Raw genomic sequence first — 56,145 nt, 5'->3', positions numbered from 1 at the left:
GTAGTCGGCGATGAGCCGCGAGCCGCGCCGGGAGATCAGGAAGCCGGCGACCAGCATCAGCGCGGCCGTGGAGATGCCGTGGTTGACCATGTAGAGGGTGGCGCCGGACTGGCCCTGGCTGGTCATCGCGAAGATGCCCAGGATGATGAAGCCGAAGTGCGAGATGGACGCGTAGGCGACCAGGCGCTTGATGTCCCGCTGGCCGACGGCGAGCAGGGCGCCGTAGATGATGCTGATCACGGCGAGGACGAGAATGGCGGGTGTCGCCCACTTCGAGGCCTCCGGGAACAGCTGGAGGCAGAAGCGGAGCATCGCGAACGTGCCCACCTTGTCGACGACCGCGGTGATCAGGACGGCGACCGGGGCGGTGGACTCCTGCATGGCGTTGGGCAGCCAGGTGTGCAGCGGCCACAGCGGTGCCTTCACCGCGAAGGCGAAGAAGAAGCCGAGGAACAGCCAGCGTTCGGTGCTGGTCGCCATGTGCAGCGAGCCGTTCGCGCGGGCCTGCACGATCTCCGCGAGGGAGAAGTTCCCGGCGACCACGTAGAGGCCGATCACCGCGGCCAGCATGATCAGGCCGCCGACCAGGTTGTAGAGGAGGAACTTCACGGCCGCGTACGACCGTTGGGCCGCCGCGTTCTCGTCGGAGCCCGCGTGGGCACGGTCCCCGAAGCCGCCGATGAGGAAGTACATCGGGATCAGCATGGCTTCGAAGAAGATGTAGAAGAGGAAGACGTCGGTGGCCTCGAAGGAGATGATCACCATCGCCTCGACGGCCAGGATCAGGGCGAAAAAGCCCTGGGTGGGCCGCCACCGCTTGCTGCCGGTCTCCAGCGGGTCGGCGTCGTGCCAGCCCGCGAGGATGATGAACGGGATCAGCAGGGCGGTCAGCGCGAGCAGGGCGACCGCGATGCCGTCGACGCCCAGTTCGTAGCGGACACCGAAGTCCGAGATCCAGGCGTGGGACTCGGTGAGCTGGTAGCGGGCGCCGCCCGGGTCGAAGCGGACCAGGACGACGATCGCCAGCACGAGCGTGCCGAGCGAGACCAGCAGCGCGAGCCATTTGGCGGCGGTGCGCTGTGCGGCCGGTACGGCGGCCGTCGCGACCGCCCCGACGGCGGGGAGCGCCGCCGTCGCTGTCAGCAGAGGAAAGGACATCGGTATCAGACCGCCCTCATCAGCAGGGTCGCGGCGACCAGGAGGGCAGCGCCGCCGAACATCGAGACCGCGTACGAGCGCGCGTAGCCGTTCTGGAGCTTGCGCAGTCGGCCGGACAGCCCGCCGAAGCCCGCCGCCGTGCCGTTGACGACCCCGTCGACCAGGGTGTGGTCGACGTAGACCAGGGAGCGGGTGAGGTGTTCGCCGCCGCGGACCAGGACGACGTGGTTGAAGTCGTCCTGGAGGAGGTCGCGGCGGGCCGCACGGGTCAGCAGCGAACCGCGCGGGGCGACGGCCGGGACGGGACGGCGGCCGTACTGGAGGTAGGCGATGCCGACGCCGATGACCAGGCACACCATGGTGGCGCCGGTGACCGTGGCCGCGCTCAGCGGGGAGTCGCCCTCGCTGTGACCGGTGACCGGCTCCAGCCAGTGCAGGAAGCGGTCGCCGATACTGAAGAACGCGCCGCCGAAGACCGAGCCGATCGCCAGCACGATCATCGGGATGGTCATGACCTTCGGGGACTCGTGCGGGTGCGGCTCGTGACCGTGCTCGTCGGGCTGCCAGCGCTTCTCGCCGAAGAACGTCATCAGCATCACGCGCGTCATGTAGAACGCGGTGATGGCCGCGCCGAGCAGGGCGCAGGCGCCGAGGATCCAGCCCTCGGTGCCGCCCTTGGCGAACGCCGCCTCAATGATCTTGTCCTTGGAGAAGAAGCCGGACAGGCCCGGGAAACCGATGATAGCGAGGTAGCCGAGGCCGAAGGTGATGAAGGTGACCGGCATGTACTTGCGCAGGCCGCCGTACTTGCGCATGTCCACCTCGTCGTTCATGCCGTGCATGACGGAACCGGCGCCGAGGAACAGTCCGGCCTTGAAGAAGCCGTGCGTCACCAGGTGCATGATCGCGAAGACGTAGCCGATCGGGCCGAGGCCGGCAGCGAGCACCATGTAGCCGATCTGCGACATGGTCGAGCCGGCGAGGGCCTTCTTGATGTCGTCCTTCGCGCAACCGACGATGGCACCGAACAGGAGGGTGACGGCGCCGACGACGGTGACGACGAGTTGCGCGTCCGGGGCCGCGTTGAAGATCGCTCCGGAGCGGACGATGAGGTAGACGCCGGCGGTCACCATGGTCGCCGCGTGGATGAGGGCCGAGACCGGGGTCGGGCCCTCCATGGCGTCCCCGAGCCAGGACTGCAGCGGGACCTGGGCGGACTTGCCGCAGGCGGCGAGCAGCAGCATCAGGCCGATCGCGGTGAGCCTGCCCTCGGAGGCGTCGGTCGCGTGGCTGAGGACCGGGCCGAAGGCGAACGTGCCGAACGTCGTGAACATCAGCATGATCGCGATCGACAGACCCATGTCGCCGACCCGGTTGACCAGGAAGGCCTTCTTCGCGGCGGTGGCCGCGCTGGGCTTGTGCTGCCAGAAGCCGATCAGCAGGTACGAGGCGAGGCCGACGCCCTCCCAGCCGACGTACAGCAGCAGGTAGTTGTCGGCGAGGACGAGCAGCAGCATCGCCGCGAGGAACAGGTTGAGGTAGCCGAAGAAGCGGCGGCGGCGCTCGTCGTGCTCCATGTACCCGATCGAGTACAGGTGGATGAGCGAGCCGACGCCGGTGATCAGCAGGACGAACGTCATCGACAGCTGGTCGAGGCGGAAGGTGACGTCCGCCTGGAAGCCGGCCACCGGGACCCAGGTGAACAGGTGCTGCATCAGGGTGCGGTGTTCGGCGTTCTTGCCCAGCAGGTCCGCGAAGAGGATCACGCCGAACACGAAGGAGGTCGTCGACAGGAGCGTGCCGATCCAGTGGCCCACGCCGTCCAGGCGGCGACCACCGACCAGGAGGACGGCCGCTCCGAGCAGGGGCGCCGCGATCAGCAGCGCAATGAGGTTCTCCACGATTCAGCGACCCCTTACAGCTTCATCAGGCTGGCGTCGTCGACCGAGGCCGAGTGGCGGGTACGGAACAGCGACACGATGATCGCGAGCCCGACCACGACCTCCGCGGCGGCGACGACCATCGTGAAGAAGGCGATGATCTGGCCGTCGAGATTGCCGTGCATGCGGGAGAAGACGACGAACGCGAGGTTGCAGGCGTTGAGCATCAGCTCGATGCACATGAAGACGACGATCGCATTTCGTCTGATCAGCACACCGGTGGCGCCGATCGTGAACAACAAGGCGGCGAGATAGAGGTAGTAGACCGGGTTCACTTCGACGCCTCCTCGGGCCGCTTGAGGTTCTCCGGCTCGATCGGGGTCCGCTCCAGCCGTTCCTCGGCGCGCTGTTCCAGGGCCCGCAGGTCGTTGAGGGCCTCCGCGGACACGTCACGGATCTGGCCGCGGTCGCGCAGCGTCTTGTTGACCGTGAGCTCGGACGCCGTGCCGTCGGGCAGCAGGCCGGCGATGTCGACGGCGTTGTGCCGGGCGTAGACGCCGGGGGCGGGCAGCGGCGGCAGGTGCTTGCCGTCGCGGACGCGCTGTTCGGACTGCTCGCGCTGGGTCTTGGCGCGCTCGGTGCGCTCGCGGTGGGTGAGCACCATGGCGCCGACGGCCGCGGTGATGAGCAGGGCACCGGTGATTTCGAAGGCGAAGACGTACTTGGTGAAGATGAGGGCGGCGAGGCCCTCCACATTGCCGTTGGCGTTCGCCTGGCCGGTGCCGTTGAAGTTCTTGAGGGAGGCGTTGGCGATACCCGCGAAGAGCAGGACGCCGAAGCCGACCCCACAGAGAAGGGCCAGCCAGCGCTGGCCCTTGATGGTCTCGGTCAGGGAGTCGGCGGCGGTCACGCCGACCAGCATCACCACGAAGAGGAACAGCATCATGATCGCGCCGGTGTAGACGACGATCTGCACGATGCCCAGGAAGTAGGCGCCGTTGGCGAGGTAGAACACCGCCAGGACGATCATGGTGCCGGCGAGGCAGAGGGCGCTGTGCACGGCCCTCTTCATGAGGACGGTGCCCAGGGCGCCGATCACGGCGACGGTGCCGAGGACCCAGAACTGGAAGGCCTCCCCGGTGGAGGTGGCGTAGGCGGCGAGCTGCGGGCCCATCATGCCTCCACCCCCTCTTCCTCCGGCTTCTCGCCCTTCGAGACGGCCACCTGCTGGACGGTCCCGGGCGCGGCCTCGGTCACCAGGCCCCGGTAGTAGTCCTGTTCGTCGGTGCCCGGGAAGATCGCGTGCGGGCTGTCGACCATGCCCTCTTCGAGGCCGGCGAGCAGCTGCTCCTTGGTGTAGATGAGGTTGGCGCGGCTGGTGTCGGCGAGCTCGAACTCGTTGGTCATCGTGAGCGCGCGCGTGGGACACGCCTCGATGCACAGGCCGCACAGGATGCAGCGGGCGTAGTTGATCTGGTAGACGCGGCCGTAGCGCTCGCCCGGCGAGTAACGCTCCTCGTCGGTGTTGTCGGCGCCCTCCACGTAGATGGCGTCGGCAGGGCAGGCCCAGGCGCACAGTTCGCAGCCGACGCACTTCTCCAGGCCGTCCGGATGGCGGTTGAGCTGGTGCCGTCCGTGGAACCGCGGAGCCGTGGTCTTCTTCTGCTCCGGGTACTGCTCGGTCAGCCGCTTCTTGAACATGGCCTTGAAGGTCACGCCGAAGCCGGCCACGGGGTTCAGGAAACCGGGCTCGGTCTCCTTGGGCTCCTCAGCCATCGGACGCCTCCTTTCCATCCGTAGATCCGTCACTGACAGTGTCCGGTCCACCACTGACAATCAGCTCCCGCTCCCGGCGCGGGCTGCGCCGGGGCACCGGCGGCAGCTCCTGTCCGGGCAGCGGCGGCACGGGGAACCCGCCTGCCATCGGGTCGAACGCGACCGGCTCGGCGGCGGGCTGGGCGCCCTCCCTGCCGCCCTTGTCGCGGAACATGTCGACGACGAAGGACAGGACCAGCAGAGCGAGGATTCCGCCGCCGACGTAGAGGGCGATGTCGGTGAAGCCGTAGTTCTCGTTGCGGAGGGTCCGTACGGTGGCGACGAGCATCAGCCAGACGACCGAGACCGGGATGAGGACCTTCCAGCCGAGCTTCATCAGCTGGTCGTAGCGCACCCGCGGGAGGCTGGCGCGCAGCCAGACGAAGACGAACAGCAGCACGACGACCTTGGCGACGAACCAGAGCATCGGCCACCAGCCGTGGTTGGCGCCCGCCCAGACGGTGCTGATCGGCCAGGGGGCGCGCCACCCGCCGAGGAACAGCGTCGTCGACACGGCAGCGACCGTCACCATGTTGACGTACTCGGCGAGCATGAACATCGCGAACTTGATCGACGAGTACTCGGTGTTGAAGCCGCCGACCAGGTCGCCCTCGGACTCCGGCATGTCGAAGGGGGCGCGGTTGGTCTCGCCGACCATGGTGACGACGTAGATGATGAACGAGACCGGCAGCAGCACGATGTACCAGCGGCCCTGCTGCTGGTCGACGATCGTGGACGTCGACATCGAGCCCGAGTACAGGAACACCGACGCGAACGCGGCGCCCATGGCGATCTCGTAGGAGATCATCTGCGCGCAGGAGCGCAGGCCGCCGAGGAGCGGGTAGGTGGATCCGGAGCTCCAGCCGGCGAGGACGATGCCGTAGATGCCGACGGAGGCGACCGCGAGGATGTAGAGCATCGCGATCGGCAGGTCGGTGAGCTGCATCGTGGTGCGGTGGCCGAAGATCGAGACCTCGTTGTCGGCCGGTCCGAACGGGATGACCGCGATGGCCATGAACGCCGGGATGGCCGCGACGATCGGCGCGAGGATGTAGACGGCCTTGTCGGCGCGTTTGACGATGAGGTCTTCCTTGAGCATCAGCTTCACGCCGTCGGCGAGCGACTGGAGCATGCCCCAGGGGCCGTGCCGGTTGGGGCCGATGCGCAGCTGCATCCAGGCGATGACCTTGCGCTCCATGACGATGGAGACCAGCACGGTCACCATCAGGAAGGCGAAGCAGAAGACCGCCTTGACGACGACCAGCCACCAGGGGTCGCGGCCGAACATGGAGAGGTCTTCAGCAGCGAGGTACGGGTTCATGCCTCCACCTCCTTGGGGGCCTCACCGGCGGTGGCCGCCGGGCCGATGCGGACGAGGTCGCCGGGCAGCGCCCCGGTGTCGGAGGCGACGCCGCCGCCCACGGAGTTCAGCGGAAGCCAGACCACGCGGTCGGGCATCTCGGTGATCCTGAGCGGGAGTTCGACGGTGCCGGCACGCGAGGTGACGGCGACCAGGTCGCCGTTCCCGATGCCGGCCTCGGCGGCGGTCGCGGCGGACAGGCGGGCGTGAGCGGCGTGCCGGGTGCCGGCGAGGGCCTCGTCGCCTTCCTGGAGGACGCCCTGGTCGAGCAGGAGCCGGTGTCCCGCGAGCACGGCCTCCCCGGCCGCCGGCCGCGGCAGCGGTCCCGCCGTCTCCAGCGGCTCGGAGGCCTTCGGCCCGTCCCAGGCGCCGAGCCGGTCGAGTTCCGCGCGCGTGGTGCGCAGGTCGGGCAGGCCGAGGTGGACGTCCATGGCGTCGGCGAGCATCTGCAGCACGCGCGCGTCGGTGGGCGCGAGCCGCCGGATCATCTGTTCGGGCTTGAGCGCGGCCTCGAAGAACCGAACCCGGCCTTCCCAGTTGAGGAAGGTGCCGGCCTTCTCGGCGACGGCGGCGACCGGGAGGACGACATCGGCGCGCTCGGTGACCTCGCTGGGCCGCAGCTCCAGCGAGACCAGGAAGCCGACGGCTTCGAGTGCCGCACGCGCACGCGTGGGGTCGGGCAGGTCGGCGACCTCGACGCCGGCGACCAGCAGGGCGGAGAGTTCGCCGCGGGCGGCGGCCTCGATGATCTGGCCGGTGTCGCGGCCGTAGCGGAGCGGGAGTTCGGACACGCCCCAGGCGGCGGCGACCTCGTCACGCGCGCGTGGGTCGGTGGCCGGGCGGCCGCCGGGCAGCAGCGACGGCAGCGCGCCCGCCTCGATCGCACCGCGCTCACCGGCCCGGCGCGGGATCCACACCAGCTGTGCGCCAGTGGCGGTGGCGGCCCGTACGGCGGCGGTCAGGCCACCGACGACCGATGCCAGCCGCTCGCCGACGACGATCACCGCGCCCTCGGTGCGCAGCGCCGCGGCGGCCTGGGTGCCGGGCTCCTCCAGGCCGACGCCGCTCGCGAGCGCGTCCAGCCATTCGGTCTCGGTGCCGGGCGCGGCCGGCAGCAGCGTGCCCCCGGTCTTCTCCAGGCCGCGCGTGGCGTGCGTGGCGAGCGAGAACACCTTCTGCTTGTGCTTGCGCCAGGCCTTGCGCAGCCGCAGGAAGACGCCGGGCGCCTCCTCCTCCGACTCGAACCCGACCAGCAGGACGGCGGGCGCCTGTTCCAGCGAGGTGTAGGTGACGCCCGTACCGTCGAGGTCGCGGCCGCGGCCTGCGATCCGGGCCGCCAGGAAGTCGGCCTCCTCGCTGCTGTGCACGCGCGCGCGGAAGTCGATGTCGTTGGTGTCGAGCGCCACGCGCGCGAACTTGCTGTACGCGTAGGCGTCCTCGACGGCGAGTCGGCCGCCGGTGAGGACACCGGCCCGGGAACGGGCCGCGGCCAGTCCCTGGGCGGCCGCGTCGAGCGCCTCCGGCCAGGAGGCGGGTTCGAGCACGCCCTGCGCGTTGCGGACCAGCGGGGTCTCCAGGCGGCCCTTCTGCTGCGCGTACCGGAACGCGAAGCGTCCCTTGTCGCAGATCCACTCCTCGTTGACCTCGGGGTCGTTGGCGGCGAGCCGCCGCATGACCTTGCCGCGTCGGTGGTCGGTGCGGGTGGCGCAGCCGCCCGAGCAGTGCTCGCACACGGACGGCGAGGAGATCAGGTCGAAGGGGCGGGAGCGGAAGCGATACGCCGCCGAGGTCAGCGCGCCCACCGGGCAGATCTGGATGGTGTTCCCGGAGAAGTACGACTCGAAGGGGTCGCCCTCGCCGGTGCCGACCTGCTGCAGCGCGCCGCGTTCCAGGAGCTCGATCATCGGGTCGCCGGCGACCTGGTTGGAGAACCGGGTGCAGCGCGCGCACAGTACGCACCGCTCGCGGTCGAGGAGCACCTGGGTGGAGATGGGGAGGGGCTTCTCGTAGGTGCGCTTCTTGCCGTCGAAACGGGACTCGGCGTTGCCGTGCGACATCGCCTGGTTCTGCAGCGGGCACTCGCCGCCCTTGTCGCAGACCGGGCAGTCCAGCGGGTGGTTGATGAGCAGCAGCTCCATCACGCCTTGCTGGGCCTTCTCGGCGACCGGGGAGGTGAGATGGGTCTTCACCACCATGCCGTCGGTGCAGGTGATCGTGCAGGACGCCATGGGCTTGCGCTGGCCCTCGACCTCGACGATGCACTGACGGCAGGCGCCGGCCGGATCCAGCAGGGGGTGGTCGCAGAAGCGCGGGATCTCGATGCCGAGCTGCTCGGCGGCGCGGATGACCAGGGTGCCCTTGGGCACGCTGATCTCCACGCCGTCGATCGTCAGCGTGACGAGGTCCTGCGGCGGGACCGCCGCCGTCCCCCCCGAGGAGGGGGAACTCGTGGTCACGGTCATGCGTTCACCTCCGGGCGGTCCGCCCAGGCCGTCGACTTGGCCGGGTCGAAGGGACAGCCCCGGCCCGTGATGTGCTGTTCGTACTCCTCGCGGAAGTACTTCAGCGAGGAGAAGATCGGGGACGCGGCGCCGTCACCGAGGGCGCAGAAGGACTTGCCGTTGATGTTGTCGGCGATGTCGTTCAGCTTGTCGAGGTCGGACATCACGCCCTTGCCGGCCTCGATGTCGCGCAGCAACTGCACCAGCCAGTAGGTGCCTTCGCGGCACGGGGTGCACTTGCCGCAGGACTCGTGCGCGTAGAACTCGGTCCAGCGGGTGACGGCGCGCACGACGCAGGTGGTCTCGTCGAAGCACTGGAGGGCCTTGGTGCCGAGCATGGAACCGGCCGCCCCCACCCCTTCGTAGTCGAGAGGGACGTCGAGGTGCTCGTCGGTGAACATGGGCGTCGAGGATCCGCCCGGTGTCCAGAACTTCAGGCGGTGGCCGGTGCGCATCCCCCCGCTCATGTCGAGGAGCTGGCGCAGGGTGATGCCGAGCGGTGCCTCGTACTGGCCGGGGCTGGTGACGTGGCCGCTCAGCGAGTAGAGCGTGAAGCCGGGTGACTTCTCGCTCCCCATCGACCTGAACCAGTCCTTGCCCTTTTGCAGGATGGCGGGAACCGAGGCGATGGACTCGACGTTGTTCACAACAGTCGGGCAGGCATAGAGCCCTTCGACAGCCGGGAAGGGGGGACGCAGTCGCGGTTGACCACGGCGGCCTTCGAGCGAGTCGAGCAGTGCGGTCTCCTCACCGCAGATGTACGCGCCGGCGCCGGCGTGCACGGTGAGGTCCAAGTCGAGACCGCTGCCCAGGATGTTCTCGCCGAGGTAGCCGGCCTCGTAGGCCTCGCGCACGGCCTCGTGCACCCGCCGCAGGACGGGCACGACTTCACCACGCAGATAGATGAAGGCATGCGACGACCGGATGGCATAACACGCGATCACGATGCCCTCTACGAGGCTGTGCGGGTTCGCGAAGAGGAGCGGGATGTCCTTGCAGGTCCCGGGCTCCGACTCGTCGGCGTTGACAACCAGATAGTGCGGTTTGCCGTCTCCCTGCGGAATGAACTGCCACTTCATCCCGGTGGGGAATCCCGCGCCGCCCCGGCCGCGCAGTCCGGACTCCTTGACGTAGGCGATCAGGTCGTCCGGTGACATGGCGAGCGCCTTGCGGAGGCCCTCGTATCCGTCGTGCCGCCGGTAGACGTCCAGCGTCCAGGACCGGTCCTCGTCCCAGAAGGCCGACAGCACGGGTGCGAGCAGCTTCTCGGGGCTGGTGTCCTTGAGATCGGGTACCACCGTCATCACTCCCCCTCCTCGGCGGCAGGCCCTGCCGGGTGCGACGGGTCGGAGGCCGAGGTCTCCTGCGGCGCGTCATGGGAACTGAGGTGCTCGGCCGGCGACGGCTCGTGCACCGTCCGGCCCTGCGGCCCCGGGCGCGGATGGACCACGCGCGCGGGTGCGGACTCTCCCCTGGCCAGGCGGAGGCCGACCAGCGAGGCGGGTCCGGAGCTACCGCTCTCCTCGACGGCCCCGGGCCGCTCGTCGGGGAAGCCGGCCAGGATCCGCGCGGTCTCCTTGAAGGTGCACAGCCGGGCCCCGCGCGTGGGCTCGACGTCCCGGCCCGCACGCAGGTCGTCGACCAGGCGCCGGGCGCTCGCCGGGGTCTGGTTGTCGAAGAACTCCCAGTTGACCATCACGACCGGCGCGAAGTCGCAGGCCGCGTTGCACTCGATGTGCTCCAGGGTCACGCTGCCGTCGTCGGTGGTCTCGCCGTTGCCGATGCCCAGGTGCTCCTGGAGGGTCTCGAAGATGGCGTCGCCGCCCATCACCGCGCACAGGGTGTTGGTGCAGACGCCCACCTGGTAGTCACCGGAGGGCTTGCGCCGGTACATCGTGTAGAAGGTGGCGACCGCGGTGACCTCCGCCGTGGTCAGCTGCAGTACGTCGGCGCAGAACCGCATCCCGGTGCGCGTGACGTGTCCCTCCTCCGACTGCACGAGATGCAGCAACGGGAGCAGGGCGGACCGGGAGTCGGGGTAGCGCGCGATGATGTCGCGCGCGTCCGTCTCCAGTCGGGCCCGGACGTCGTCCGGATACGCGGGCGCGGGCAGCTCGGGCATGCCCAGGCTGACGCCCCGCTCCGAAGAAGAGGTGTTCACCGGTCGACGCCTCCCAGTACCGGGTCGATGGACGCGATGACGACGATGACGTCGGCGACCTGGCCGCCCTCACACATCGCCGCGATGGCCTGCAGGTTGGCGAAGGACGGGTCGCGGAAATGGACCCGGTAGGGGCGGGTGCCGCCGTCGGAGACGACGTGCGCCCCGAGTTCGCCCTTGGGTGACTCGATGGCCGTGTAGACCTGTCCGGGCGGGACCCGGAAACCCTCGGTGACCAGCTTGAAGTGGTGGATCAGGGCCTCCATGGAGGTGCCCATGATCTTCTTGATGTGGTCGAGGGAGTTGCCGAGTCCGTCCGGTCCCAGGGCGAGCTGCGCGGGCCAGGCGATCTTCTTGTCGGCGACCATGACCGGCCCGGGCTGGAGCCGGTCCAGGCACTGCTCGACGATCCTGAGCGACTGGCGCATCTCCTCCAGGCGGATCAGGAAACGGCCGTAGGCGTCCGAGGTCTCGGCGACGGCGACGTCGAAGTCGTAGTTCTCGTAGCCGCAGTAGGGCTGGGACTTGCGCAGGTCGTGCGGCAGGCCGGTGGCCCGCAGGATGGGCCCGGTGGCACCGAGGGCCATGCAGCCGGCCAGGTCGAGATAGCCGATGCCCTGCATGCGGCCCTTGAAGACGGGGTTCCCGGTGGCGAGCTTGTCGTACTCGGGGAGGTTCTTCCGCATCTTCTTGATGAACTCGCGGATCTGGTCCACCGCGCCGGGCGGCAGGTCCTGGGCGAGTCCGCCGGGGCGGATGTACGCGTGGTTCATCCGCAGGCCGGTGATGAGCTCGAAGAGGTCGAGAATCATTTCACGATCACGGAATCCGTAGATCATGAGCGTGGTGGCGCCCAGCTCCATGCCGCCGGTGGCGATGGCGACCAGGTGCGAGGACATCCGGTTCAGCTCCATCAGGAGCACCCGGATGATCGTGGCGCGGTCGGGGACCTGGTCCTCGATGCCGAGGAGTTTCTCGACGGCGAGACAGTAGGCGGTCTCGTTGAAGAAGGACGTCAGGTAGTCCATGCGCGTGACGAAGGCGGAGCCCTGCGTCCACGTGCGGTACTCGAGGTTCTTCTCGATGCCGGTGTGCAGATAGCCGACGCCGCAGCGGGTCTCGGTGACGGTCTCGCCGTCGATCTCCAGGATCAGCCGGAGCACGCCATGGGTGGAGGGGTGCTGGGGACCCATGTTGACGACGATGCGTTCGTCGTCGGCGCGGGCCGCGGACTGGACGATCTCGTCCCAGTCGCCACCGGTGACCGTATATACGGTGCCCTCGGTGGTCTCGCGCGCCGAGGCGGTCGACGCGGCGGATGCTGACTGTGTGCTCACGAGTACGACCTCCGCTGGTCCGGAGCCGGGATCTGGGCGCCCTTGTACTCGACGGGGATGCCGCCGAGGGGGTAGTCCTTGCGCTGCGGATGGCCCTGCCAGTCGTCCGGCATGAGGATGCGGGTCAGGGCCGGGTGACCGTCGAAGACGATCCCGAAGAAGTCGTAGGTCTCCCGTTCGTGCCAGTCGTTGGTCGGATAGACGGAGACCAGGGACGGGATGTGCGGATCGGCGTCCGGGGCGCTGACCTCCAGCCGGATCAGCCGGTTGTGGGTGATCGAGCGCAGGTGGTAGACGGCGTGCAGCTCGCGGCCCTTGTCGTGGAGGTAGTGGACGCCGCTGACACCGGTGCACAGCTCGAAGCGGAGCGCGGGGTCGTCGCGCAGGGTGCGGGCGACGCGCAGCAGGTGCTCGCGTTCGATGTGGAAGGTGACCTCGCCGCGGTCGACGACCGTCTTCTCGATGGCGTTGGCGGGCAGCAGGCCCTGTTCCTCCAGGGCGCCCTCCAGCTCGTCGGCGACCTCGTCGAACCAACCGCCGTACGGGCGGGTCGCCGGCCCGGGGAGCCGGACGGAGCGGACCAGGCCGCCGTAGCCGGAGGTGTCGCCGCCGTTGTTGGCGCCGAACATGCCGCGCTGGACGCGGATCTCCTCGCCGCCCTGGCCGCGCTGGCCGGGGAGGTTGTCGGCGGCGAGGTCCTTCTCGGGATTGGCCCCGTTGTGGCCGTTCGCGTCGCTCACCGCAGCAGCCCCTTCATCTCGATCGTGGGCAGGGCCTTGAGCGCCGCCTCCTCCGCCTCGCGGGCCGCTTCCTGCGCGTTGACGCCGAGCTTGGAGCTCTGGATCTTCTGGTGGAGCTTGAGGATCGCGTCCAGCAGCATCTCGGGGCGGGGCGGGCAGCCGGGCAGGTAGATGTCGACCGGGACGATGTGGTCGACGCCCTGGACGATGGCGTAGTTGTTGAACATGCCGCCCGAGGAGGCGCAGACGCCCATGGAGATCACCCACTTCGGATTGGGCATCTGGTCGTAGACCTGCCGCAGGACGGGCGCCATCTTCTGGCTGACCCGGCCGGCGACGATCATCAGGTCGGCCTGGCGCGGTGAGCCGCGGAAGACCTCCATGCCGAACCGTGCCAGGTCGTACCGGCCCGCTCCCGCCGTCATCATTTCGAAGGCGCAGCAGGCGAGGCCGAAGGTGGCGGGGAAGACGGACGCCTTGCGCACCCAGCCCGCGGCCTGCTCGACGGTGGTCAGCAGGAAACCGCTCGGCAGCTTTTCTTCGAGTCCCATGACTTAAAAGCCCCTCAGTCCCATTCCAGGCCGCCGCGCCGCCATACGTACGCGTACGCGACGAAGACGGTGAGCACGAAGAGCAGCATCTCCACGAGCCCGAAAACACCCAGGGCGTCGAAGGTGACGGCCCAGGGGTAGAGGAAGACGATCTCGATGTCGAAGACGATGAAGAGCATCGCCGTCAGGTAGTACTTGATCGGGAAACGCCCGCCGCCGGCCGGCGTGGGGGTCGGCTCGATTCCGCACTCGTAGGCTTCGAGCCTGGCGCGGTTGTACCGCTTCGGACCGATCAGCGTGGCCATGACCACGGAGAAGATCGCAAAGCCTGCCCCGAGGGCTCCCAGTACGAGGATGGGCGCATACGCGTTCACCGCTCCTCGCTCCTCTCAGTCGGCACTGACTGGTGGCGGTTCGACCGGGCCCACTCGCCTCATCCGTCACACGAACCCCGCGCGTCCCGGGCGAAGATCGCGAACATGTGAAGCAGGTCACAAGCCCAGCTGCCTCGCATCTTATGCCCGTCGCTCTGTGATCTGCGACACGGGGTATTACACAAGCTTTGTGATCTCCACCACCTGACGATCGATCATGAAGTCGGATGAGTGGTGATCTTCGCACTCGAAGCGTTCACCTGATCACCAGAGGTGACATTTTCAACCGTCGACGCAGGCGGGAGGGGGTTTAGAGGAGGCGTCTCCATATCAAGAGGGTTCCGCTGCATGCAAATTCGCGATGGACGGATCGTCTTGGTAGAGGACCGCGTTCACACGTCAGAGGGAGGCGCGAGGGGCGATGTGGACGCGTGCACACGTTCACGAACTCGGACGGGCTCGACCCGCGCACGAGACGCACCCCTCCTGGTAACCGTTCCGTGACCTCCGCCACATTGATGAGAGGCCCCTGAGAACCGGGCTTGGCCAATCATCTCAACCGATGGTAGGTGGGGGGCAATTCGGACGTTATGGCGAAAGAACGTGATCACAGGCGTGATCACGGGCGCCCGCAATGTCCGTTACGGCGTCAATAAGGAATGACAAGCGCAGGATTCACGGCCCCGATTGAACAACTGTGGCGCACCACACGTTTCTTGAAGATATGAAGGAGCCCCTGGTACCGGTTGTTCCCATGTCCCACACCGCTCACATACGCAGCCACCGGAAAGCCCGCCGCAGCGCGACGACAAGCATCGCCGTGCGCGCCGGAGTTGCCAGTGGCGTCCTCGGCATGGCAGCGGCGGGCGCGGCCTCGGCGAGTGCCGCCGAACCCGTGACGCAGACGCTCGAACTGCCCACCCTGACGGCCGATCTGGCCACCCAGGTGGCTCAGTCCGCCGACGCCACACAGCAGGCCGCCGCGAACTACGCGCTCCAGGCCGAGCGCGACGCGGCTGCCGCAAAGGCCGCGAAGCAGGCCAAGTCGGACCTCGCTGAGGCGAAGAAGAAGGCCGAGGCCAAGAAGAAGGCCGAGGAGGCCCGCAAGGAGGCCGCTGAGCGCGCCGCCTCGCGCAGCGCCGAGCGGACCACGCTCAGCGCCACCTCCACGAGCTCCAGCGCCTCCACGAGCACGTCCACGGCGACGGGTTCGGCCGCCGCTGTGGTCGCCTTCGTGAAGGCACAGATCGGCGACGCCTACGTCTCCGGCGGCACGGGCCCCAACTCGTGGGACTGCTCGGGTCTCGTGCAGGCCGCCTTCAAGTCGGTCGGCGTCAGCCTGCCGCGCGTCTCCCAGGACCAGTCGACGCAGGGCACCCAGGTCTCGCTGAGCAACCTGCAGCCCGGCGACATCCTCTACTGGGGCAGCTCCGGCAGTGCGTACCACGTGGCCGTGTATGTCGGCGACGGCATGTTCGTGGGCGCGCAGAACCCTTCCAGCGGCGTCGGGGAGCACCCGCTGTCGTACGACCCGCCGACCGGCGCGGTGCGGGTGCTCTGACAACAAGGGCGACCTGAGATAATCCGATACAACTCGGGCATCGCACAAGCACGGTAGGGCCGCAGCCGCTCGGGGGCAGCGGCCCTTCCGGCATGTCGTCCCGCGGACGGCGGCCCGCGGCAGCCCTGCGGCACCCCTGTGGCGGTCCACCCCCACCGCGGGTCGCCCCCGCCCACCGTGGGCCGTCCTGCCGCCGCGGGCCGTCCTGCCGCCGCGGGCCGCCCTGCCGCCGCGGGCCGCCCTGCCGCCGCGGGCCGCCCTGCCGCCGTGGATCGTCACCCTTGCCTCCGGTTTTCCACAGCCCCCCTCCCCCTCGCCAGGGTTTTCCACAGGCCTGCCCGTGATCCGGTGGCTCCTGGGATCCTCGATGCATGCCGCTCGCACGGAGCGGCCCGAGACCCGAGAAGGGGACACCGCGATGCCACGCGTCTTCGTCCAGGGAAACCCCATGGACTACTACCCCCGTCATGCCCCCGAGGCCCGGCGCGGTTCGGTGCGCCGGATCACCGAGACCGGCGAGGAGGTCCTGCACAAGCCGTGCCGGGACGTCACCGAGTTCGGACCCGACCTCGCCGCGCTCATCGACGACATGTTCCTCACCATGTACATCGCCGAGGGAGCCGGCCTCGCCGCCAACCAAGTCGGGGTCGATCTGCGGCTGTTCGTGTACGACTGCCCCGACGACGAGGGTGTCCGACATGTCGGGCACATCGTCAATCCCGTCCTGGAGACGCAGGGCCCGGCCGGGCGACGGCTGCTCGACGACAGCGAGGGCTGCCTGTCGGTGCCGGGTGCCGTCATGGACGTACCGCGCCCGGACCGCGCGATCGTGCACGGGCTGGACAAGCACGGCGATCCGCTCACCCTGGAGGGAACAGGGTATTTCGCCCGCTGCCTCGCGCACGAGACCGACCATGTGAACGGACGCGTGTATCTCGACCGGCTCTCCGGGCGGGAGCGGAAAGAGGCACTGCGGCAGGTGGCGACCCGGCGGGAGGAGGTCTACGCCCGCAGAGCCGCCAACATCGAGGCGCTCACCGCCTAGCGGCGCTCACCTCGTGCCGGCACTCACCTTGTGGCGGCGCTCACCTCGTGCCGGCACTCACCTTGTAGCGGCGCTCACGCCTTCGGGGCCACCTTGCTGAGGCCGTTGATGATGCGGTCCATCGCGTCACCGCCGGTCGGGTCGGTGAGGTTGGCCAGGAGCTTCAGGGTGAACTTCATCAGCAGCGGGTGGGTCAGGCCGCGCTGGGCCGCGATCTGCATGACCTTCGGGTTGCCGATGAGCTTCACGAAGGCACGGCCCAGCGTGTAGTAGCCGCCATAGGTGTCCTTGAGGACGCGCGGGTAGCGCTGCAGGGCGGTCTCCCGCTGGCCGGGCGTGGCCCGCGCGTGCGCCTGGACGATGACGTCGGCGGCGATCTGGCCGGACTCCATGGCGTAGGCGATGCCCTCGCCGTTGAAGGGGTTCACCAGGCCGCCGGCGTCGCCGACGAGGAGCAGGCCGCGCGTGTAGTGGGGCTGGCGGTTGAAGGCCATGGGGAGGGCCGCGCCGCGGATCGGGCCGGTCATGTTCTCCGGGGTGTAGCCCCAGTCGGCGGGCATGGAGGCGCACCAGGCCTTGAGGACCTCGCGCCAGTCCAGTTCCTTGAAGGAGTCGGAGGTGTTCAGGACACCCAGGCCGACGTTGGAGGTGCCGTCGCCCATGCCGAAGATCCAGCCGTAGCCCGGCAGCAGGCGGTCCTGCGGGCCGCGGCGGTCCCAGAGCTCCAGCCAGGACTCCAGATAGTCGTCCTCGTGACGGGGGGAGGTGAAGTAGGTCCGTACGGCCACGCCCATCGGGCGGTCCTCGCGGCGGTGCAGGCCCATCGCGAGGGAGAGGCGGGTGGAGTTGCCGTCGGCGGCCACGACGAGCGGCGCGTGGAAGGTGACTTCGCGCTTCTCCTCGCCGAGCTTGGCGTGCACACCGGTGATCCGGCCGGTGCGGGCGTCGATGATCGGGGCGCCGACGTTGCAGCGCTCGAAGAGGCGGGCGCCCGCCTTCTGCGCCTGACGGGCGAGCTGTTCGTCGAAGTCGTCGCGTTTGCGGACCAGACCGTAGTCGGGGAAGGAGGCGAGATCCGGCCAGTCCAGCTGGAGGCGGGTGCCGCCGCCGACGATGCGCAGGCCCTTGTTGCGCAGCCAGCCGGCCTCCTCGGAGATGTCGATGCCCATGGCGACCAGCTGCTTCACCGCGCGCGGGGTCAGTCCGTCGCCGCACACCTTCTCGCGCGGGAACTCGGTCTTCTCCAGCAGGAGCACGTCGAGACCGGACTTGGCGAGGTGGTACGCCGTCGTGGAGCCGGCTGGCCCCGCGCCGACGACGATGACATCGGCGGTGTTTTCGGAGAGGGGCTCGGTCACGACAGGGTCTCCCCAAGGCTCGAAATCTGCGTGCCGACCGGCACTGGACATGGGCAGTCTATTCAGCGGTACTGATCACCCGGCTGAAGGGCTGCCCCTGTGAACCGAGCTCTCCCCGCGGTACGGCTGCGTGTGCCCACGCACGAGGACGCGTTCGCCTGGTACCGGGTCTTCGACGACCCGGACGTCATGGAGTTCCACGGCGGCAGGTCCGCGGAGCTGTCCGTCTACGAGGAGCTCACCGCCCGGCAGCGCCGGCACGACGCGGAGTTCGGTTTCTGCCTGTGGACGATGGCGGACGAGTCCGGGCGGGTCATCGGCTTCACCGGCGCCCAGCCGTGGCCGCAGGACTGGGGACCCAAGGGCGAGATCGAGATCGGCTGGCGGCTGGGCCGGGAGTACTGGGGCAAGGGGTACGCCACCGCCGCGGCGCTGACGACGCTGGAGCGGCTGCGGGCGGCGGGCGTGCCGAAGGTGGTGGCGATGGTCCGGCCGGGGAACGAGCGGTCGGTCGCGGTGACCCGCCGTCTCGGGATGGAGCTCGCGGAGACGTTCCCGCACCCGCGGCTCCAGGAGGACGCGCTCTGCTTCCGACTCGACCTGCAGGATGGTGACACAGAGTAACGATCTGCTACAGAAAGACACTTGGCGCTTCCGGCTGCCATATGCCGGGGGTTACCCTTCCAGTACCGCTGGGGGTGACATCTGTGCATATAACACCCAAAACACCCGAAGTGCGCGTGCCGCGGCTGGTAGGGCTGATGGCCATGGACGCGCGCGAGACCGCCCAGGCGCGGGGACTGTTCCTCAACGCGCCGGACCGGCCGGACTTCCATCTCACGGTCGTCGACTACGTCGTACGCCAGTTCCCGCAGCCCGGTGCCGAGGTGCCGCGGGACTCGTTGGTGTACGTGTGGTTCGACTTCGGTGAGGGCGAGGGCGGCGGAGGCGTACGCGAGCCGCGCCTCCCACGGCCACCGACGGGCGGACTGCAACGGGAGCTGGACCAGCCCGGTGACACCTTCGAGGTGATCGGCGGGTGACGCCCGGGACGGGGCGCAGGCCGCCCGGAAGCGGGCTCAGGCCTCCTTGAAGCCCCGGTGCAGGGCGACGACCCCGCCGGTGAGGTTGCGCCAGGCCACCTTGGACCAGCCTGCCTCGCGCAGCCGTCCGGCCAGCGCGGGCTGGTCGGGCCAGGCGCGGATGGACTCCGCGAGGTAGACGTAGGCGTCGGGGTTGGAGGAGACCGCGCGGGCGACCGGCGGCAGCGCGCGCATCAGGTACTCGGTGTAGACGGTCCGGAAGGGCGCCCAGGTGGGGTGCGAGAACTCGCAGATCACCACCCGGCCGCCGGGCCGCGTCACCCGGTACATCTCCCGCAGGGCGGCGTCGGTGTCCTGGACGTTGCGCAGGCCGAAGGAGATCGTCACCGCGTCGAAGGTGTCGTCCTTGAACGGCAGCCTGGTGGCGTCCCCGGCGGTGAAGGGCATCCAGGCGGTGCGCCGCTTGCCGACCTGGAGCATCCCGAGGGAGAAGTCGCAGGGCACCACGTAGGCGCCGGCCTGGACGAACGGCTGGGAGGAGGTGCCCGTGCCGGCCGCCAGGTCGAGGACCTTCTGCGCGGGCCGCGCGTCCACCGCCCGGGCGACCTCCTTCCGCCAGTGCCGGTCCTGGCCGAGCGACAGCACGTCGTTGGTCAGGTCGTACCGTTCCGCCACGTCGTCGAACATAGAGGCGACTTCGTGCGGCTGCTTGTTCAGGGAGGCGCGGGTCACCTCGCCATTCTTGCAGCCCGCCGTCACGGCAGAAGCCGGGGCTTCTTCTTCGCCGCCACGTCCTCCACCCAGCCGCACAACAGGATGAACACCGCGATCAGGATCCAGCCGACGCCGAACATGAACCACTGGCTGTCCAGCGGGAGCCACTTCTCGAACGCGGGCACGTTCCACATCTGGTCGATCAGCGGGACCGCCAGGATCAGCGCGATCTCGTGCCAGAGGTAGATCGTCACCGCGCGGGCGTTGAAGACGGTGACCGTGCGGTCCAGCCGCCGGAAGCGGGTCAGCCAGGCGAAGTCGATCCTGAAGTACGCCTTCGCCCACATCAGCAGCAGCACGAACCCGGCCGACCAGAAGGCCTGCGCGAGGGGGTTCTCGTCCAGGTCGTAGGTGCCGAAGTCGGCCTGGTGCGAGAAGGCGTACCAGCCGCCGTACCCCATCGCGGCGAGCGAGGCGACGACCACCAGGGCCGGCTTCATCCGCTGGAGCACGCCGTCGCGGTGGGCGAAGCCGAGGATCCAGCAGAAGAGGTACGTCGACAGGTCCCACAGGGCGCTGCCGAGCCGGTTGTCCGGGCCCGACCAGACGAAGTTCAGGATCAGGATCGGGACGAGGGAGAGGACGAGGACCGGGACGGGCGCCTTGCGGAAGATCCACAGCAGGGCCGGGGAGAGGAGGACGAACCAGAGGTACGTCCGCAGGTACCAGAGGATCTCCCAGGCCTGTTCGCCCCAGGCGTTGCCCGGCGGGTCGCCGAGCGGCACGACCCAGTAGACGATCTGCCAGCCCGGCATCCAGTCGTGGACCAGCATCGCCAGCACGACGAACAGGCCCCAGAACCAGAACGGCGGGAGGAGGCGGCGCAGCCGGCTCTTGACCACCTTGAGCGCCGGACGCTCCAGGGACTTCGCCATCAGCGTGCCGGCCAGGCCGAACATGATGCCCATGGAGGGGAACACCATGCCGCACCAGGCCCAGCCGAAGGTGTGATAGGTGACGACACGGATCAGGGCGACCGCGCGGAGGGTGTCGAAGTAGCGGTCCCTGCCAGGGGGCTTGGGCTGCGGATCGGGAGCGGGTTCCGGGTCCTCGACAGGAGACTGCGGCTCCGGCGCCGCCCCGTACTCGGGCTTCGGTTCCACCGCCGGGAGCGGGGCCGTCTGCTCCGCCACCGGGGCGGGCCCGTACTCGAGGTACTGCTGTTGCTGCGGATACGGCTGTTGCGCGTACTGCGGCTGGCCGTACTGCGGCTGCTGACCGTAGCCACCGTGGTCGTAGCCGCCGTGGTCGTAGCCGTAGCCCTGCTGGTACGGGTTCTGCTGCTGGTCCCAGGTCATCAGCCGCTCACTCCCGCCGGGGTGCCTACCTCGCCGGTGCGCTTGAGTTTCTGCCAGCGCAGGCGGCCGCCGGTGAGGGCGGTGATGCAGGAGTGGATGAGGACGAGGTACATCATCTGACGGTAGGCCAGCTGCTGGAGCGGCATCATCAGCAGGTAGCGGTACCGCTCCTTGTCCAGCCGGAACGCATAGGCGGCGCAGCCGAGTTGGATGCCGAGAACCGCCAGCCAGGCCAGCAGGGCCGCCTCGAAGTCGACGAAGACCATGGAGTAGACCGTGAAGACGTCGATGAGCGGGGCGAAGACGGGCGTGACGATCTGGAAGAGCACCACCAGCGGCATGCCGACCCGGCCGAAGCGGCCCGACGGGCCCTTGTCCGTCAGGGACTTGCGGTGCTTCCACAGCGCCTGCATGGTGCCGTACGACCAACGGTAGCGCTGGGACCACAACTGCTTGAGCGAACCGGGCGCCTCGGTCCAGGCCTTGGCGTGCTCCTGGTAGACGACCCGCCAGCCCGCGCGGTGCATGGCGATGGTGATGTCGGTGTCCTCGGCGAGGGTGTCCTCGCTCATCCCGCCGACCTGGAGCACCGCGTCGCGGCGGAACGCACCGATCGCGCCGGGGATCGTCGGCATGCAGCGCAGCAGGTCGTACATCCGACGGTCCAGGTTGAAGCCCATCACGTACTCGATGTGCTGCCAGGCGCCGATGATCGTGTTGCGGTTGCCGACCTTGGCGTTGCCGGCGACCGCGCCGACCTCGGGGTCGGCGAAGGGCTGCACGAGGTGCCGTACCGTCTCCGGCTCGAAGACCGTGTCGCCGTCCATCATCACGACGATGTCGTAACTGGCGCTGCGCACGCCGTTGTTGAGGGCGGCCGGTTTGCCGGCGTTCTCCTGGCGGACGACCCGGACGTTGGTCATGCCGAGCTTGTCGGCGGCGGCGCGGGCGATCTCCGAGGTGCCGTCGGTGGAGCCGTCGTCGACGACGATGACCTCGATCGGGTGGGTGCTCCGCGCCAGCGACTCCAGGGTGTTGGCGATGCACTCCTTCTCGTTGTACGCCGGGACGATCACGCTCACCGGTCCGGTGACCGTCGGCCCCCAGCTGAACCGGCGTCTGTTGCGCAGCCGGTAGTGGCGGCGCGCGATGAGCAGCATCATGCCGAAGCGGCCCATGACCGCGACGCCGACGACGAACAGCAGGACCGACAGCACCGGCAGGGCCCACTCGGCGATCGCGACCGCCACGAGGAGCGCCTTGCCTTCGTAGAGGGTCATGCCGGTGGCGGTGCGATGGGCGGCCTGGAGTCCGGTGGTGAGGGAGTTGCGGCTGGTGTTGCCGTTGCCTGTGCCGGTGCTCGGGGCGTTCTCGCCGTTGGGGGCGGTTCCGCCGGGCGTGGTGCCGGTGCCGGTGCCGTTTCCGCTGCCGGATCCCGTGCCCGTGCCGGAGAGGGCGCCGGCCTCGGCGACTCCCGTGGCGGACGTGCCGCCGCTCCCGCCGGTGCCGCCGGCCGTCGTGGCGGACTGGCCGTTGCCCGTGCCCTGCTTCTGGATGACACCGCTGATGGTGGTGAAGGTGTAGCCCTTCGCCTGCATCTTCTTGATGTACTGCGGCAGCGCCTTGATCGTCTGCGAGCGCTCACCACCGGCGTCGTGGAAGAGCACGGCGGCGCCCTTGTTCTTCTTCGGCGTGGCCCAGTCGATGATCTTCGAGACGCCCGGCTTCTTCCAGTCGTCGCTGTCGGTGTCGACGAAGACGCTGGTGTACCCCTCTTTGCCGAGCTTCTGGTACACGGGCCAGCTGTAGTTGTCGATGGCGTCCGTCTCCGAGGAGTAAGGCGCGCGGAAGAGGGTCGTCGTGATCCCGGCCGCGCCCGCGAGCGCGAGCTGGGTCTGCTGCATCTCGCGGTTGATCCGGGCGTCGCTCTGGTACGACAGGTCGACGTGCGTGAAGGTGTGGATGCCCACCTCGTTGCCCTGCTCGACCATGGTCTTCACGATGCTCGGGTAGCGCGACACCATCGAGCCGACCAGGAAGAACGTGGCCGGGACGTCGTACTGATCAAGGATCTTGAGGACCTGCGGGGTGTAGGTCGGGTTGGGACCGTCGTCGAAGGTGAGCGCGATGGTCTTGGAGGGGACCGAGACGGTGGTCGCCTGCCCGCCCCGGAACGTGAGGATCGGGCCGCCGTCGAGGACCTTGTCCGGCACCTTGCCGGAGCTGGCGCCGGTGCGGACCCGCTGGTCGCCGCCGACCTCTGCGCGCAGATAGCCGTCGAGCAGCATCACGCAGGTCAGCGCCAGCAGGAGCAGCAGGGCGAGGATGACACGTGGTTTCTGCAGCGCCGCGGCCCGGCCGGCCGCCCGCTCGATGCGGGAGGGGGCGCGCCTGCGGCCGCGTGAGGACGTCGGTGTAGTCATGGGAAAAGGGCCTGCGTTCCGATCAGTTGGCAGAGGCGGACGCGGATTCGGATGCGGATGCCGACGAGGTGGCGGCCGCCGAGTGCGGCGCCGACGGGCGGCCGCTGGGCAGGCCGGCCTGACGGCCGATGCCGCCCTGCGGGCGCTCACCGCCGGGGGCGTTGCCCGCGCGCGCGAAGTCGGGGATCAGCGAGTCCGGGGTGAGCGAGGTGCCCCAGCCCATGAAGGCGGCACCGAGCACGCCCGTGTAGGCGAGGCAGACGACGCCGAGGAGAAGGCCGACGCGGCGCAGCAGCTTGGACCGGCGTCCGGAGGAGTCGACGAACACGGGCCCCTCGGCAGACCCGTTGCCTTGTTTGCGGCGGCGACCGCGCCCGGCGGCGCGGCTTTCGATGGCAGGCTCGGATTGCATATCCCGAGATATTAGGGAGCCTTTATGTGATCGCCTTCGGAGTTCTTGTGAGGCGCCCATGAGAAACGCCTTAGCCTGTCTTTTCGCTGAGAGATTCTATGAACACCTGCGAGGACCACACGGGAGGGGAAACTGGCTCAACACCCCTTTTGCGTCGTCCCATTCACCCGATCCACCCCCTTCATTCCATGAGTTTTCTATGTATCGATCGAACCGTTGAACACCATGTACGTGTGAGACGTTTTCCTTTCGAATCAGGGTTTGTTTCGGTCCTGAGACGCAAATCACGAGAGCGGGTGCATCTTAATGCGGGGTTTCCTGAGGCCGGCCGCCGGGCTTACCTGCCTGTTTGCCATGGCAGTGACGGGGTGCTCCTCGGGCTCCAACGGCACGTCGGACGCGGCGCCCGCACCGTCGAAGCGGGGTGCGTCCACCTCGCCGAGCGCGACCGAAGGGTCCGGCACATCAGGCGCATCGGGCACATCCGATACGTCGAGTACGTCCTACGCGCCTTACGTCAGCGCGACGGAGGCCGCCGACACGGACGACGCGGGCGCGCCCTCGACGTACAACCTGGCCTTCGTGATCTCCGACGGCAGCAGCTGCACGCCGAAGTGGAACGGGACGACCGCCATCGGCAGTTCGGCCGTGAAGTCCCGTATCTCCCGGCTGAAGCAGGACGGCGGGTCGGTCCGGGTGTCGTTCGGCGGGGCCTCGGGCAAGGAGCTGGCGACGACCTGCTCCAGCGCGTCGAAGCTCGCCGCGGCCTACGGCGCCGCGCTGGACGCCGCGGACTCCACCCAGGCCGACTTCGACATCGAGGGCGACACGCTGACCGACTCCGACTCGGTCGCCCTGCGGTCGCAGGCGATCGCGCTGCTCCAGAAGGGGCGGCCCGACCTGGAGGTCTCCTTCACCCTGCCCGTGATGCCGTCGGGGCTCGACTCCGACGGCCTCGCGCTGCTGGAGTCCGCGAACAAGTACGACGTGCAGGTCTCGACGGTCAACATCATGACCATGAACTACGGCGAGTCGTACGACGGGGACATGGGCGACTACGCGGTCACCTCGGCGAAGGCCACGCACACGCAGTTGAAGAAGGTGTTCGGGCTGTCGGACGCGGGGGCGTGGGGCGGAATGGCGCTGACCTCGATGATCGGGGTGAACGACGTGGACGGGGAGACGCTCACGCTCGCGGACGCGGCCGATGTGCGTTCGTTCGCGGAGGAGAAGGGGATCGCCTGGGTCTCGATGTGGTCGACGTTCCGGGATGTGCAGTGTGAGAGCGGGAGTTCCGGGGCTGACGACGCCGCGACCAACTGCAGTGGTGTCAGTCAGGGTTCGGGGGCGTTCGGGAAGGCGTTCGGGGGCTGAGTGTCGTCCGCGGGGCGGTGGGGGTCGGTCGCGCCCACGCGGCGGAGCCGCATACGGATACAGCCCCGCGCCCCTGGCGGGGCGCTCTACTTACGTCTGTGGACAAGGCGCCCCGCGCACACCGTCGCGATGCACCGCCCCGCCTCGTCGAACACGGCGAGGTCGGCCCTGGCCTTCTCGGTGAGCTGTGCGGGGCGGGCCGCGGAGACCACGGAGACGTCGTTGCGTTCCGCCGCGGCCCGGAGTCCGGGTGCGTCGGCGTACGCCTCCAGGACCATCGTCGCTCCCAGCTTCAGCACGGCGTGCACGCGCTCGCGCGGGCTGGGGGCCTCCGGAAGGGGGCCGTCGTGGACCCGGGCGGGGCCGAGGGATCCCGGCCACCGGCGTACCCGCGCCTGCGGGAACCGCTCACGCAGCTCCTCGTACGGCCCGACGGCACCGATCCGGTCCTGTACGACCACCACGGCGCCGTTCTCGACCGGCTGCTCGGAGTCCCAGGCGACGAAGACCCGGTCCGCCGTGTGAATCGTCTCCACGGCCTGGTCAGTTGGAGGTGAGGAGCTTCAACTCCGGGTGTGCGGTCCCGCCCTCGATCGCCGTCGACGAGATGTGGGACATCACCCGCTCGTCCACCGGGTCGTTCGCCGGGTCCTCGTGGACCACGAGGTGCTCGTACGTCGTCGCGCGCTGCGCCGGGACCCGGCCCGCCTTGCGGATCAGGTCGATGATCTCCAGGCGGTTGGAGCGGTGCTTGGCGCCGGCCGACGAGACGACGTTCTCCTCCAGCATGATCGAACCGAGGTCGTCGGCGCCGTAGTGGAGCGAGAGCTGGCCGACCTCCTTGCCGGTCGTCAGCCAGGAGCCCTGGATGTGGGCGACGTTGTCGAGGAAGATCCGGGCGATCGCGATCATCCGCAGGTACTCGAAGAGGGTCGCCTGCGTGCGGCCCTTCAGATGGTTGTTCTCGGGCTGGTAGGTGTACGGGATGAAGGCGCGGAAGCCGCCCGTGCGGTCCTGGACGTCCCGGATCATCCGCAGGTGCTCGATGCGCTCGGCGTTGGTCTCGCCGGTGCCCATGAGCATCGTGGACGTGGACTCCACGCCCAGCTTGTGCGCCGCCTCCATGATCTCCAGCCAGCGCTCACCGCTCTCCTTGAGGGGCGCGATGGCCTTGCGGGGGCGCGCGGGAAGGAGTTCCGCGCCGGCGCCCGCGAAGGAGTCGAGGCCCGCCTCGTGGATGCGGGTGATGGCCTCTTCGACCGAGACGCCCGAGATCCGGGCCATGTGCTCGACCTCGGACGCCCCCAGGCTGTGGATCACCAGCTGCGGGAACGCGTCCTTGATCGCCTTGAAGTTCTGCTCGTAGTACTCGACGCCGAAGTCGGGGTGGTGGCCGCCCTGGAACATGATCTGGGTGCCGCCCAGCTCGATCGTCTCCGCGCACCGGCGCAGGATGTCGTCGAGGTCGCGGGTCCAGCCCTTGGCCGTGTCCTTGGGGGCCGCGTAGAAGGCGCAGAACTTGCACGCCGTGACGCACACGTTCGTGTAGTTGATGTTCCGCTCGATGATGTACGTCGCGATGTGCTCGGTACCCGCGTACCTGCGGCGGCGTACGGCGTCAGCGGCGGCGCCCAGTGCGTGCAGGGGCGCGTCGCGGTAGAGGTCTAGCGCCTCTTCCGGGGTGATCCGCCCACCGGCGGCGGCGCGGTCGAGGACAGACTGGAGGTCGGCCTTCTCGGTCACCAGGAGGTCCCTTTCGTCAAGGGTTGTGGACGGACCCCGCCAGCCTACGCCAGGCCTTCGAGCGGCCCGACCTCAGGCTGTGTACGCGCCGACCAGCAGCCCCGCGAACGCGCCCGCGATCAGGAACGGCCCGAACGCGATCGCCGTCTTGCGCCCGGCCCGCCGTACGACGACGAGCGCGCCGCCGTAGAGCGCGCCGAACAGGAAACCGGCGAAGGTGCCGAGCAGCACGGTGGGCCAGCCGTACCAGCCGAGCACGGCGCCCATGCCGAGCGCGAGCTTCACGTCGCCGAAGCCCATGCCGCCGGGGTTGATGAGGAAGAGGACGAAGTAGGCGGCGCCGAGGACGAGAGCCGCGTAGAGGGCGGTGAGCCAGTCGCCGGCGTGCTCGGGGAGCAGGGCGGCCACCGCGAGGAGGGCGAGGGCCGCGGCCGCGAGGGGGAGGGTGAGGGGGTCGGGGAGGCGCTGCACCCGGAAGTCGACGGTCGCGAGCAGCACGGCCACCGGCGCGAGCACCAGCCAGACACCCAGCTCGGGCCGGGTACCGGTGGCGAGCGCCAGGGCCACGCAGACCAGCGCGGTGGCGACGGCGAGGGGGGTGGTGCGGGGGCCGTAGGCGGCGCGCGCCCACGAGGAGGGCGCATGCTGATCCCCGGGCGCCGGCTCGGCGGGTTGGGTGCCGGGCGCGGAATCGTCGTCGGCCGCCGGTGTGGGAGCCTCGGCGGAAGGCGGCGTGGGGTTGCTCCTGTGCGCCGGTGTGAGGGGGGCGGCCTGCGCCCCCTCGGCCGTCGCGCACTCCCCGCAGTGCGCCCGGCCGAGCCAGCCCTGGAGCGGGTGGTCCGCGGGGCAGGTGGAGCGCCACTGCTCCCCCGTCGGCGCCGCGAAGCGGTACGCGGCGCGGGGCAGCAGGGTGCCGGTCGCCGCGCCCCAGAGGGCGGCGGCGGCCGGGAGGGCGAGGTCCAGGCCGGTCATCCGGTCGCGGCGGCGCCCTCGCGCCAGGTCGGCAGGAGTTCGTCGAGGAGGGCCTCGGTGCGCGGCGGCAGGCCGCGCGCCCCGCTGCGGGTGACGAGTTCGGTGGCGAGGGCGCGGACGCGGTCCGGGTCGCCGGTGGCGTGGGTGGCGCGCAGCAGCTCGTTCCAGAGGCGCTCGTCGGCCGGGGCGGTCTTCAGTGCCGCGCCGAGCGCCTCGATCGCCTTCTCCGCGCGGTCCTTCTCGAGGTGGAACGCGGACAGGGCGAGGCCGATGTCGGCGACCAGCAACGGGAGCTGGGCGTCGATGATCTCGTGGGTGAGCCAGCGGTAGCGGCCCTCCGCACGGTCGGCGAGCAGCGGGCCGCGGACGAGCACGAGCGCGTCGGTGAGGAGGCGGCCGCGGACGGCCCGGCTGTCGGCGCCCTTGCCCTGGGTGGCCTCGTAGTAGAGGGAGCGCAGCACGTCCAGGTCGGAGACGACCGACTTGGCGAGCACCAGGCGGCCGGTGGCGTCGGCACGCAGCCGCGGGCCGCCGTCCGGGTCGGTGCCCAGCCAGTCGCGCAGCCGCTCCAGCAACGCGTCGCGGACGTCCTCCGTCACCCCGCGCGGCCACAGCGCGGACGACAGCACGCGCGGGTGCACGCCCTCACGGTGCAGCAGGAGCAGCGCCAGGGCCTCGTGGAGGAGCGCGCTGCGGTCTCCGTCCGGGGTGCCGAGGCCGATGATCTCGTACGGGCCGACCAGGCGCGCGTACACCGCGGGGCGGCCCTGTTCGCTGATGTCGACGAGGAACGGCGGGGCGTTGGTCGGCCCGTCCGGGTCGCGCTCGGGGTCGGCCTCGACGAACAGCTCGACGACCGCGCGCTGCTGTACGGCGGGCAGCAACTGGGCTTCCAGTTCGAGGCCGAGCAGCGGGGCGAGGAGCTTGCCGTCCGGGGTGATCTCCATCGCCCAGGCGGCGCCGGGCAGGTCGGCGCTCTCGGTGCCGACCAGATAGCCGATGCCCAGCCGGGCGGCGTCGGCGGCGAGTTCGGCGAGCCGCAGCGCGTCCTCGGCGGACGGCTGGGCGGCGAGCAGCACCAGGTTCGGCGCCCAGCGGGTGTGCTGGGCCGGGCCGGTGCGGCCGGTGAGGACCGAGTCGTGCCCGGCGGCGCCCAGCGCGCCCCGCCGCTGCCGGGTCTCCGCCTCCATCGCCTCGAACAGCGCGTCCACGTCGTCGAGGTGGCGCAGCCGGTTGGGGGCGAGCGGGGTGAGATCGGCGCCGAAGCCCACGAGGGTGATGGTCATGCGGTCCGACCAGCCGTTGGTGGCGAGTTCGGCGGCGACCGAGGAGAACACCGCGGCCCGGTCGGCCTCCCGGCCGCTCAGCGAGACGATGCCGGGCACGGCCTCCAGGTTGAGCAGCAGCCGCGAGTCGTCCATGGTGCCGAGGCTGACCAGGCCGGGGTACGGCGCCGCGGTGTCGGTGTCCTCGTAGCGGTCGGCGTCCGCGCGGGACAGCGTCCAGAACGTCTGGTCCTGGCCGAGCTGCCAGGGCGCCGGGGGTTTGCCGGCCGGCTGGGCGAGTTGCAGATGCAGATCGCCGTGGCTGAGCCAGGCCGCGTAGACGACGGGCAGCGAACGGGATTCGGCGGTGAGGGCGGCGGCGAGTCCGCGCAGGGAGCGGTCGAGCAGGCGTACGCCCTCCGGGTCCGCGCCGACCAGGAGCGCGTCCTGTACGTCCTGGGCGTCGCCGGTCGGGGTCGGCGGCTCCATGCCGCGCCGGCCGCCGAGGGCGCCGAGCGCCGACTGCCACAGGGCCTGTCGGCGGCGGCGGCCGAGGGCGGCGAGCAGGCCGGCGGCGAGCAGCGGGGCGCCGAGCAGCGCCTCCGACAGCCCGAAGGAGGACCCGGCGGAAGACCCCGAGGCGGCGTGGCCGGAGTTCTCCTGGGCGTGCGTGCCGGCGTCACCGGCCTGGCGCTGGCTGGGCACCGCGATCTGCGCGGTCGCCCCGTCCTCGCCTGCGTGCTGCCCGCCCTGCTGCTGATGCTGGTTCTGGTGTTGCTGCTGGGCGTGGTCGCCGGTCCTGGCGTAGTCGCCGATCTGCTGCTGGACCTCCGGCGAGACATGCGCGTCGGGGTTCTCGACGAGTTCGCCGCCGTGGGCGTCGCCGGGCATCTCCATGATCCAGCCGGGCCGGATGAGGCTGGCCTCGGAGAGCCGGGAGCCGTCGGGCTGGATGCGGTCCTTGTTGAGCTCGTAGATCTCCTTGTACCGGCGGCCGTCGCCGAGGTGGCGCTGTGCTATCTCCCAGAGGGAGTCGTGGTGGCGGCCCTCGGGCGGCTGGATCCGGTAGTACTTCGTCGCCCCGTGTGCGGCGGCGGTGGAGCCGTGCTCGGCCTGGGCCTGGGCGGCCGCGTGGCCGGCCTGCTCGGCGAGGGCGGCGGCGGTGCTCTTGGCCTGCTCCTGCTGCTGGGCGAAGAGGCCGGGGGTCGCCTGGGCGGCGGCCACCGTGCCCTTCTGGTTGCCCTCCATGCTGTGGCCGAGCTGCGACAGGCCCGGGGTGAGGCTGGCGGCGGTGGCGCCGACCAGCAGCAGGGCGGCGACCAGCTGCCGGGCGAGCAGCTGGCTGGGGCCGGCGCCGGGGACCCGGCCGGGCAGGCCGACGCCGGAGACGGCGGCCTTGACCTCCACCAGCACGCAGGCCGTGAACTGGGCCCAGGCCAGCCACACGATGACCGTCAGGGTGTTCAGGAACGTGTCGACGCCTATCGGCTGCGACAGCCAGTCCATCGTCGGCGCGCTGTGCGGCAGGGGCCAGCCGACGGTCACGGCGAGAGCGCCGGGGACGCCGACGACCAGCGCGAGCAGTGCCACGAAGGCGAGGAACGCCTTCACGAAGTCCCCGAACGTACGCCGCCGCACCCGCACCGGCTGCGGGGTCCGGTTCCGCGGACCCGACGGGTTCCCCGTCGGTCTTCCCGTCGAGCTTGATGTGCTGCGTCGCGCCATGGCGGGTGTCCTGGGGTCGTGTGTGGACGGAGTGGGCCGGGGGCGCATCGAGCCTATCGAGGTCCCCTTGACGATCCTATTGACTGACACCGACAGCGTCGAAGGGAAGAACGGCGAACGGCCGCCCGTTTTCCACCCTTTCATCAAGCGGGGCGCAGTTGGCCGGAGTTATCGCCACCCGGCGCGCACACCACCTCTCCACACGCCCCACACAACCCCCCGCCAGCGCACAAGGGACTGTCATACCCCCCTGATAGCTTCGTTTCCAGCTGCACACATGCCGAACTCCGGGGGAGACTCAACCGTGGCCAGCCGCACCTTGACCCTGCCCACCCTGACGGCCGCCGCGGCCCTCCTGCTGACCGCCTGTGGCGGAAGCGGTGACCACGGCAAGACGGACGACATCAAAGGCGCGGACACGCGGTCCGGCAGCCCGTCGGCGTCCGCCTCGGCATCGTCGGCCGCCTCCGGCGTCAAACGCCCGGTGATCACGCTGCCGAGCAGCTTCCAGCTCGCGTTCGAGAACTGGACGAGCGGCGATCCGGCGAAGCAGGTGGTGCTCGACGACGCCAGGGAAGAGCTCAAGGCCGGTTACGCGGCGATCATCGCGAACAACCCTGCCAGCACGGACGTCACCTTCTACGACAGCGAGGGCGTCGTCGGGCAGACCAAGGCGTGGATCAAGACGTACACGGACAAGAACCTCACCGTCATGGGCAAGTTGCCCGTCTTCGATCCCAAGGTCACCGTGGGGAGCGGCGGCAAGGGCGCGTCCGTCACCTACTGCACGGACGAGAGCAAGGCGTACACGAAGAACCGGAAGACGGGCAAGGAAGCGGGCAATCCCGCGGGCACCAACCCCTACGTCGTCTACACGGTCTCGATGGCGCAGAGCGACCGGGGCGTCTGGCAGAACACGTCCGTCCACTCGACGCGGGGCGGGTGCTCCCGGTGAGGCCGACGCTGCGCGGCATACCCGTGCTCGCCACGTCGCTCGTCGTGGCCCTGCTCGGCGCCACACCCGCCGTCGCGATCGGAGACGGGGGCACCGGCACGCGAGGCGGGGCCGACGGGAACGAGCTCTCCGCCTCCGCGAGTCACTCCCGCATCAAGGTCACCCGGATCAGCGGCCCCACCGGCGGAAAACTGGGCTCCGTCACCGCCACGGACGTCAACTGGAAGCCGCCGCAGTGCTGGTACGAGCCCGTCTTCACCCCGCAGCAGCTGAAGGACTTCTCCGAGCGCGTCGGCGACGGTGACGTCGGTATGCGCACCGCGTGGTTCGGCAAGGAACTGTGGACCGACCACTTCAAGGACGGCAAGGACACCACTACCATCTTCACCGAGCCGGCCACGGTCCCGGGGTACAAGAACTACAACCTCGGCAAGGACGGCCGCTTCTGGCGCGGAGTGGCCCCCGACGGCATCGAGGCCATCGAAGACGGCTCGCTGTGCAGCAAGCTGATGTTCTGGGTCCCGGCCGGCCAGGTGCCCGACGACCCGGACGCGCCCACTCCCGAGACCCTCGCCGACTACGCCTACAACAAGATCAGGGTTCCCACCACCTCGGTCGAGCTGAAGCCGGCCGTGAAGTCCACCGTCAACCTGCCGACCTGGGCCTGGCTGGACAAGGGCCACTTCCAGGAGGTCAGGGTCCGCGCGGAGCTGCCCGGCACCGGCCTGTGGGCGGAGACCACCGCCAAGCCGGTGGCCCTGCATCTCGACCCGGGCACCGGTGACGCCGAGACGTTTCCCGCCTCCGGCAACTGCACGATCAACGACGACGGTTCCATCGGCACCGAGTACCAGGCGGGCGACGCGGACAGGACCCCGTCCTGCGGCGTCCGCTACCTGCACGCCACCAACGGCACGCCGTACCGGCTGAAGGCCTCCGTCACCTGGCAGATCAGCTGGCGCGGCTCCGGCGGCACCGGCGGCGAGCTGCCCGACGGCACCTTCGACAACACGCAGGAGATCACCGTCCAGGAGATCCAGTCCGTCAACCGCTGACCCTCAGGGACGACAGCAGGAAGCGGGTGAGGGCGGACGTGGCGAAACTGATCGCCGCCACGCCCTCCTCCGCGCGGAGTTCGACAACCGTGCGGGCAGTGCCGTGCGGACGGACGTGCACGTTGCCCAAGGCGACCGGCCCCGCCAGTCCCTCCTCCAGCAGGGCGCGGGCGAAGGTCCAGGTGACCTCCTCGCCGTCCAGGGAGATCCACGGCGGGAAGACGAAGTGCACGGCCTGCGGGTCGGCCGAGGTGTACCGGAGGGTCGCGGGGACCGCCACCTCCTGCTCGTCGGCGGTGAGCAGGCGGGCGCCGGTGGGCTGTTCGAGCGTGATGGGCACGGGGCTTCTCCGGGTGCGGTGCGGGGCGGGGTGGGTCGTCGTACCTGTGAGAGAACCCGCAGTCCGTTTGATTACGCCGGAAACGCAAGCGAGTTGAGTGACATGTGTCACTTTCCGATGGTCCTGAAACTTTGCTTGAAAGTTTCGCCATCCACAGTGACAAACCTTTTCCCCGCCCCGCGCCGGCAACTGAAGCGTTCCGCCATGCACGACGGTTCCTCTGTGGAGAACCCGCCCGTTGAAGACCCGGCCCCGGCGGATCCGGCACCGGCCGACCCGCCCGTCACCACCGACCCGCAACCGGACCCCACCCAACCCGGCGACGGAGATTGTGTGCCGCCGAGCCACGACGGGGATCGGCACGGGCACCCCCGGCGGTGACCGTGTCGTCCGGTCAGCCGACCTCGTTCTCGGCCGTCGCCTCGCCGTGTACGACGATGGCGCCGCCGTAGAACATGCCCGTGAAGACCGGTTCATAGGTCAACTGGACCTCGACCTGGACCTGCTGGGCGTCGGCGGCGACGCAGTGCGTGCCGGCGATGTCGGCGCCGGACATGTCCATCTCGCGGGCGAAAGTCTTCACCCGGGCGTCGCAGTCCTGGAAGTTGATCGGCGCGGTGCCCTGGTTCTCGTACAGCGCCTCCTTGTCGATGTCCTGCGCCGCGTACCGGGCCGCCTGTTCCGCGATGTCGGCGGCGCGTTCGCGCTTGGAGATGGACAGGCCGCCGTCGATGACGAACGCGGAGAGGGAGAGGAAGACCAGGGCGAAGATGATGACGGCCCCGGCGCCCGAGCCCCGGTCGTCCAGGCGGAGCCGGCGCGCGGCCCACCAGGTGCGCAGCAGCGCGATGCTCATGCTCACGCCGACCTCCGGAGCGGGTCCAGCGGCGAGGAGAAGCTCGCGGTGAGGGTCGTGGGGATGTCCAGGCCCAGCATGGCCAGGCCCCGCACCTCGCAGCTCACCTCGACGGTGAAGATGGTGTCGGGCGCGAAGCCCGCGCTGGTCTGGACGACGGAGACCGGGCCGGAGCAGACGTCCGACAGGTCGGCCTCGGCGGCCTTGCGGGCCTCCGACATGGCCGTGGCGTGGTCCTTCTGGATGGACCCGGCGCGGGCCGCGTCGCGCGCGGCGCCGTCGATCGCGCCCCGCCCGTCGACGAGTTGGCCGAAGGCGACCAGGACGAGGATGAACAGGATCATGACCGGCGCGAGGATGACGACCTCGATGGTCGACAGCCCCCGGTCGTCCAGGGCTTTTTCCCTTACGGAGGACATCTAGTTCGTATCCTCCACGAACCGCTCCACCGGTCCCGACGACTGCGCGTGCACCGTCAGATCCAGGCCCGGGAACACCGTCGGGATGCGGGCCGAGATCTCGACACCGACCGTGTTCTGTTCCGGCTGGAGCATCTTCACGTCGGGCGACAGGACGAGCTGCGGCCCGAGTTGGCTGATGTAGGAGTCGACCACGTCCTGTGCCTTGCCGCGCCAGGCGCCGGGCTCCGCGTCGGCAGTGGCACGTGCCTTGCGGGCGCCGGCCTGGGCCGCCGCCTGGGCCACGTGGTCGGCGAAGAAGTACAGCGCGAACTGCACGGTCGCGAAGATCATGAAGAAGAGGACGGGGGTGAGCAGCACGAACTCGATCGCGGTCATTCCCGAGTCGCCGCGCGCGGCCGCCGCCCGGCGGCGTACCCAGCCGCACGGGCCTTTGCTCACGCCCTCAGACATCCCCGTCACCCCCGTCGCCCCGTTGCCGTACGTCCGCTCAGCAGGTCTTGCTCGCGTTGGCGCCCTTGATGCAGTCGCCGACCTTGTTGGCGCCGTCGCTGAGCGCGGCGTTGATGATGGCGGCCACGACGCCGACGATCGCCACGACGACCGCGGAGATGATGACCCACTCGACGGCGGAGGCGCCGCGGTCGAGTTCGCCGGAGCGGGCGCGCTGCACCCGGCCCTGGAGGAAGGTGACCAGGAAGTCCATTGCCGGGATCCCGGTGCTGAAGTTCCGTCCGTTCATGGTGTGTTGTCCTCTCGAAACAGCAGTTGGCGAAGGTTCACGCAAGAGCTCAGACCTGGAACACCCGCATCGCCGCCGGGAAGATCAGGAAAACCAGGAAGCCGGCGCACAGCAGCAGCTGGGCGACGAGCATCGACTGGGACTTCTCGCCCGCGCTGCCCTCGATCTCGGCGAGTTCGCGGTGCCGCATGGTCTCGGCGCGGGAGGCGAGGGACTCGCGGACCTTGGCACCGTCGTCCGCGACCAGGGCCAGTGAGGCCGACAGGTCCTTCAGTTCCTCGACGCCGAGTTCCTCGCCGAGTGCGCCGAGCGCCTGCCACTGGCTGACGCCGGTGATCCTGGCGTCGGAGAGGGCGTTGCGGATGCGCTGGTTGGCCCAGCCGTCGGAGATCTCGGCGGCCGCCATCAGGGCCTCCGGGAGGCCCCGGCCACCGGCGAGGCTCATCGACACCAGGTCGAGGTACGCCCCGATCACCCGCCTGAGGTCCCGGCGCTTGTCGGCGGCGTCCCGTCGTACCTCGAGGTCGGGCAGGAAGAAGAACAGGGCCGCGCAGGCCAGGGACAGCCAGACCGGGATGACCGGGCTGTGCCCGAAGCCCAGCGTGTAGACGACGGCGAACAGGAACGGGCCGAAGATCAGGCCGGTGGCCGCGAGCAGCACCTTGGTCGCGAGGAACTTCTCCCAGCTGCGTTCCAGGACGGCGAGGTCGGCGCGGAGCGAGCGCTGCTCCCAGCCCTGCTGCCGGTAGAAGTCGGCGACCCGTTCGCCGACTTCGGCGCGCAGGGAGCCGAAACGGCCGGTGTCCTGCGTCTGACGCGCGGACTCGTAAGCCGCGCCGCGTGCTCGCATCGCGTCGATCCGGGCGACCTGGGCGACCGCGCTGCGCTTGGACGGCATCAGGGCACGGATCAGGGCGTAGACGCCCAGGCCGAGGACCACGCCGACGACGATCGGCATCGTGAGGCTCATCGGCGGGCCCCTTCCTCGGTGGGGAGCTGCTGCTGGCCGGGGGCGCCCGGCGTGTCGGGAGACGTGCGGGGCGGTCGTACGAACTGCACGGAGGACTGGTCGCGGACCAGGAACCGCTCCGGGGTCTCGATGGTGGAGAGCTTGCGCAGCCACCAGAAGCCGAGCGCGAACAGGGCGCAGACCAGGGCGAGGACGAGCTGGCCGACGGCGGTGCCGTACGGCGAGACGAAGTCGCGGTTGAAGACGGCGAGGCCGAGGACGAACGCCACCGACACGGCGACGACGATCTGCACCGACCGCCGGGTGGACGCGCGTTGGGCCATCACGCGCTGGCGCATGTCGACCTCCTCGCGCGACGACTTGGCCAGGGCGCCCAGCACTTGGCGCAGACCGGGGCCGCGGAGGCGGGCGTTGAGGATGAGCGCCGCGACGATGATGTCGGCCGAGGCGTCGTTGATCTCGTCGGCGAGGTGCTGGAGCGCGTCCGGGAGCGGGGTGCGGGAGCGCAGCCGGTCGACGAGGGCGTCGAGGTGCGGCCGCAGGATCGGCGCCGAGGCCCGCGCGGAGGCCGGGATGGCCTGCTCCAGGCCGACCGCGCCGGCGATGGTGTCGCGCAGCGACTCGGTCCAGGAGGCGAGGGCCTCCACGCGCTTCATCGCGGCGCGTTCCTCGGCGGCGCCGCCGAACAGCTTGTCCCAGAAGAAGACCAGGACGCCGGCGGCGATGCCGGCCACCGCCCAGCGGGTCATCAGCAGGACGGCGAGCCCGATGATGGCCGCAAGGGAGCCGCGCTGGCCGGCGAACCGGATCAGCTCGGCGGCCCGTTCGTTGGCCTTCTGCTTCTCGTGGTCGGGCTTGGCGGGCAGGCCGCGGATCGCCAGGATCAGCAGCGCGAGTCCGCCGCCGCCGGCGATACCGCAGCCGAGCGCGTAGAGGACCTCGGTGGAGAAGAGTCCGCCCATGGAGCCCAGGGAATTCAGGTTCATGTCAGATCACCCCCAGGCCCCGTGCGGCTGGTAGCCGTAGGCCATCAGGTCCTCCAGGCAGGCTATGGGCGCATGCGGTACGACCCGGCCGTCGGGGGCCTCCGCGAACACCTCGCTGGACAGCACCCGGCCGTCGACGCCGTTGACCTCGCGGACCGAGGTGACCATGCGCTGGAGGCGGCCGCCGGTCTGGTAGTTGTTGCGCCGCTGGATGAAGACGACGAAGTTCACCGCGCCCGCGATCAGCATCTGGCTGGCCTCGATGGGCAGTCGCTCGGAGGCCTGGAGCGCGTAGGTCGAGATACGGTTGAAGACTTCGCTGGAGCTGTTGGCGTGGATCGTGGAGAGAGATCCGTCGTTGCCCTGCGACATCGCGTTGAGCATGGTGACGATCTCGTCGCCGAGGACCTCACCGACGATGACCCGGGAGGGGTTCATACGGAGCGAACGGCGGACCAGTTCGGCCATGGAAATGGTGCCCTGGCCCTCGGAGTTGGGCAGCCGTTCCTCGAACGCGACGACGTTCGGGTGCAGGTCGTGGAAGGTGTCGAGCCCCAGCTCCAGCGCGCGTTCGACGGTGATGAGCCGCTCGTGCGGCGGGATCTCGTTGGCGAGCGCGCGCAGCAGGGTCGTCTTGCCGGCGTTCGTCGCGCCCGCGATCATGATGTTCTTGCGGGCGCGGACCGCGCAGGCCATGAAGTGCGCGACCTCGGGCGTCACCGTGCCGTTGCCGACCAGGTCGGAGATGAAGACCTTGCCCATGCGGGCGCGGCGGATGGACAGCGCGGGCCGCCGGGTGACGTCCATGACGGCCGAGAGCCGGGAGCCGTCGGGCAGCCGCAGGTCGAGCTGCGGGTTGGCGGAGTCGAAGGGCCGGGAGGAGAGACCCGAGTAGGCGCCGAGCACCTGGATGAGCTCGACGAGTTCCTCGTCGGTCTCGGCGACGGGATCCCCCTTCGCCTCCCGCCCGTCGCTGTACCCCACGTACACCTGGTCGCACCCGTTGATGTCGATGTTCTCGACCTCGGGGTCGTCGAGCAGCGGCTGAAGGCGGCCGACGCCGAAGAGCGCCGCGTGCACGGCGGCCGCGTACTGCTCCTCGGTCTCCGCGTCCAGCGGGGTGCGCCCGGCGTTGATGTCCGCGCGGGCGTACTCCTCCAGGATCTGGGCTATGACCGCGCGGGCGTACTGCCGTTCGTCCTCGTTGGACATCGGCGTGACGCCGGACGTCTGGTCCTGGCGGCGCTGCTCGGCGATACGGTCGCCGGCGTCCTGCCGGAACCGCTTGACCAACTGGTGGTCGACAGCGGTCATCGGCCGGCCCCCGCATGGGGCGCCTGCGTCGGTACGGACCAGGCGGCGCCGTACTGCTGGTGGAGGTCGGCGGTGACCTTGCGGGCCGAGCGGATGAGCAGCGACTTGTCGAGCCGCCCGCGCTTGCGGCCGGCCAACTGGTCGGCGCCCGTGGGGTCGTCGGCGATCGTGCCGACCACTCGGGCCCCGGTCTGGGCGTGTACGAGCATGTCGTTGACCTGGTTGACCAGCTTGCCGGAGCTCGACGGGTCGGCCACCAGGACCACCCCGATCAGCGGGGTGGCGAGCGCGGCGGCGCCGCGCGGACCGCCGTGCAGCTTCTGCGCGAGGGCGGCGGCACGGTCCCGGACCCGGGCGAGCGCCTCCGGCTCGGTCCGCGAGACCAGCAGCACGAGCGCCGCGTGCGGGAACAGCTCGACGGCCGGGGTGTCGCCGCTGACCCGGCCGCAGTCGGCGATGACGTCGGCGGGCGCGTTCGGGGAGTCGGCGAGGGAGGCGAAGGCGTGCCCGAGGGTGGGCCACAGCCCGGCGAGCCCGGCGGCCTGCTCGGCGATGCCCAGCCCGACGAGCACCTCCAGGCCGCCGCTCAACGGCTGCACGTGATCCCAGAGTTGGTCGGGAACCAGCCCGCGCCGGGCGGTGGCCGCTATGGAGAGCATGCCGGTGTTGGGGTTGAGCGGTCCGCCGTGCGCGGCGGCACTGCGGTAGACCAGGTCGCCGCCGGCCGGGTCGGCCTCGGCGAGCAGGACCCGACGCGGCCAGACCGCGGCCAGCGCGACGGCCGCGGTGGTGACGCCGGGGGAACCCTTGTCGGCGGCGATTGCGATGAGCGCCATGGGGTGGGGCCGCCTTCTAGTTGCCGGTGCCGGGTACGAGGACTAGGGCGACCTCGCCGTTGGAGGCGGCGTCGGCCAGATCGGCGGCCTTGTCGCTGTCGACGGTGAGCGTGACGGCGTAGTTGGTGCTGGCGGTGAAGTCCGAGCTGCCCTTGGCCTCCGGCACGGCGCTGACCCTGGCGTCGCCGACGATCAGCGAGTCGGTGCCGTTGGCGGAGGAAGAACTGCCGGCGGTCGAGGAGCCGGTGACACGGTAGGCGGCGACGGTGTCGCCGACCTCGATACCGGTCGGGTACTGACCCTCCTTGAGGGCCAGGCCGACGGTGGACTTGCCGGCGGGAAGCTTGCTGCCGCTGCCGAACATCTCACCGACGGCGACGGCACCGGCCGGGATGGTGCTGAGGGCCTTCAGCTTCTTCAGGCCCTCCAGCTGGGACCACCTGACGTAGTGGATGCTGGGGTCGTCGGCGACCATGACGGAGGTCACGTTGCTGCCGGTCACGGAAGACCCGGCCGGGATCTCCTGCGTGATCTTTATGACCTCGACCCGCTTGCCGGCCTGCAGCACGAGCGTCGTAGCCCCCAGCGCACCCAGCAGAATCAGCAGCACCGCGAGCGCCGCCAGCGCGGGCTTGCGCTCACGCGGCGCGGCGGGAAGCCGGTCACCGGCCGAAGGCTGAGCCGGACCGGCGGAACGACCGGCGCCCGCCCCCGTACGCTCTTGGATCTTCACGCAACCGCTCCCCGTTACAGCCAAGAAAAATTGTCTGCCCAAAACTCTGTCAACGCCGTAAAAGCGGACACTCGACACCAACCACCCGATCCGGCCGATTACTCGGCGGCGAGGCGAGTGTCAAGCGATCGCACCGTATCAGCCGCACATAAGCCCCTCAAGGCGCGCTCGGACACCTTGACCTCAATGGAATCCACGTTGCGATCTGCAACGCCGGGGACCTGCGCGGCGGTTGGGAGTAGGGGGACTCCGAGGCGGTCCGAACTGTGCGCCGGCGAATCCCGATCGCCTCTGCCGCACACCGCCCTCCCGCACTCCCCTCACTCGACGGCCATGAGGTTTGCACGATTCGGTCACGTGTGCCCGCGCGCGAGGACGCTCGGCCGCCGAGAGCACGAACCGCACTTTTCGCCGCCGCCGGACGCCGAAGGCGGTAACTGCTGTCGCTGACACAGCGGTTGCCGGAACGCAACCCTCAGTAGAATCACTCCGCCGGGCGAAGGTTCGCTGCCGTGAACGACGAGTGTGAGGACGCCGGACCGTGATCGAGCCGCCGTACCGCTGGCACTGGAAGCCCCCGGAGGGGGAAGAGCTCGTGGCCCGTGCCAGGGTTTCCTTCGCCACGGGTGCCGCTCCCCGGGTGCTGGGGCGGCGATGGTTCCGGGACCCGGAACGACGGGACATCCAGGTTGAGTTGACGGGATGGCCGGGGGGACCGTCGTATCGTCCGCGCTCCTGGTTCGAACGCGTCCTCTGGGACGGCGCGGTGGCCGTGATCACCGTCCTGCTCACCCTTGTCGTGGGACTCCTCGGCGGCAGCACGGGCGAACCGGACGGCGGTCTCGGCAGGAGTGACGACCCGGAGAACGAGGAGAAGGACTTCCCGGTGCTGTGGGCGGCGCCCGGCGCGCTCGCTCGTACCCTCCCCTGGCGCCTGGACCCGGACCGGCGGCCCCGCACGGACGTCACGGAACTGGTCCTCACCGACCGCCGTCTCCTGGTCGTCGGCGGCCTGACGGACCCCCGGGAGCCGTGGGAGGACGTGCTCTGGGAGACGGACCTGGGCCTGGTGGCCGCGGTCGAGCGGCGTCCGTACTCCGTCGGCGGGCGTGACTTCCGGGTCGTGTTCGAGGACGGCTCCTGGTGCCGTCTGACGTCCTTGGAGGGCGAGGACCTGGTCTGCGGCCTGGCGACGGCCGTCGGCAGCGAGGTGCGCTGACGGTGGGCGGATCCGCCAAGCCCCGGCGTCCGAGGGCCGCGCCCGCTGCCCTGCGCTACCGGCAGACCGGCCGGAAGGCCGGCAGGAAGAAGGGCGACGCCCTGTTCGGCTGCCTGGGATTCCTGGTGGTCGCGGGCGTGACGGTCCTGCTGGCGCTGATCGACATGGTGTGGGGCGACGGGGTCTGGCGGTGGGCGGCGCGGAACTGGCCGGGCGGGGCGTACGCCTTCGCGGTGTGTCTGGGGATCGCCGCGCCGGTTCTGTTCGCCCTCGCCGTCTGGTCGGCGGACGGCGCGGGTCCCACCTCCTGGAAGACCCGTCCGGGCCGGGCGGCGGCCCGCACCGCCCTGGCCCTCCTGGCCGCGGGCGCGCTCGTGCCCTTCCTGTCCCTGGCCTTCAACGCGGTGGACGACGGCAAGGGCAAGCACCGCACCGGACCGCCGAGTTGGGTGTTCTCCCACTACCCGTGGCTGTGGGCGCTGGGCATCGCCTCGACGCTGGCCGCGGCGGTGGGTGTGGTGTGGACTCTGGTGCTCCTGATCCGGCGGAGCGACGCGGCTAGGACGTGACCCGGATGGTCGCCGCCAGTTCGTCGGTCAGCTCGTACAGGGTGTCCGTGTGGGCCAGCGCCCGCCAGGACGTGAGCAGGACGAGCCCCCATGTCTCGTCGGCCCGGATGCCGTACGCGCACGTCTCCATGACCGTCCCCAGCCCGTCCCGGCCGACGTCCTGGACGTACGCGTGCCGGACCCGCACCGCCGGGCCCGCGGGAAGGGTACGGAGCTCGGCCTCGGGCGGGCGATAGGAGACCGGGGTGGGGGCGGCGAGGTAGCGCCGGAGCAGGTCGACGCTCATGGTCGGGTACGTGTCGTCGGCGACCAGCGCGGACAGCTCGATCCGGGCGAGTTCACCGAGGCGCGGCTCGGGGACGTACGACAGCGCCGTGATCGGGCCGCGCTCGCGGGAGTCGGCGGCTGCCTCGCGGAGTTCGGCGGCGAGGGCCCGGCGGAGCCGGGGTTCGCCGTCGTCCGGACCGACGCGGCGGGTGGCCGCCTCCGCGGCCCATGCGTCCAGGTCGACGCTCGCCACCCGCACCGGCAGGGACACGGCGTCCTCGGGCACCCTCATGCGCACCGTGGACGCAGCGAACTCGGGCATCAGGCCATCCATTGAAGAGTGCGGGCGACGGCGTCGAAGAGGCCGACCAGGGCGTCGGCCAGCGGCTCCATCGGCGTGGAGAAGGAGAGCAGCAGCCGCTGGTCGCTGTGCGGGACGGCGAGATGGACGTCCAGGTGCGTGACGGCGAGTTTGTTGCCGTCGGGGTCGTCGGCGGCCGGGCGGCGCAGATAGCGGTGGCGTACGACGGGGCCGGCGGGGAGGTCGACGAGGGTGACGTCCTCCGTCTCCGCGGTCGCGCGCAGGGCGAGGGAGCGGGCGACGTCCCCGAGGTCGCCGGCCAAGGTGCCGGGAGCCGGCCGCAGCACGGTGACGACCAGGCTGGCGGAGACCGGGACCTGGCCGAGGATGCGATTCATGACGTACATCTCGACACCGCCGTTGGCGTGCGCCGCCTCGGCCTGCTCCCGCATCCGCTCCGCGAGCGCGGCCTCCAGCTGCGGACCGGCCTTCGTACGCCGTAGGCCGCGCTTGACCAGCTTGTCGATACGGTGCGCCCACCGCTCGGGATCGAGCACGATCCGCTCCCACCCCTCGGGAACGGCGAGGCGGTAGTCGGAGGGGGGTGCGGACACGTCCATGTTCACCCCGGCCGTACTGGCCGTACTGGCGGCACCGCCCGTGCTGGCTGCGCTGGCAGAACCAGCCGCACTGGCTGTACTGGGCGCGCCGGCCGCACCGGGCGTCTCGCCGTTCATCCCACCGTCCCGATGGCCTGGTCGTACCTCTTGCGCCGCCCCATGACCACGACCGTCACCGGCGCCAGCACGAGCACCGCAGCGGCGCCCAGGCAGACGTAGCCCTCGAGGACACCGCCGATGTCGGACTTGGTGCCGAGGGAGGGCTTGTAGTGACCTGCCGGGTCGATGACGGCCGTGGTCGTCCGCCCGACTCGGTCGGCACAGTTCTCCTTGTTGTCGATCACCTCGTGGACGGACCCGTCCCGCAACCGGACCCGGCAGTACGTCTCACGGGTCCCGTGCGTCCATTGATGGGTCGGCGCGGCGATGGTGACCGTCTGTTCCACCCCGCGCAGCTGCAAATACCAGGCGTTGGCGAAGTACGAGCCGACCAGGACCAGTACGAGATAGGCGGCCGCGGTGACATACCGGGCGACGGGGGCCCCACGGGAGTCCCGGGTCTTGAAGGCCACCCAGAACACCAACAACCCGAGCAACAGGCCGACGAACGCCGCCGCCTTGCCGATGAACAGGCTGGAGAGCAGGCAGACGGCGACCGAGGCGGCCGCCACCAGGAACAGCCGGGCCCACGGCCACACCGGCGTCCCGCCGCCGTACCCGATCCGCGCCGGCCGGCCCTTGGAGGTGGGCTCCGAGAACTCCGCGAGGATGGTGCGTACCCGCCGCATGCCGTCCGGGCCGGCCGCGATACGGCGCAGCTCCGGCAGCCCCATGCTCACCTCTTCCAACGCCCGCTGCCATTTCTCCGGCAGTTCCGCGAACAGTTCGTCGACGGACCGCTCGTCCTCGCTCGCCACGTGATCCTTGCTCTCTCCGCTCTGGGGTACCGGACGGCCGACCGGGTCAGCCGCTGGTGCTCCAGTGCCAGTTGTAGAACGGTGTTCCGCCGGCCCCGATGCCCGGAATCTCCTTCGCCCCCTGAAGGAAGTTCGGCCCGGTGGCCCACGGCTCGTTAGAATGCGTGTGTGCCAGGTTCGACCAGCCGGCCAGCAGCGGCAGCACCTGGCTGCCGTAGTAGAGGGCCTTGGCCTGACCCGCCATGCTCTTGAAGGAGGAGTCCGCGACCTCCGACAGCTTCGGCGCCGATTCCGCGAAGGCCTTGCCCGCCGCGTGCACTGCGGGGGCATCGCGGATGTCGGTCGCGAACGCCTTGAGATTCAGCGACTCCTTGACCACCGAGCGCATCCGCGGCAGGAGTCTCGTGGGCCCTTCGGACAGCGCCTTGCCGATCTCGCCGGGCTTGACCCCGTTGAGCGTCTCGGCGAGTTCGCGGGCCGCCGTCGGATTCAGCCCGATCTCCCGCGCCAGCTGGAGGTCCTTGACCGCGGAGGCGCCCCGGGCGGCCGTGGCCGCCTCCCTGGCCGTCGTCCCCAGGACCCGTCCGGCGCCGAAGGACAGCACCCCGACGGCGTCGATGGCGACGTCCAGCCATGTGCCCTTGCCGTCCAGTGCCGAGATGGTGTCGCAGACCAGGGCGACGACCGAGGCGATGAGCGCCAGCGCGCCGAGCACCTCGCCAAGGACCGGCACCCAGCTGAGGGCGAGGGCCAGCACGCCCAGAACCGCCGCGGCCACCCCCGCCCAGTGCCCGATGTCGGCGACCCAGTCCTTCCAGTTGTCCCACCAGTGGTGCTTGGGGTCCTTCAGCCCGTCGTGGTCGATGGCGTCCCGTATCGCCTTGGCGGCGTACCCGGCCTGGGTGTCCCGGTAGTCGAGCGCGGCCCGGAGCTCCCGCTTCGCGGCGTCCAGATCCCCGTCCGAGGCTTCTTTCTGCCGCTTCAGCTTCTGCTTGTCGGGATGGCTGTCGTTACTCGACGGATGCTGATCGATCTGCTTCTGGTAGTTACTGCTGTCGGTATCGGCGGCGGCGGCCTTCTTCAGCGCCGCACGGACCCGGTTCTGGGCGTGGTTGAGGGCGGTGGCCCAGTTCTCCCGGACGGTGTCGGCGATCGGCTCGTACGGCACGGAAGATCCAAGGGCCGCACCCGCCGCCGCGTACCGCTGATGTGACTGACCGAGCAGCTTGACGGTGTCCCCGGTCTTCTTGGTGAACTCCCTGCCCGCGTCGGAGTCCCACCCGTTCCCGTCGACGAGGTTGTTCAGCTTGCCGGCCTGCTCCTCGATCAGCTTGGCGGTGTCGGAGATCCGCTTGCCGAGCCGGGCCACCTCGTACGGATCCCCCGGCGTGAATTCCTTGTCGTCGTACCGAGCCGTCTGCCAGTCGACGCCGGAGAAGTCGTGATCGCTCACTTGTCCCCCGACTGGGCCTTGAGCAACGCGTCGGCGAGATGCTGATCGACCCCGTCGTAGGCCTTGGCCGCCTCGCCCGCGGTCTTCCCGAGAAACTCCAGCCCGTCGCAGAGCTGCTTGCGCTTCTTCTTCCAGTCGTCGGCGAAGTCGTCGAGCGCGCCGGCCACATCACCGGACCCGATCTCGGAGCCGTACGAGTCGACGAGATCCTTCGCATGTTCAAAGTTGGACTTCAACTTCGCGACAGACCGGCTGATCTCCCGCAACTCGCTTGTGGACACCTTGACGTGATCCGCCACCACTAACCCCCGTGAACGCCTGACTACCCGTCCGCCCCGCAGGACACAGACGGCCACGGTCACTGTGTGTCCAGGGTTTTCGGGGTCACAACCAATGGACCGCAAAGGGAGCTCAAAGGAGGGGTGTCGCCCGGCTGGCCGCATCGACCCCCACACCAAATCCACCCGGGCTTCACAGTGACCACGCAAGTCGGTCGCCGGAGGTGTGGAGCCGTCGCGCCTGCCGGCGCGACATACCTCTACTTTGCGCCATTCAACCGGTAAATGCCCCCACCGCAGCAGCAGCGCGCTGGCAATCCCGTGGCCCCAACGCTGGCGGCTTGGTCGTACCGGACGATGAAGAGGACCGCGAAAGCGCCCAGGGCGGGCGACGCCGAACGCGGGGAGCGGACTATGGGCGTAACCACGGGGCGTCGAAGGAGTTCACGGTCCTAACCGCTCACGCCGCCGAACCGACACCGACCGCCCGTCCCTGACCGACGCACTCCAACCCCTCGACTCCACCGACCGCCGCTCCCGCCTCACCCTGCGCGACTACAAGGTCGGCGCGCAGGGTGAGGTGAGCGAGGCAGTACGCGCCGCCATACCCGCCGGGCGCCTGCCCGAGATGCAAGTCACCGCAATAGCGAATCGGAGCTCACACCCCGCGGCGCCCCGGACACAGCGCACCAACGCGTCTGAGATCGAAGCCCGTTCAGGCACGATCAGGACACGGGTCACACCTCCGCGCACCCCATGCGCCCAGAATTGTCACCACTGGCAGGCGAGTTCGCTGTGGCGAAATCGGGAATCTCCCCGATAGCGTCGGGTCTCTTGAATGGACTTTTTTCTCACGGGGAGTTCACTGTGAAGCGCCGTACCTTGCCTGCCGCTGCCGCGCTGGCGGCAACCGCAGCACTGCTGTTGACCGCCTGCGGCAGTGGGGACGACAAAGCCGGCGACAACGACGAGATCGCCGGGGCCGACCGGGGCACGAAGACGCCGACGGCTTCGGCATCCGCTTCGGGAGCACCGGCAGAGGACAAGCCGGACGGCGTGGACGTGTCCCTGCCCAAGGACATGGACCTGACCATGGTCTTCGACCGGGACAAGCCGAAGGACAAGAACGAGGCGGCGGCGATGGAGGATGCCGCGAACTTCCTCCGCGCCATCTACCGGGGCATCGACAAGCGCACGACCAAGGACGCGGCCGTGACCACGTACGCCACCGGTGACGGGCTCCACTACGCGCAGGTGCAGATCAACTCTTGGATCAAGGGCGGCTGGACGGCGACCGGCACGGAGCGCCACTACGACGTCAGCACCCGGTCGACCACGAACGGCCAGGCCGTGGAGGTGGCGTTCTGTGTGGACTCAAGCAAGTTCTATGGCAAGGAGATCAAGACGGGGAAGGTCCTGAAGACCAAACCCAGTCTCGCGGACTTCGACTACTTCAAGATCGTCATGGCCAAGTTCCCCACAACCGATGACCTGTGGCAGGCGTCCAAGGTGTACGTCCAGACCAAGGCGGCGAAGTGTCAGTGAAGGGAGACGCGGGCAAAACGCCGCCCTTCGGAATCAGGTACCTGCACTCCTCCGGCGGCAGCGTCTTCAGGCTCCGGGCGACGATCACCTGGACGGGCACCGGTGGCGCGGGCGGAGACCTGCCCGACGGTACCTTCGGAACCACAGAGGACGTCACCATCCAGGAAATCCAGGCCGTCAACCGATGATCAAGCGTGGGTGGCCTGCATTACTCGGGCTGCCCACGGCCCATGGAACCGGATCCAGGAGTGGCGCTGATAGCGTCAGAGCCGGTGTTTTCCGAGGCATTCACGTGCCTCGGACGGGGTCTCCGAAGGAACACAAGCACCTCACCGGGAAGGACCAGTAGATGACCGACCATGTGCCCGAGACGGCCTTCGCAGATCCGGCGACCGTCCGTGCTTGGCGGAAGGAACGCCGCCGTTCGCTCATGACCCTGGTCCTCTGGATATTCTGCTTTCTGGGCTGTGCGGCACTCTTGACCGACGCGGAGGACTGGGTGGGTAAACCCCTCGCAATCGCCTTCTGCGCCGCGGTCGTCGTTGTGATCGTGGTGGGGATCGGTCTCGCCTCCCTGCGCTGGGAACACCTCGGCAAGATGAGAGCCGTACTGAAGGCATACCCCTGGCAGCACTGCCCTCCGCTCGAGAAATCCCCTGCCGACATCGAGTACTTCCGTCTCCCTGATCCGGATGAACCACACAAGAACATCCAAGTGGCCTTCCGGCGATACGGCACGGGCAAGTCTTGGCGGCGCGACGTGGAGGAAGCCAGGTCGGCGGGCTTCACGTTCGCGGGTGATCCACGGTACGCCTGCGTGGTCGCATTGTCTGGCCATCGAAGACTATTGGCTGTGCGCCCCCAGCACGTGCACCTCGAAAGGGACGGCACCAGGCCGCGCAAAGTGAGCGAAACAGCCTGGCGACGTGCGCAGGAAGCCGGCATCACCGCTCCACCGTCCGAAGAGGAACAACGGCGCAAGCTGCTCTACGCAGTGTGGAGAGCCTTCCGAAACAGGCCCTCGTCACGATAAGACACCATCTGGCACAGCTACCAGCGTAAGCGAGGCATCATGCCGGAATTTCACTTCACCATGATCGACGGGCAGGACGACATCAAAGACGGGCTTGCCTTCGGTCACCTCGAGGTCCGAGGGCCGAATGGGCAAGCCTCCTCGCGGAGTCGCGACAAAGACGGCGGCCTGGGCATCCAAGTATTCGCGGTGCTGCCCGACCTGCTGGACGGTCTGGGCACCCTACTCCGCCGCGGCCGGGGCACCTTCAACTTCACGGACCCCGTGTTTTCACTGAAGTTCAAGCTTGACAAGCACGGGACACTGACAATTTCGCACCGCCGGACCGTGATTGACGAGGCTGCACCAGAGGCTGTGGCCAAGGCAGTCTGGTCGGCTGCGCAAGAATTCACGGACAGGTATCTCGACCACATCACGGAGGCGACGGATTTCACGGAGCTCTCGGACAGCGGGGAGATTCAGAACATCAATATCCGCCCGCGAGTCGAAGCCGCAATGGCACGCTTCCAGAACACACTGAGTGATCTCAAGAGCTGAGGGCTGCCTTGGCCGGCAGGATGCCCGGCTTGTATCCAAGACCTCCGCCACCGCCACTAACGGTATCCATGAAGACACCACTGGTATCGAAATCGGCGCCGAACAAAGCCGTGTTGACAGTAGCCCGGGTCAAGCTGGTCACAAAGCCCTGAGCCGCACCGACCGTACTCGTGCCCAACACGCTCTTGCCATTCAGCGCCATGTTGAGTTTACCGAACTGCTTTCGGTCCATGTTGAACAGGCCGCTGCGATAGAGCTTGCCGGGCAGGCTGGACAACCCCTTACTCACCAGCGTGCCCGTCCCAGCTCCGACGACGTTGCCCGTGAGGTTCTGCAGGGCATTCTTCTGCACCTCGCTCCAACCGCCGTTCAAGACGTCTTTGAGCGTCGTCTTCAGCTCGCCCTTGGCAAACGCGAAGCCGACCTGGCGGAAACCCTTGAGGTCCTCGCCCATACGCCACATCTTGACCAGCCGGGCGAAGGCGATCTCCGCCTTCCTGACCTTCAGCGCCATCCTGAACCCGGACATGAACTTGCCTGCCTTCGCCAGCATGGCGACCTTGCCGACCAGCGGGATGCAGTCCAACGCAGCGAATAGGAGATCACCCCAGCCTGCTTTGCCTTGGGAGAATTGGACGATGGTGTCCGCCAGCACGATCAGAGCTGCCGCCAGAACGAACCACACCAGCGGACCGCCGACGAAGAGTAGCAAGATCCCGGCGACGGCCACGAAGATCTTGGCGAAGAATACGAGCCCCTTCCAGGCCTCCCCGAGCCAGTCCCCGACCTTCTCGTACCACTTCTTGTTGTGGATCCCGGCGTCGGAGGCGTCATGGATGTCGTGGACGAGTTTCGTCGCGGCCTTGTCCTGGTCCTTGCCCGCGTTCTCCGCTTTGGTCTTCAGCTCCGCCAACTGCGCGTTCAAGCTGTCGACCTGGCCCTGCGCCGCCTTCTGGTGATCGTTGGCGTGCTGGGCGTCACGGGTTGCCTTGCGGACCTTCTCCGGCTCGGGTGCGGGCGTGTTACCGCTGGGGTTGTTCAGCTTGTCCTGCGCGGACTTGGCTGTGTTCGCCGCAGTGGTGGCACTGGCCAGCCGTGACTGCGCGCGGGAGAGGTCACCGCGCAGTGTCCGGGCCTTGACGAGTGCGTGGTCCGCCGTTGTCTGGGCGTGTTCCAGCTTCCCGGCGTAGGTCACCAAGGCGCCCGAAACCATCTCGTACGAGTCGTGCAGCTTCTGCAACTGGCCGGGCAGTTTCCCGATCTGCTCCTTGAACGCCTCCATGGCCTTGCCGGCCGACTCCTTGAGGACGGAGTCCTTCGAGGCGGAGCGGATTCCCCTGAGCACCGTGGCAACGTCTTCGACGAAGGTCTTGTACCGCTGGCCCTGGAGTTTGACCTCGTGCGGATCGCCGGGCGTCGGGTCGTCGTGCAGGTCGAGGTTGTGCCAGTCGGCGGGGCGGACCATTGGGCTCAGCTCTCCGTGTCGAGGTCGGCGCGGTAGACGAAGCGGAAGGTGCTGGTGATGAGGCCGAAGAGCTCCAGCATCGGCTCGACCAGGGCCAGTTGGGGTGTGCTGGCGCTGATGACGGCGACCTTCGGGTTGCCGCCCGGGAAGGGGATGAGGGTCTGCATCATCACCGCGCGATAGCTGCGGTTGTCGTCGGGGATCTCGATGTCCTCGATGCCTTCGGTGCGCGCGGCCTGGCCGGCGTCCGGCAGCTCCACGAGGCGCACGCGACGCCACGGATCGGTCGGCCGGCGGCCGGGGGCGATCGGCGTCAGGACGCCCATGAGCGTGTCGAGTCCCGTGACGGCGATCTCGCCGGTGGTCTCGTTCACCGCCGCGCTCACGCTGACCGTGAGGCTGGCCACCATCGGCTCGTCGTCGACGATCTCGCACATCGATCCGGAGTAGACGACGTTGTTCTTCCAGGCCTCGCGGGCCACCTTCTTCAGGGTCCTGACCAGATCGGCCTGGTGCGCGGCCAGCTCCGGCCGCTGCTTGACCCGCTCCGCCACCACCTCACGGATCGAGCGGTTCACCGTGGCGGGGTGGACGTCGAACTCGTACCAGGTACTGGGGACCTGGATGTTGATGCCGATGACGTCCCCGGGGGCAGCTCCTGCGAAGGGGTCCTCAGCGGTGGGCTCATCAGCGAGGGGGGCCTCAGCTTCCACCCTTGCCCTCCTTCTCGTGCTTTCGGACGGCGTTCCGGAGATCGGTGTCGAGCTTCGTCACCTTGTCGACGATCTCCTGCGCCATCTTCGCCACGCTCTCGAGGCCGACGTCGATCTCCTTGCGGCCGTCCTTCCAGCCGTGCATGAAGTCTTCCATCGCGTCGAAGGCCGCGCTCGAGCCCAGCTCTCCGTTGCCCAGTTTCCGGTCGACCTGGCCGGTGTCGTCCATGCGCTGTTTGATCGACCGTAGTTGACCCGCAAGGTCGTCGAGCCCGGCGAGGCTCAGGGCCAGATCACTCTTGGACATGTTCGCTATCCCCCAATAGCCCGAATCGTTCCCTCGTCGCACAAGTCGCTTTCGCAATGGAGCCGTCAGAGCCTACTGCCCTTCTCCGACCCGATCACCAGCAATCGCTTCTTTGCAGCCGGCACGTTACAAGCGGATGCTGTGTCCATCCGCGACCTCCCAGCAGGCCGGGCATGCAACGCGGAGGCACGGAACTCGGGCGACGAAGGAGTGCGAACACTCCCGATCACCCAGCCCCGGCCGGTTCGTCTTGGTAAGGCCCCGGCTCCGACGACACCGTCAGCCACCTCGAACAATCCTTTACCTCTTACAGCTTCCACCTGGACGCACCGCGCCGCAGGAAGCCTGTTGGTGCGATGACCGACCGCTCCTCACGCCGACGTGAACCACCCGCCGCCGAGGCGGCGATCAGCCCCTGACCTCCTTGGCCTGCCGGTCGTCAAGCTGCTCGTATGCCTCCTCGGCCTTATTTCAAGAAGTCCGAGAGACCGTGCAGCCCTTGATCAGGTCACCCGTGTAGGGTCCACGCCTCTGCCCGTGCCCATTCCGGCATCTCTCCCGTTGTGTTGCGGCCGCTCCTGACCCGGCCGCCCCGCGGGGCGGACCAGTCATGCCGTGTCCGGTTCACAACACATTGCCCCCGTTGGCAAGGAAGTTCGCGCTGGCGAATCGAGAACCCCACAGATAGCGTTTGTGCCCTTGACGAACTTCTGTCTCACGGGGGATTCCATTGTGAAGCGGCGCCCATTTCCTGTCGCTGCCGCGCTCATCGTCACCACGTCAGCGCGGTTGACCGCCTGCGGGAACGACGGCGACGGATCTGCGCTCCTCCCGTGACGGCACGTTCAAGCTTCGGACGACGATCAGAAAGATCTCCTGTACAGGGTCCGGGAGCGCCGGCTGTGACCTGCCCGACGGCTCCTCCGGGACCACGCAGGAGATCACCGTCCAGGAAATCCAAGCCGTCAACCGCTGATCACAACCGGGCGACACACGGAGCTACCTGCCCGCCGCCCTACGGAAGAGACCGGAATCCGACATGAGTGACCTACGCCTCGAAGACACTATCTTCCAGGACCTGAAGAAGACCTTCTCGTCCATCAGCGACCGCATGGAAACGACCCGCCGCACGCTCCGCAGCGCGGACGCCTCGGCTGTCGGCGAGAGGCAACTCATCGATGACGTGCAGGACTTCGCCGACGACTGGAGCTACGGCATCAAGCAGCTCGGCAAGCACACCCACGGCGCCGTGAAGATGATCAACAAGATCGGGGAGAGCTTCGGCAAGCTCGACCTGGACTTGGCCGAGTCCCTCAAGGCCCCGAAGCAGAAGGGCAAATGACGTGGCTGGGCAACGGCCTGCCTTCCCCCACATAGGCTGGGACCCCACGCCGGGAAGCGTGGAGGACACCCGGGACCTCGCCAAGCAGCTGGGCAAGCTGGCCGGTGAACTGGGGACGGCGCTGTACGAGCTGGAGCGCATCGAGTGCGGGGCCTGGAAGGGCAAGACCGCGGTCGCGTTCACCGAGTACATCGGCAAGGACGTCACCCCGCTCGTCCGCAAGAGCTACGACTCCTTCGACAAGGCCTCCCGCGCGCTCCACCGCTGGGCCGCCGACCTTCAGGACTTCCAGGACCGGGCGGACCGGCTGGAGAAGAGCGCCGGGGAGAAACTCGACGCGAAGGCCGAGGCCGAGGGCAAGGCCGGCGGCAAGGGCAGCGACGAACTCGCCAAAGCCTCCAGCGCTGTGAACGGCCTCATCCAGAAGGTCCACGAACTGGAAGAGGAATACCACCGAGCCGCCCGCCAGATCAGCAAGGAGCTGGACAAGGCCGGCAACATCGCTCCGGACGAACCCGGCTTCTGGGACAAGCTCGGAAAGGGCATCGAGAACGCCTGGGACGCCACCGGCGACTGGATCAAGGATCATGCCGATCTGATCAAACTGGTCGGTGACCTACTGGGTGACCTGAGCGGCATTCTGACAGTACTGGCGATCGTCACCGCGCCGTTCGAGCCCCTCGGCGCGATCTTCGCCGTCGCGGCCGTGGTCAGCAGCGGACTGGCACTCGCCACCCATCTCGTGGCGAAAGCGGCCGGCGCGGACGTTGGCTGGACGAGCATCGGACTCGACGCGCTGGGGGCGATCCCGGGCATCGGGGCCTTCAGCAAGGGCGTCAAGGTCGCCGACGAGGCCACCGCCGTCGGCCGTGCGGCCAAGCTCGGCCGCGGCTTCGAGGGGATGGGGACCACCGGCCGGAACATCATCGGCGTGGGTGAGCGGGTCGCCGGCGCCAAGAGCTTCAATGTGTTCGGTAAGACGGTCGGTCTGTGGGGCACCAAGGCCGGAGGGCTCATCAAGGCGGAGGGCATCATGAACCGGATGAGTCTTGTCGCCGAGAAGAACATCCGTAGCGGGCAGTGGCTCGGCACCCGTGGCATCCCGGGACTGAAGAAGATCGATTCCATGAGCGTGCTGGGACGGGGCATCGACTCGGCCATCAAGATCGCACCGAAGGCGTTCTCGATCCCGTCGCACATCGGTGATCTGGGGGACCGTTTCCACGACTCCGCCAAGGCACACTGAGAGGACATAAGGCTGTGGACTGGTATCCGGCCCCCGGGGAAACTCCGCGCATGCGTGTCGAGGTCGCCTTCGCGACCGGCATCGCACCCCCCGTCGCAGGACAGCGCTCATTCCGTGACACCGAGCGGCAAGACATCGAAGCTGGGCTCGGCTGGCCGCCCGGTCCCGGTTTCGCCCCTCGGGGCAAGCCCGAGCGAGCCGGCGTACGAGCCCTGGACATCGCGTTGCTCGGTATCCCGCGCCTGCTCAACATCGTTGCGAACGCCGGCGCCGCCAGTGGCACCCTGTTCGGGGAGCCGACCGGTGTGGGCGAACCCCAGGAGCCGGAGAACGAGGTGAGCGACTTCCCTGTCATGTGGGCGGCTCCCGACAGCACTGCCCGTACGCTCCCTTGGCAGCTCGACCCTGCTCGTCGGTCCAAGAAGTACCGGACCGAGCTGGTGCTCACCGATCGGCGACTGCTCGTCCTGGGGGGGAACGCCTCCGCCGAACCGGCCCCCGCCGACGAACTGTGGGTGACGGCGCGTGATTCTGTCGCCGACATCGAGCGAATGCCTTACTCGGAAGGCCAGTCCGACGTCAGAGTCCGCTTCACTGACGGATCGTGGACGCGTTGGAAGGTCCAAGAGGCGGCCAAGCTCTTGGGACGGTTCCACGACGACCGGCTGCCGGTGTCGGAGGACGAGCTCACACCGCCGCAGCACGAGCGGCTCACGACGCTGGTCGCATCCCCTCCCCTGCATGTCTCGCGATCGATCGGCAGGGTGCTGCCGATCACTGAACCACCGTCTCTGGAACGCTTCTCCGACGGCACCGTGATGGTCGAACTACGCATCCCCGTCTCCAACGGCACGGTCCGGACCGTCACTCGCTATCTGTCCCCGGATGGTTCGGACGACATTTCGAAGGACCGCCTCCCGTGATGAACCCGACCCAGCTGACAGTGACCGCGGCCGAACAGCGCATCCCACCGATGACGTTCGTCGCCCCGGACGGCTTCCATGCCCTGCCCGTGGACATCTCCGGCGAAGAGCGCTCGGGGGCCGTGACGGGGTTCGTCCGCGACCTATATCCCGGTGGCGACGACGTCCTGTGGCAGTCGACCGCCCCCTTCTACGAACTGGTCACAGAGGCCATGGCCTCAGCAGGGCTCGCCTACTCGGCCTTCGGTATCTTCGCCCTAGGCGCCGACGGGGTGGCGCACTGCTCCTTCAGCATCGCCGCGTACGCCTCCGACCACCCCGACCCGGACACCGCCGCGCAGGGCATCCTGGCCATCCTCAGCTCCGACGCGACGAATGACGCCCGCTGGCTCGACCTGCCCTGCGGTCCGTCGGTGGTCTGCATCACGGTACGGGAACTCACGCTCAGCCCCGAGGTCACCGCGACCGGCGAGCAGACCACCCTCCACACGGGCCAAGTCCAGGTCCACATCCCTTTTCCAGAGGACCCCTACACGGCTGTCCTCACCCTGGACACCGCCGCCCTCGACCACTGGGACGAGTTCTGCAACATGATGACGGCCATCCTGCAGACCGTCTCCTTCACCTACCCTGCGGACGACGCGGGAGGCCCAGACCATGAGCCGCCGAGTACAGAATCCGCCCGAATATGAACAAGACGAGCGCAGCCTGCCGCGTACAACGCCAACTCGATCGTCGTCGGGTCCGGCGATTTGAGGGCGGCAGACGCTGAGGAGACCACCACGGCCCGGCGGCGGGGCCCACCAATCTTGAGCGGATCGCGGAAGTTCGAACCGCCTTCCTTGCGAAGGCGAGGTGGATGACCCGGGCCATTGCCACTCCATGCGTTTCCGGTCACCCGATTTGCTGGTTCGACACTGCGAGGTACATGACGGCGACGCAGGCGACGCTGCGGTGGGAGCCCTCCGGCCACCGGCGGTGCCCCTGTGTGCGCTCCAGGGCAGCGGCCTGCGTGGAACGGCGGCGAACCTACGGACGGTGTCATTCTCCTCTCCTGAAAATGACACGTACTCAGCAGGACAAGGCGACGGAGGAGTCGACGGACCAGCCTTAGGGAACTGAGCCTCATGGCCTGGTAGGTCCTGTGCCGGCGTCCTGAGAAGAAGCGGTTCGGCCGGCGGGCGGCTACCGCCGAGTAGCCGAAGCGGCGCAAAGACAGTTGAAGAGGGGGGGCGGCCCAAACCGCCCGCCCCTAGAAAATTTGGTTTTGGGGCCACCGGGGTGTGAGGGTTTGTTATTTTTTAGTCAGTAGATAACCAGTGGCGCCCCGGGTG

57 protein-coding genes (1 of these 57 cut by a window edge) are annotated in these 56,145 nt (G+C 69.1%); 17 read left to right on the top strand and 40 right to left on the bottom strand.

Annotated elements, in window-relative coordinates; translation table 11 throughout:
- The 13 genes in view from ACWGJB_RS06925 to ACWGJB_RS06865 are tightly spaced (at most 14 nt apart) and all read right to left on the bottom strand, a layout consistent with a single transcriptional unit that may run on beyond the window.
- A protein-coding gene (locus ACWGJB_RS06925; RefSeq protein ID WP_453379203.1) for an NADH-quinone oxidoreductase subunit M crosses the window boundary here: on the bottom strand, window positions 1–1,158 show its 5' portion. It extends 414 nt beyond the left edge of the window; the window shows 1,158 of its 1,572 coding nt (coding positions 1–1,158); the start codon lies at window positions 1,156–1,158; its stop codon lies beyond the left edge, outside the window.
- Between the two features lie 5 nt (window positions 1,159–1,163).
- Entirely contained in the window at window positions 1,164–3,059 is a 1,896-nt protein-coding gene (nuoL, locus tag ACWGJB_RS06920; protein ID WP_453379202.1) for an NADH-quinone oxidoreductase subunit L, read from the bottom strand.
- 14 nt (window positions 3,060–3,073) lie between these two features.
- Window positions 3,074–3,373 (bottom strand): NADH-quinone oxidoreductase subunit NuoK, encoded by a 300-nt coding sequence (gene nuoK, locus ACWGJB_RS06915; protein WP_046726439.1) that lies wholly within the window; start codon window positions 3,371–3,373, stop codon window positions 3,074–3,076.
- Window positions 3,370–4,212: an NADH-quinone oxidoreductase subunit J gene (locus tag ACWGJB_RS06910; protein WP_453379461.1), complete on the bottom strand. Its 843-nt coding sequence runs from the start codon at window positions 4,210–4,212 to the stop codon at window positions 3,370–3,372. The genes nuoK and ACWGJB_RS06910 overlap by 4 nt, the downstream gene beginning before the upstream one ends.
- Window positions 4,212–4,814: an NADH-quinone oxidoreductase subunit NuoI gene (gene nuoI, locus ACWGJB_RS06905; protein ID WP_404166785.1), complete on the bottom strand. Its 603-nt coding sequence runs from the start codon at window positions 4,812–4,814 to the stop codon at window positions 4,212–4,214. The genes ACWGJB_RS06910 and nuoI overlap by 1 nt, the downstream gene beginning before the upstream one ends.
- On the bottom strand, window positions 4,807–6,174 hold the full coding sequence (nuoH, locus tag ACWGJB_RS06900) for an NADH-quinone oxidoreductase subunit NuoH (protein WP_360489131.1): 1,368 nt from the start codon (window positions 6,172–6,174) through the stop codon (window positions 4,807–4,809). Before nuoH ends, nuoI begins: the two co-directional genes overlap by 8 nt.
- Complete coding sequence (locus ACWGJB_RS06895) at window positions 6,171–8,675, bottom strand: NADH-quinone oxidoreductase subunit G (protein WP_453379201.1); 2,505 nt, start codon at window positions 8,673–8,675, stop codon at window positions 6,171–6,173. Before ACWGJB_RS06895 ends, nuoH begins: the two co-directional genes overlap by 4 nt.
- Window positions 8,672–10,018, bottom strand: a complete 1,347-nt coding sequence (gene nuoF, locus ACWGJB_RS06890; RefSeq protein WP_453379200.1) for an NADH-quinone oxidoreductase subunit NuoF — start codon at window positions 10,016–10,018, stop codon at window positions 8,672–8,674. The genes ACWGJB_RS06895 and nuoF overlap by 4 nt, the downstream gene beginning before the upstream one ends.
- Complete coding sequence (nuoE, locus tag ACWGJB_RS06885; RefSeq protein WP_453379199.1) at window positions 10,018–10,875, bottom strand: NADH-quinone oxidoreductase subunit NuoE; 858 nt, start codon at window positions 10,873–10,875, stop codon at window positions 10,018–10,020. Before nuoE ends, nuoF begins: the two co-directional genes overlap by 1 nt.
- Window positions 10,872–12,212, bottom strand: coding sequence for an NADH-quinone oxidoreductase subunit D (locus tag ACWGJB_RS06880; RefSeq protein ID WP_453379198.1), 1,341 nt, complete (start codon window positions 12,210–12,212; stop codon window positions 10,872–10,874). Before ACWGJB_RS06880 ends, nuoE begins: the two co-directional genes overlap by 4 nt.
- Window positions 12,209–12,952 (bottom strand): NADH-quinone oxidoreductase subunit C, encoded by a 744-nt coding sequence (locus tag ACWGJB_RS06875; protein ID WP_382528185.1) that lies wholly within the window; start codon window positions 12,950–12,952, stop codon window positions 12,209–12,211. The genes ACWGJB_RS06880 and ACWGJB_RS06875 overlap by 4 nt, the downstream gene beginning before the upstream one ends.
- A complete protein-coding gene (locus ACWGJB_RS06870; RefSeq protein ID WP_450754012.1) occupies window positions 12,949–13,503 on the bottom strand; it encodes a NuoB/complex I 20 kDa subunit family protein in 555 nt (184 codons plus the stop codon). Before ACWGJB_RS06870 ends, ACWGJB_RS06875 begins: the two co-directional genes overlap by 4 nt.
- 14 nt (window positions 13,504–13,517) lie before the next feature.
- Window positions 13,518–13,877, bottom strand: coding sequence for an NADH-quinone oxidoreductase subunit A (locus ACWGJB_RS06865; RefSeq protein ID WP_086791863.1), 360 nt, complete (start codon window positions 13,875–13,877; stop codon window positions 13,518–13,520).
- A 754-nt stretch (window positions 13,878–14,631) separates the two neighbouring features.
- Here ACWGJB_RS06865 and ACWGJB_RS06860 point away from each other — a divergent pair.
- Together ACWGJB_RS06860 and def are read left to right on the top strand one after the other, a co-directional pair.
- Window positions 14,632–15,438 carry a C40 family peptidase gene (locus ACWGJB_RS06860; RefSeq protein ID WP_453379197.1) on the top strand — a complete coding sequence of 269 codons (807 nt, stop codon included), beginning with the start codon at window positions 14,632–14,634 and terminating at the stop codon, window positions 15,436–15,438.
- 418 nt (window positions 15,439–15,856) lie between these two features.
- Window positions 15,857–16,483, top strand: a complete 627-nt coding sequence (gene def, locus ACWGJB_RS06855; RefSeq protein WP_453379196.1) for a peptide deformylase — start codon at window positions 15,857–15,859, stop codon at window positions 16,481–16,483.
- A 74-nt stretch (window positions 16,484–16,557) separates the two neighbouring features.
- Here def and ACWGJB_RS06850 read toward each other — a convergent pair whose 3' ends face one another.
- Window positions 16,558–17,892 (bottom strand): geranylgeranyl reductase family protein, encoded by a 1,335-nt coding sequence (locus tag ACWGJB_RS06850; RefSeq protein WP_453379195.1) that lies wholly within the window; start codon window positions 17,890–17,892, stop codon window positions 16,558–16,560.
- A 48-nt stretch (window positions 17,893–17,940) separates the two neighbouring features.
- On the opposite strand from ACWGJB_RS06850, the gene ACWGJB_RS06845 reads away from it, so the two are divergent.
- Window positions 17,941–18,465 carry a GNAT family N-acetyltransferase gene (locus tag ACWGJB_RS06845; RefSeq protein ID WP_453379194.1) on the top strand — a complete coding sequence of 175 codons (525 nt, stop codon included), beginning with the start codon at window positions 17,941–17,943 and terminating at the stop codon, window positions 18,463–18,465.
- Between the two features lie 110 nt (window positions 18,466–18,575).
- Entirely contained in the window at window positions 18,576–18,884 is a 309-nt protein-coding gene (locus ACWGJB_RS06840) for a PASTA domain-containing protein (protein WP_453379193.1), read from the top strand.
- A gap of 36 nt (window positions 18,885–18,920) precedes the next feature.
- Here ACWGJB_RS06840 and ACWGJB_RS06835 read toward each other — a convergent pair whose 3' ends face one another.
- From ACWGJB_RS06835 to ACWGJB_RS06820, 4 genes are read right to left on the bottom strand one after another with little or no spacing between them, the layout of a single operon-like run.
- Complete coding sequence (locus tag ACWGJB_RS06835) at window positions 18,921–19,616, bottom strand: demethylmenaquinone methyltransferase (RefSeq protein WP_453379192.1); 696 nt, start codon at window positions 19,614–19,616, stop codon at window positions 18,921–18,923.
- Window positions 19,617–19,639: 23 nt separating this feature from the next.
- Window positions 19,640–20,956, bottom strand: coding sequence for an acyltransferase family protein (locus ACWGJB_RS06830; RefSeq protein WP_453379191.1), 1,317 nt, complete (start codon window positions 20,954–20,956; stop codon window positions 19,640–19,642).
- Window positions 20,956–23,379, bottom strand: a complete 2,424-nt coding sequence (locus ACWGJB_RS06825) for a bifunctional polysaccharide deacetylase/glycosyltransferase family 2 protein (RefSeq protein WP_453379190.1) — start codon at window positions 23,377–23,379, stop codon at window positions 20,956–20,958. The genes ACWGJB_RS06830 and ACWGJB_RS06825 overlap by 1 nt, the downstream gene beginning before the upstream one ends.
- Window positions 23,380–23,401: 22 nt before the next feature.
- Window positions 23,402–23,791 carry a hypothetical protein gene (locus ACWGJB_RS06820; protein WP_453379189.1) on the bottom strand — a complete coding sequence of 130 codons (390 nt, stop codon included), beginning with the start codon at window positions 23,789–23,791 and terminating at the stop codon, window positions 23,402–23,404.
- A 306-nt stretch (window positions 23,792–24,097) separates the two neighbouring features.
- Here ACWGJB_RS06820 and ACWGJB_RS06815 point away from each other — a divergent pair, with 306 nt between their 5' ends.
- A complete protein-coding gene (locus ACWGJB_RS06815; RefSeq protein ID WP_453379188.1) occupies window positions 24,098–25,165 on the top strand; it encodes a chitinase in 1,068 nt (355 codons plus the stop codon).
- An 86-nt stretch (window positions 25,166–25,251) separates the two neighbouring features.
- Here ACWGJB_RS06815 and ACWGJB_RS06810 read toward each other — a convergent pair whose 3' ends face one another.
- From ACWGJB_RS06810 to ACWGJB_RS06795, 4 genes are all read right to left on the bottom strand, one after another.
- Window positions 25,252–25,701 (bottom strand): imidazolonepropionase-like domain-containing protein, encoded by a 450-nt coding sequence (locus tag ACWGJB_RS06810; protein WP_453379187.1) that lies wholly within the window; start codon window positions 25,699–25,701, stop codon window positions 25,252–25,254.
- A gap of 7 nt (window positions 25,702–25,708) precedes the next feature.
- Window positions 25,709–26,908, bottom strand: a complete 1,200-nt coding sequence (gene mqnC, locus ACWGJB_RS06805) for a cyclic dehypoxanthinyl futalosine synthase (RefSeq protein ID WP_453379186.1) — start codon at window positions 26,906–26,908, stop codon at window positions 25,709–25,711.
- Between the two features lie 72 nt (window positions 26,909–26,980).
- Window positions 26,981–27,880, bottom strand: coding sequence for a prepilin peptidase (locus tag ACWGJB_RS06800; RefSeq protein WP_453379185.1), 900 nt, complete (start codon window positions 27,878–27,880; stop codon window positions 26,981–26,983).
- Window positions 27,877–30,870 carry a BTAD domain-containing putative transcriptional regulator gene (locus ACWGJB_RS06795; protein ID WP_453379184.1) on the bottom strand — a complete coding sequence of 998 codons (2,994 nt, stop codon included), beginning with the start codon at window positions 30,868–30,870 and terminating at the stop codon, window positions 27,877–27,879. The genes ACWGJB_RS06800 and ACWGJB_RS06795 overlap by 4 nt, the downstream gene beginning before the upstream one ends.
- Window positions 30,871–31,174: 304 nt before the next feature.
- On the opposite strand from ACWGJB_RS06795, the gene ACWGJB_RS06790 reads away from it, so the two are divergent.
- Window positions 31,175–31,825, top strand: coding sequence for a hypothetical protein (locus ACWGJB_RS06790; protein WP_453379183.1), 651 nt, complete (start codon window positions 31,175–31,177; stop codon window positions 31,823–31,825).
- Window positions 31,822–32,880, top strand: coding sequence for a hypothetical protein (locus ACWGJB_RS06785; protein ID WP_453379182.1), 1,059 nt, complete (start codon window positions 31,822–31,824; stop codon window positions 32,878–32,880). The genes ACWGJB_RS06790 and ACWGJB_RS06785 overlap by 4 nt, the downstream gene beginning before the upstream one ends.
- Here ACWGJB_RS06785 and ACWGJB_RS06780 read toward each other — a convergent pair.
- The 10 genes from ACWGJB_RS06780 to ACWGJB_RS06735 form a co-directional block, all read right to left on the bottom strand.
- Complete coding sequence (locus ACWGJB_RS06780; protein WP_453379181.1) at window positions 32,870–33,220, bottom strand: SsgA family sporulation/cell division regulator; 351 nt, start codon at window positions 33,218–33,220, stop codon at window positions 32,870–32,872. The genes ACWGJB_RS06785 and ACWGJB_RS06780 overlap by 11 nt on opposite strands.
- A 394-nt stretch (window positions 33,221–33,614) precedes the next feature.
- Window positions 33,615–34,076 (bottom strand): TadE/TadG family type IV pilus assembly protein, encoded by a 462-nt coding sequence (locus ACWGJB_RS06775; protein WP_453379460.1) that lies wholly within the window; start codon window positions 34,074–34,076, stop codon window positions 33,615–33,617.
- Between the two features lie 2 nt (window positions 34,077–34,078).
- The gene (locus ACWGJB_RS06770) at window positions 34,079–34,495 is read right to left on the bottom strand and encodes a TadE/TadG family type IV pilus assembly protein (RefSeq protein ID WP_453379180.1); all 417 of its coding nucleotides are present in this window, start codon (window positions 34,493–34,495) and stop codon (window positions 34,079–34,081) included.
- On the bottom strand, window positions 34,496–34,948 hold the full coding sequence (locus ACWGJB_RS06765) for a TadE family protein (RefSeq protein WP_453379179.1): 453 nt from the start codon (window positions 34,946–34,948) through the stop codon (window positions 34,496–34,498).
- Window positions 34,949–34,985: 37 nt separating this feature from the next.
- Window positions 34,986–35,237: a hypothetical protein gene (locus ACWGJB_RS06760; protein ID WP_450753976.1), complete on the bottom strand. Its 252-nt coding sequence runs from the start codon at window positions 35,235–35,237 to the stop codon at window positions 34,986–34,988.
- Between the two features lie 49 nt (window positions 35,238–35,286).
- Complete coding sequence (locus ACWGJB_RS06755) at window positions 35,287–36,207, bottom strand: type II secretion system F family protein (RefSeq protein WP_453379178.1); 921 nt, start codon at window positions 36,205–36,207, stop codon at window positions 35,287–35,289.
- Window positions 36,204–37,193 (bottom strand): type II secretion system F family protein, encoded by a 990-nt coding sequence (locus ACWGJB_RS06750; protein ID WP_453379177.1) that lies wholly within the window; start codon window positions 37,191–37,193, stop codon window positions 36,204–36,206. The genes ACWGJB_RS06755 and ACWGJB_RS06750 overlap by 4 nt, the downstream gene beginning before the upstream one ends.
- A 6-nt stretch (window positions 37,194–37,199) precedes the next feature.
- Window positions 37,200–38,507, bottom strand: coding sequence for a CpaF family protein (locus ACWGJB_RS06745; RefSeq protein ID WP_453379176.1), 1,308 nt, complete (start codon window positions 38,505–38,507; stop codon window positions 37,200–37,202).
- Entirely contained in the window at window positions 38,504–39,343 is an 840-nt protein-coding gene (locus tag ACWGJB_RS06740) for a hypothetical protein (protein ID WP_453379175.1), read from the bottom strand. The genes ACWGJB_RS06745 and ACWGJB_RS06740 overlap by 4 nt, the downstream gene beginning before the upstream one ends.
- Window positions 39,344–39,359: 16 nt before the next feature.
- Entirely contained in the window at window positions 39,360–40,076 is a 717-nt protein-coding gene (locus ACWGJB_RS06735; RefSeq protein ID WP_453379174.1) for a hypothetical protein, read from the bottom strand.
- A 541-nt stretch (window positions 40,077–40,617) separates the two neighbouring features.
- Between ACWGJB_RS06735 and ACWGJB_RS06730 the strand changes: the two genes are divergently transcribed.
- Together ACWGJB_RS06730 and ACWGJB_RS06725 are read left to right on the top strand one after the other, a co-directional pair.
- Window positions 40,618–41,295 carry a hypothetical protein gene (locus tag ACWGJB_RS06730; protein ID WP_453379173.1) on the top strand — a complete coding sequence of 226 codons (678 nt, stop codon included), beginning with the start codon at window positions 40,618–40,620 and terminating at the stop codon, window positions 41,293–41,295.
- 2 nt (window positions 41,296–41,297) lie between these two features.
- Entirely contained in the window at window positions 41,298–41,864 is a 567-nt protein-coding gene (locus ACWGJB_RS06725; RefSeq protein WP_453379172.1) for a hypothetical protein, read from the top strand.
- Here the strand turns inward: ACWGJB_RS06725 and ACWGJB_RS06720 are convergent.
- The 5 genes from ACWGJB_RS06720 to ACWGJB_RS06700 all read right to left on the bottom strand — a co-directional run bounded on the left by ACWGJB_RS06720 (window position 41,854) and on the right by ACWGJB_RS06700 (window position 45,721).
- Complete coding sequence (locus ACWGJB_RS06720) at window positions 41,854–42,453, bottom strand: hypothetical protein (RefSeq protein WP_453379171.1); 600 nt, start codon at window positions 42,451–42,453, stop codon at window positions 41,854–41,856. The genes ACWGJB_RS06725 and ACWGJB_RS06720 overlap by 11 nt on opposite strands.
- A complete protein-coding gene (locus ACWGJB_RS06715; RefSeq protein ID WP_453379170.1) occupies window positions 42,453–43,046 on the bottom strand; it encodes a hypothetical protein in 594 nt (197 codons plus the stop codon). Before ACWGJB_RS06715 ends, ACWGJB_RS06720 begins: the two co-directional genes overlap by 1 nt.
- A gap of 119 nt (window positions 43,047–43,165) precedes the next feature.
- On the bottom strand, window positions 43,166–43,969 hold the full coding sequence (locus tag ACWGJB_RS06710) for a hypothetical protein (RefSeq protein ID WP_453379169.1): 804 nt from the start codon (window positions 43,967–43,969) through the stop codon (window positions 43,166–43,168).
- A gap of 46 nt (window positions 43,970–44,015) precedes the next feature.
- On the bottom strand, window positions 44,016–45,422 hold the full coding sequence (locus ACWGJB_RS06705; RefSeq protein WP_453379168.1) for a hypothetical protein: 1,407 nt from the start codon (window positions 45,420–45,422) through the stop codon (window positions 44,016–44,018).
- Window positions 45,419–45,721 carry a WXG100 family type VII secretion target gene (locus tag ACWGJB_RS06700; RefSeq protein WP_453379167.1) on the bottom strand — a complete coding sequence of 101 codons (303 nt, stop codon included), beginning with the start codon at window positions 45,719–45,721 and terminating at the stop codon, window positions 45,419–45,421. Before ACWGJB_RS06700 ends, ACWGJB_RS06705 begins: the two co-directional genes overlap by 4 nt.
- A gap of 846 nt (window positions 45,722–46,567) precedes the next feature.
- Here ACWGJB_RS06700 and ACWGJB_RS06695 point away from each other — a divergent pair.
- The 4 genes from ACWGJB_RS06695 (at window position 46,568) to ACWGJB_RS06680 (ending at window position 48,815) form a co-directional block, all read left to right on the top strand.
- Entirely contained in the window at window positions 46,568–47,245 is a 678-nt protein-coding gene (locus tag ACWGJB_RS06695; RefSeq protein WP_453379166.1) for a hypothetical protein, read from the top strand.
- Window positions 47,236–47,433 carry a hypothetical protein gene (locus ACWGJB_RS06690; protein WP_453379165.1) on the top strand — a complete coding sequence of 66 codons (198 nt, stop codon included), beginning with the start codon at window positions 47,236–47,238 and terminating at the stop codon, window positions 47,431–47,433. The genes ACWGJB_RS06695 and ACWGJB_RS06690 overlap by 10 nt, the downstream gene beginning before the upstream one ends.
- A gap of 161 nt (window positions 47,434–47,594) precedes the next feature.
- Window positions 47,595–48,278 (top strand): hypothetical protein, encoded by a 684-nt coding sequence (locus ACWGJB_RS06685; protein WP_453379164.1) that lies wholly within the window; start codon window positions 47,595–47,597, stop codon window positions 48,276–48,278.
- A 39-nt stretch (window positions 48,279–48,317) separates the two neighbouring features.
- A complete protein-coding gene (locus tag ACWGJB_RS06680) occupies window positions 48,318–48,815 on the top strand; it encodes a hypothetical protein (protein ID WP_453379163.1) in 498 nt (165 codons plus the stop codon).
- Here the strand turns inward: ACWGJB_RS06680 and ACWGJB_RS06675 are convergent.
- The 3 genes from ACWGJB_RS06675 to ACWGJB_RS06665 are packed head-to-tail and all read right to left on the bottom strand — an operon-like array spanning window position 48,805 to window position 51,300.
- Entirely contained in the window at window positions 48,805–50,280 is a 1,476-nt protein-coding gene (locus ACWGJB_RS06675; protein WP_453379162.1) for a putative T7SS-secreted protein, read from the bottom strand. The two genes, ACWGJB_RS06680 and ACWGJB_RS06675, sit on opposite strands and share 11 nt — an antisense overlap.
- A 5-nt stretch (window positions 50,281–50,285) precedes the next feature.
- Entirely contained in the window at window positions 50,286–50,993 is a 708-nt protein-coding gene (locus ACWGJB_RS06670) for a hypothetical protein (RefSeq protein ID WP_453379161.1), read from the bottom strand.
- Window positions 50,983–51,300: a hypothetical protein gene (locus ACWGJB_RS06665; protein ID WP_453379160.1), complete on the bottom strand. Its 318-nt coding sequence runs from the start codon at window positions 51,298–51,300 to the stop codon at window positions 50,983–50,985. The genes ACWGJB_RS06670 and ACWGJB_RS06665 overlap by 11 nt, the downstream gene beginning before the upstream one ends.
- Before the next feature lie 1,039 nt (window positions 51,301–52,339).
- Here ACWGJB_RS06665 and ACWGJB_RS06660 point away from each other — a divergent pair.
- From ACWGJB_RS06660 to ACWGJB_RS06645, 4 genes are all read left to right on the top strand, one after another.
- A complete protein-coding gene (locus tag ACWGJB_RS06660) occupies window positions 52,340–52,642 on the top strand; it encodes a hypothetical protein (RefSeq protein ID WP_453379159.1) in 303 nt (100 codons plus the stop codon).
- Window positions 52,643–52,700: 58 nt separating this feature from the next.
- Window positions 52,701–53,888, top strand: coding sequence for an enoyl-CoA hydratase/isomerase family protein (locus tag ACWGJB_RS06655; protein WP_453379158.1), 1,188 nt, complete (start codon window positions 52,701–52,703; stop codon window positions 53,886–53,888).
- A gap of 224 nt (window positions 53,889–54,112) precedes the next feature.
- Window positions 54,113–54,811 (top strand): hypothetical protein, encoded by a 699-nt coding sequence (locus ACWGJB_RS06650; protein ID WP_453379157.1) that lies wholly within the window; start codon window positions 54,113–54,115, stop codon window positions 54,809–54,811.
- Window positions 54,811–55,503 (top strand): hypothetical protein, encoded by a 693-nt coding sequence (locus tag ACWGJB_RS06645; protein ID WP_453379459.1) that lies wholly within the window; start codon window positions 54,811–54,813, stop codon window positions 55,501–55,503. The genes ACWGJB_RS06650 and ACWGJB_RS06645 overlap by 1 nt, the downstream gene beginning before the upstream one ends.
- Window positions 55,504–56,145: the final 642 nt, after the last annotated feature.

The sequence above is a fragment of the Streptomyces sp. NPDC054813 genome (assembly GCF_053611365.1).
This window is presented reverse-complemented; position numbering and strand designations above follow the sequence as displayed.

What these genes read in the sequence shown, in the direction of transcription:
- ACWGJB_RS06910 (WP_453379461.1), bottom strand. Translation starts at nt 4,212, where the DNA reads ATGGGCCCGCAGCTCGCCGCCTACGCCACCTCCACCGGGGAGGCCTTC.
- nuoI (WP_404166785.1), bottom strand. Translation starts at nt 4,814, where the DNA reads ATGGCTGAGGAGCCCAAGGAGACCGAGCCCGGTTTCCTGAACCCCGTG.
- nuoH (WP_360489131.1), bottom strand. Translation starts at nt 6,174, where the DNA reads ATGAACCCGTACCTCGCTGCTGAAGACCTCTCCATGTTCGGCCGCGAC.
- ACWGJB_RS06895 (WP_453379201.1), bottom strand. Translation starts at nt 8,675, where the DNA reads ATGACCGTGACCACGAGTTCCCCCTCCTCGGGGGGGACGGCGGCGGTC.
- nuoF (WP_453379200.1), bottom strand. Translation starts at nt 10,018, where the DNA reads ATGACGGTGGTACCCGATCTCAAGGACACCAGCCCCGAGAAGCTGCTC.
- ACWGJB_RS06870 (WP_450754012.1), bottom strand. Translation starts at nt 13,503, where the DNA reads ATGGGACTCGAAGAAAAGCTGCCGAGCGGTTTCCTGCTGACCACCGTC.
- ACWGJB_RS06860 (WP_453379197.1), top strand. Translation starts at nt 14,632, where the DNA reads ATGTCCCACACCGCTCACATACGCAGCCACCGGAAAGCCCGCCGCAGC.
- def (WP_453379196.1), top strand. Translation starts at nt 15,857, where the DNA reads ATGCCACGCGTCTTCGTCCAGGGAAACCCCATGGACTACTACCCCCGT.
- ACWGJB_RS06850 (WP_453379195.1), bottom strand. Translation starts at nt 17,892, where the DNA reads ATGTCCAGTGCCGGTCGGCACGCAGATTTCGAGCCTTGGGGAGACCCT.
- ACWGJB_RS06830 (WP_453379191.1), bottom strand. Translation starts at nt 20,956, where the DNA reads ATGACCTGGGACCAGCAGCAGAACCCGTACCAGCAGGGCTACGGCTAC.
- ACWGJB_RS06825 (WP_453379190.1), bottom strand. Translation starts at nt 23,379, where the DNA reads ATGACTACACCGACGTCCTCACGCGGCCGCAGGCGCGCCCCCTCCCGC.
- ACWGJB_RS06820 (WP_453379189.1), bottom strand. Translation starts at nt 23,791, where the DNA reads ATGCAATCCGAGCCTGCCATCGAAAGCCGCGCCGCCGGGCGCGGTCGC.
- ACWGJB_RS06815 (WP_453379188.1), top strand. Translation starts at nt 24,098, where the DNA reads ATGCGGGGTTTCCTGAGGCCGGCCGCCGGGCTTACCTGCCTGTTTGCC.
- ACWGJB_RS06800 (WP_453379185.1), bottom strand. Translation starts at nt 27,880, where the DNA reads ATGACCGGCCTGGACCTCGCCCTCCCGGCCGCCGCCGCCCTCTGGGGC.
- ACWGJB_RS06795 (WP_453379184.1), bottom strand. Translation starts at nt 30,870, where the DNA reads ATGGCGCGACGCAGCACATCAAGCTCGACGGGAAGACCGACGGGGAAC.
- ACWGJB_RS06775 (WP_453379460.1), bottom strand. Translation starts at nt 34,076, where the DNA reads ATGAGCATCGCGCTGCTGCGCACCTGGTGGGCCGCGCGCCGGCTCCGC.
- ACWGJB_RS06770 (WP_453379180.1), bottom strand. Translation starts at nt 34,495, where the DNA reads ATGTCCTCCGTAAGGGAAAAAGCCCTGGACGACCGGGGGCTGTCGACC.
- ACWGJB_RS06765 (WP_453379179.1), bottom strand. Translation starts at nt 34,948, where the DNA reads ATGTCTGAGGGCGTGAGCAAAGGCCCGTGCGGCTGGGTACGCCGCCGG.
- ACWGJB_RS06760 (WP_450753976.1), bottom strand. Translation starts at nt 35,237, where the DNA reads ATGAACGGACGGAACTTCAGCACCGGGATCCCGGCAATGGACTTCCTG.
- ACWGJB_RS06755 (WP_453379178.1), bottom strand. Translation starts at nt 36,207, where the DNA reads ATGAGCCTCACGATGCCGATCGTCGTCGGCGTGGTCCTCGGCCTGGGC.
- ACWGJB_RS06750 (WP_453379177.1), bottom strand. Translation starts at nt 37,193, where the DNA reads ATGAACCTGAATTCCCTGGGCTCCATGGGCGGACTCTTCTCCACCGAG.
- ACWGJB_RS06745 (WP_453379176.1), bottom strand. Translation starts at nt 38,507, where the DNA reads ATGACCGCTGTCGACCACCAGTTGGTCAAGCGGTTCCGGCAGGACGCC.
- ACWGJB_RS06740 (WP_453379175.1), bottom strand. Translation starts at nt 39,343, where the DNA reads ATGGCGCTCATCGCAATCGCCGCCGACAAGGGTTCCCCCGGCGTCACC.
- ACWGJB_RS06720 (WP_453379171.1), bottom strand. Translation starts at nt 42,453, where the DNA reads ATGCCCGAGTTCGCTGCGTCCACGGTGCGCATGAGGGTGCCCGAGGAC.
- ACWGJB_RS06685 (WP_453379164.1), top strand. Translation starts at nt 47,595, where the DNA reads ATGACCGACCATGTGCCCGAGACGGCCTTCGCAGATCCGGCGACCGTC.
- ACWGJB_RS06680 (WP_453379163.1), top strand. Translation starts at nt 48,318, where the DNA reads ATGCCGGAATTTCACTTCACCATGATCGACGGGCAGGACGACATCAAA.
- ACWGJB_RS06675 (WP_453379162.1), bottom strand. Translation starts at nt 50,280, where the DNA reads ATGGTCCGCCCCGCCGACTGGCACAACCTCGACCTGCACGACGACCCG.
- ACWGJB_RS06665 (WP_453379160.1), bottom strand. Translation starts at nt 51,300, where the DNA reads ATGTCCAAGAGTGATCTGGCCCTGAGCCTCGCCGGGCTCGACGACCTT.
- ACWGJB_RS06660 (WP_453379159.1), top strand. Translation starts at nt 52,340, where the DNA reads ATGAGTGACCTACGCCTCGAAGACACTATCTTCCAGGACCTGAAGAAG.
- ACWGJB_RS06645 (WP_453379459.1), top strand. Translation starts at nt 54,811, where the DNA reads ATGAACCCGACCCAGCTGACAGTGACCGCGGCCGAACAGCGCATCCCA.